Source organism: Varibaculum cambriense, from assembly GCF_022133705.1.
In the GTDB taxonomy this organism is placed as follows: domain Bacteria; phylum Actinomycetota; class Actinomycetes; order Actinomycetales; family Actinomycetaceae; genus Varibaculum; species Varibaculum cambriense_A.
Genome location: NZ_JAKNHJ010000005.1, coordinates 52,306 through 108,242 on the forward strand (window position 1 = coordinate 52,306; position 55,937 = coordinate 108,242).

A 55,937-nucleotide genomic window follows, 5' to 3' on the forward strand; every position below is an offset into this window, starting at 1 on the left:
ATAAGCACATGCAAGATTTCTTTAACATCTTTCCGGGCTTCTTCATCAAGATCACCCATTACCGCGCCCCGGGAATCTATAAACCGCGCATTCAAGACGCGGCCCGTCTTTATCCCCAATCCGACGCGAGGCTGCGTAATCCTTTTGCACCCGTGACCCGATAACGCGGGAATCATCGAAAAGGAATCGCCGCCCCTTGCGGGGCGCTAGCGCGTCCTGCACGGCACGCAATAGCTTGTCCTGGTCGGGTTTTACGGCGGGATATAGGAAACGGGGGCGTAAAGGCTTTTTCAAATAAAACCGCGCCGACAATAGAACTGGTTCGTCTAGCCCCGTCCCGTCATCTGGAAGAATCCAGCGGTGAGCGTGAGCCTGTAGAAATGCTTCTTGAAGTATCCGGTGACGCCAAAGCACAAGCGCATCGTTTTTCACGTGGTAAAGGCTGCCGGTACGGCGGTTAACTTTCATTGAGCCTTGCGATACCGGTTTACCTAGCACCGTGAAAGCTATCCCGTCCAACGCTGTCCAGTCAATCCATTTCATGACGCGCGCCGCCTCTCGGCTTTCCACTCTTCCTCGGTCTTAGCGCGGTCTAGCGCTTCGATACCGGCGGGGGTGATCCGGTAGCGGCGGCAAGCCCTCCCCGTACTAGAAACCCCGTCCCGGTCGGCGACTTTTATCCACCCATGCCGGATAGCCTCCGCGCGCCGTGAGCGCACGGATTGCTCCGTGAGCGCCCAGCCGTGCATGTGTAGGTAGGTGATTAAATCCGCATCAGTGAAAGGCTCAGGGCTGATATATAGCTCACGCGCTGCCGCTAATACATAGCCCATGTGCCGGTTCACCGGGACGGTCTCAGCGGCAAGACTGGAAGTAGTCGGGTCAGTCGTCCTAGCGTGGGCGGTTTCCATCGTCAAAAGCTTCTCACTCATAGCCCGGTGCCTTTCCCTCCATGTGCTCATGCCAGCACGTATCGCAAAAAATCATGTACGGCTCACCATCCGGCTTATATAGCGAGTTGGTGCCGGTCAGCTCGATTGGCTTTCTGCATATCCAGCAGAACCGCGTAACTATTCGAGGTTTTTCGCTCATTCTTCGACTACCTCCACATCAAGCAAGGGTGGTGCCTCATTTACCGGCGGGGCGTCTTGGGGTTGGTTTTTCTTCGCGAGCTGCTCATTAATATGCAGGGCAAGAGCCTTCCCCTCCTCCACGGTCATCTCAAATAGTTTTGAGGTGCGTCCTTTCGTGTAGTAGCGGATACCCTCGGCGGCTTTCACGGCGGTTAATCCAAGCTCAGACATTCCGGCTTGTATCCCGTCTATCTGCGCCTGATTTAGCAAAGTTGGTTTAGGGGCGGGTGCGGGTTGTGGTTGCGGTGCTTGCTGGACGTGCTGCACCTGAGAGGTCAAGGGGGCGACATTATCCGCCTGACGCATTTCCTCCGACACGTAAAGCCCGGACATATCTTGCGGAAACGCTTTGCGGAGCGCTAACATCTCGGCGCATTTAGCGAGCATCGTGTCCGCCATTTTCGCCCAAAGCCCGGTCACTTCCCCCTCTCGATTAACCGCCTTATAGGCGTCAAAACGGGCAATGCCGGTAAATGAGCCGCCTTTATATAGGACTACATATTTAGCGGCGGCGGGCGGGGTCGGTTTCAACCAAACGTCAGCCCAATTGCCTCCTGCGTCGCACCAGAACGGTCCCTCGGTGGAATAAGGCGCGCCGGACTCATCTGCGACACGGCGGGCGATAAGCCGCGCCCCGTCTATCGAGGTTTGAATTGTCCAGCGCTTTACCCATTGGTTGCCCTGCCGCACATTACGCCCGATCATATAGATTTGACGGCTAAACGGGTCTAGCCCGGTTCTTTGGCAGTAGTGCATGAAAACATCGAGGTCACCTTTATCGGCTTGGTCGATCCCTAGATGTTGCAGCGCCGCGAGTTGGGTTTGTGTGAAGCTGGTTTGCTTAGGTGAGATTGTTAAAGCCTGGCTACTCATTTTCGCTCACCGCCTCTAACAGCCCCGATATGCCACCTCTTGCGGTCGCGTCCTCAAGCAAGTTCTCTGCCTGCTCATAGGACTGACGCACAGTGAGGGTGGATCGCGCGGGGGGCGCTTCCTCCACACCATCCGGGATTTCCCCGGCTTGCTTTTCCATGTAGCCCTCAAGATAATCAGACTCATTCAAGCGGGAAGTTTTCTTGATCGTGGTTTCTACGTGTAAATAAGCGATTTCGGGGTCGTTTTCGATAATCCAAAGCGCGAACGCCACCGGGTCTTTAATCTTGTACCGCCCGCCCTTAGGTTTTGAGCGGATAAGTACGGCGATTTCTTTCTCACCGTCCACACCGCGCGCATATAGCCGGTCGCCTGGTTTCAAAGCGTCCTCAATGAAAGCGCGTGCGGGGGTCTCAATCTTTTTAACCTGGTCTTTCACCAGTTTGCACACTGCGAGTTGCCGGGCTGCGTCTTGGGTGGTTTCAGGTTTCGGGAAATTGTTCTTGCTGCTCATTTTTTGATTGCCTCCTTAACGGTCGGGGTGGTGGGTTCTTTTAGGTGACGGGGCGGGTTTTGTTTTAGCCGTATCCGCTCCTGGATAGCTAGGACCGCCAGCGCTAACGCGAAAGCGAACGTGATAATCGCTAAAATCTTGAGCGTTATACAAATGATTGACATTAGGGTTTTCCTTTCTGGTGGGTGTTATTTTGTGGGTGTGAAAAGCAGTAATGCCCCGATTGTGTAGGTGCTTACCATTCCCCAAAACGCGGCGGCAGCGGTTACGGTTTCGGCCTCAGCTTCGGGGGCGAAAAAGAACGCGGCATACATCGCGGCAGCGATTAGCATTAGTGCTAAGCCTGCTCTGCGTGCCCAAAACACTGCGGGCGGGGTTTCATGCTTCATTGCGGGTTTTCCTTTAGGTAGTGGGTCGCTTGGTAAAAGTTGGAAGTTTTTCAAGGTCTTTAATCCAAATCCGTGATGACCGCCCTAAATAGCGCTTCTGGATTATCCCGGCTTGCGCCAGCCGGTCAATCGTGCGCGGGGAAAGTTTCGCGGCTTTCGCGGCTTCATCACGGGTCAATAACTCACAAAGCGGGATTCTAGCCAAGGGGAAACCTCCCCGGCTTAGCCGGTGCGTTAAGCACCTCAATCCCGGCTTTAGAAAGCACGGAGGGAAGTTCCCAAAGCGCAATTTTTTTGCACCCAGTCGCGGCGATTCTCTCGTCCCATTCGCCCGAATCTGTAAAGCCTTTCAGGTCAAGCCGGGCGTCTTTAATATCCCAGTGGCAATTAATGTAATTGGCGGCGGAAGTCCAAAAATAAGCCCATCGCACGCCGTGGAGTTGCCCGCGCGATACCGGGGAAGAACACCATTTTTGCGCGTCCTCGATAGTGGCGGCGAATCTTATTCCGGATGAGTTGCCTTTTTCGCTGGCTGTATATAGGAACGCGAGATTGCCTAAAGCGTCCCGGTCTACGCCCGCGAGTTGCTCCCCGCTGTACCCGGTGCTTGCCAGGTCGGTATCGGCCGTATCAAATAGGGTGCCCTGCATGGCTACGCTGCCTCTTTTGTGTGTTGGAACTGGGGCGGGGTGAAGTATGCGGGGGGACGGTTTAGCGCGGTCGCTATTCGCATTAGCTCGTCCCAGTCGAAATTGCCGACGGGGATAAGGCGACGCTGGAATGTAGTCCACGCAATGCCGGCAGCCTTTGCGACTGCGTGAGAACTTGTGCGTTCTTCTTGGATGGCTGCCTCGATTTGGTGAGCGATCCATTTATTAGGTTCCATGTTGTCCATGTGAACAACTATAAAGGGCTGGAGGCAGTTGTTCAAGTGGACGTCATGTAAGATGGGTCACACCTGTTGTTATCCATTTGGGTAATAAAATAGGGTATAATTGTCCATATGGATATAAAGAAGCGCGGAAAACTTTTTGCTACACTCCTAGCAGCAAGGTTGAAAGAAGCCACAGAAGAAAAAGAAATCACCCAGCGGGAACTAGCGGCAGAGACAGGCACAACCGCCAAGCAGATCAATATGTATCTAAATGGCATACGGATTTTGCCTACTGATTTTTATTCCCGTATCTGCACCGCCATAGACCACGATCCCGCCGAAATCGTAGACCGCGCCTATAACGACCTACTAGACCTAGAAGCCGGCAGAAAACTTGACCCGCGCGTTATCCCCGTCTGGAAACTTGCAGCTAAGAATCCGGGCTACACGATCGACGACCAACTCAAAGGCGAAGCGGATAATCAGCCGTGATCTATCCCGACTGGTGGGAAGAATCGCCGCCCTCCCTAGAATCTTTAACCGCCTGGTGCGAAAAGCACCAGGTAGATTTATTTATGGATGTAGAAATGCCGGGCGATTGGCAGGGCATATATATAGATGATCTCCGTGCTATCTATATAAACCGCCGCACTCCTGCATCTTGGCTTGTCCCTGTCCTAGCTCATGAAACTTTTCACGCCGTCGCTAGGCATGACGGCCACCAAGCCGCCCCGGTAGAAGCTCGCATTGATGAAGCCGTAGCACAGGAAATCATAGACCCCGAAGAATACCGCTTTTGGGAGACGCAATACGGTTGGAGCACCGGGGGAATCGCGTCCGCGCTCAACCTGCCCCGATGGACGGTAGAAGCGTATCGCCGCAAACTCGCACAAACACACCCAGTCACCCTATAAAATAAGCCCTGAAACAACCCACAAAAAATAAGGAAACTCCGCCATGAGCACACCAGCCCCGCAGCTACCACCACGCACAAAACCCAAAAAACCGTTCTACAAAAAATGGTGGGGAATCCTCCTAATCATCATCGTGATACTAACCCTAATAGGGGTCGCCGCCATGCTCCTAGCCCCCTCAAAAAAGGTGCCGGACGTGGTTGGCAAAACCTACGGGGAAGCGCAAAAAATCCTAGACGACGCGGGTTTTAGCTCGGTCACCCCGCAGCCTAAAGACGGTGAAATAATCCTTGCGGTATCCTCCGCCGAAGTGGTAGCCCAAGACCCACAACCCGGGGCGACCGTCAAGGTCACGACCCAAATAAAGCTAACAATTTCCCGCGCTAACATCGAGAAAAAGGAAAAAGCAGCGGAGGCAGAAAAGGAAGCGAAAGCAGACCCGCTAAACTCTAATAAAGCTAAAGCGGACATTGCTGCAATCAACATCGAGCAGGGGCAACAGGGCTGCCACGAACTACTCGAACGCAAACAGGGCGATGCCGGGCGGCTCGAAATCGACTGGGCGACCATGAAAAAGACCCCGTGGGTGCAGCTTGAAAATAAAGACCCCGAGCAAGGCGACTACGGGCTAATTCTTGAAGCCAAAGGCAAGGCTATTGTGCAGGGGATAAAGGAGCCGACTTTGGCAATCGTGAAATGCTCAGTCTACGAGATGGACGGCGAAACATATGTGGACGGCACTAACACGAATTTCACCACGACAGATAAGCCCACATGGGACGCCTGGAAATAACTTATTCTTCCCCCGCGTCGTGCATTTTATTTACTACTTCCACTAACCGTTCACTAGTAGCCCGCTGGTAAATCTGCGACATCGACCAGGTCGAATGCCCTAGAATCGCCTGAATCTCTGCCTCCGTAGCGCCCACGCGCGCAAGCATGGTTGCACAGGTGGCGCGGAGTTGGTGGAAGTTGAAGCCCGGTAGCCCCGCCCCGGCTACAGCAGGGTTATAGCTGTTATGCAGCGTTTTATTAGATAGGAACGTTCCCGCCCTCGAATACACAATTAAAGCGTCCTGGCTCTTGCCTACATAGGCGGCTAGGTGGTCTTTCAATTTAGCGGCTAGAGGGTCTGAGATAGGCACGTCCCGCCGCCCCGTCGCCGTCTTAGGCACACCCTCGACAAGCTTCCCGGTTTCGCCGCGCTTAACCGCGCCCCTCACCATAATCCGCCGATTTTTTAGGTCAATATGCCGCCGGCGTAGCGCCGCTATCTCCCCGTAGCGTAGCCCCGCCCATGCCGCCAAATAAATCATAATAGCGAGCCTCCCCGGCATCGCCCCCGCGATTTTCTCCACCTGCTCATCAGTCGCCACCCGCTCCCTATCCTCATCACGCACCCGCTTTTTAGATGTAGCGCCCTTAATATGCACGGGGGAGACCTCAATAAATTCATTTTCTACCGCAGCATTCATAAGCGCGGAAAAACTGCGATAAGCGTTCCGGCGCGCCCCCGGATGCTCCGGCGCGGTCTTGTAGTACCAGTCTATGACCTCAGGGCGGGCGATAGATGAGAGCGCGCGATCCCCGAAAGCCGGGTACACGTAGCGATTCAAAGCCGATTTATAAGACCTCAGAGTATTAGGGGACGCCCCCGAATCTTTCAAACGTTTTTGCCATTCTTCGCCCCAATCTTTCACCGTAGGCACGCGGCGCGGCTTAGGCGCGTCTAGGGTTTTCCCGGCGTCAATCAATAGCGCGGTCTTAGCTAGGTAAGTGGTCGCGTCTTTTTTCGCTCTGAAAGTCTTAGTGCGTCGCTTGCCCGTCGCCGGGACAATATATGAGGCTTGATAAGAATTGCCGTTCTCCCGCTTGCGCGTCCTGATGTAGCCGAATGATCTTGTGCGTCCCATGTCTGCCTGCCTGCGTCGAAATGTACCATTAAATGTACCATTAGACGCCCGCGTTTTGTCTTTTTCTGTCTCTCGCTGTCTTTCGATGTCTCAGAATGGCGCAAAGGGCAAATATGTTACCACCAGGCAAAACACCTAGAAAAACAGTAAAAGCCCTCACCAGAAATAACTTCCAGGGAGGGCATTGGCGGAGGTAGGGGGATTCGAACCCCCGAGGGCTTGCACCCAACCCGCTTTCCAAGCGAGCGCCATAGGCCACTAGGCGATACCTCCAGGCACAAGTTTGAGTCTACCTAAATGCTCTCGCTAATGTCGATTCTGGAAATGAGGAGTCGAACACAGCCCCGAAATAAAGGCGGGCGCTGTTTCCCTAGAAACCGCGCCCGCGTCCTCGCCAGTTACCTGCTCGCCCCCGCGTTGACCGCACCGTTTCCGGTTAGCGCCCTCCTAAGCTAAACTGGGGGAGATCCTTCACGCGGCGATATCATTCGAACCTCCCCAGGGCCGGAAGGCAGCAAGGATAAGGGTGCGCTATCGGGTGCGTGAAGGGTCTTTTTTATCGCAATCCTCTCCAGGCACCCCGCTTATCGCTGGGCTTTAGTACAGTAGAGCCGTGAGTATCGCACTTTATCGCCGCTACCGGCCAGACACTTTCCAAGACGTGATTGGGCAAGATCACGTGGTCAAACCGTTAATGGCGGCGCTGCGCTCTGGGCGCATTAGCCATGCGTATCTTTTCTCTGGGCCGCGCGGATGCGGCAAAACCACTTCGGCGCGAATCATGGCGCGCTGTCTGAACTGCGCAGAAGGCCCTACCGACACTCCTTGCGGAAAATGCGAATCCTGCAAAGACTTAGCGACCGGGGGCTCAGGGTCCCTCGATGTAGTAGAAATCGACGCCGCCAGCCACAACGGGGTAGATGACGCGCGAGAACTGCGAGAGCGGGCAGGCTTTGCCCCGGTGCGGGATCGTTTTAAGATTTTTATCCTAGATGAAGCTCATATGGTTACCCAGCAAGGATTTAACGCCCTGCTGAAAATCGTGGAAGAACCCCCCGAACACGTAAAGTTTATTTTTGCGACCACCGAACCTGACAAAGTAATCGGTACTATCCGTTCCCGCACCCACCACTATCCATTCCGCTTGGTGCCGCCGGAAACAATGGAACAATATATGGCAAAGCTCTGCCAGGCCGAAGATATCGAACCTGACTCGGGAGTGCTGCAGCTAGTGATGAGGGCAGGCGCGGGTTCAGTACGCGACTCACTTTCGGTGCTTGACCAGCTGATGGCAGGTGCCGAGGACGGCAAACTAGCGTATGGGACTGCCGCCGCGCTGCTCGGATACACAGACAGTGCGATTTTAGAGCGTTCTGTAGACGCCATTATTGACCGTGACGGAGCCGCCCTATTCGAGGTGATCGCCAAAATGGTGGAGGGCGGGCATGAGCCTCGCCGCTACCTGGAAGATTTACTGCTACATCTTAGGGATCTGCTGGTACTCTCGGTTTCATCCGCTGAGGATACTCAGACGGTACTAGCGGGAACCCCCGCCGATCAATTAGCGGCGATGCAAACCCAAGCGCAGCGTTGGGGAACCGCCGGGATTTCCCACGCCAGCGATCTCACCAATACTGCTTTAACCGAGCTTACGGGAGCTACCGCTCCGCGCCTGCAAGTTGAGCTACTGGCTGCGCGGCTTTTATTGCCCGAACAGAGCCAGGTAGCTGCAGGTGGACACGATTCTGCCTCTTCTGGGTCTTTGAGCGGGGCTGAGGCCGCAATGGCCGCTCTGCATCGTCCGGGACGGAAGCGTCCTCAAAATACCGCAAATGCCCGACCAGATGCCGTGGCTCCTAGAGCCCCTGAAGCTCCTACTGAACCGGCTCCCGCGGCTCCTCGCGCGAACCCGGTTCCGGCGGCTTCCCCTACAGGTGGCGGGGCCCCAGAACTGGCTGCTCCGCGCCCGGAAACTATTGATAATAAACAGTCTGCTCCAGTTATTGGAAAGCAGATTACCCAACCAGAACAGGCTCCCCGCAATGAAGTAGCGGAGCAGGAACTCTCTCCCAAAGAACTGGCGGCTAGCGTTTCCCTGCGCGAGGTGCCGGAAGTAGAAAAAGGGGAACAATACTGGCAGTTACTGGAATCTTGGGGTAGGGTTTCTGCGCGTTTGCGGGACTCTGATCAGCGACTGTGGTCAACTTGCAATCGCCATCTGCAGCTTGGAGGTGCCCAAAACCAGCAAGTTACCTTGTTAGCAGATACTCCGCAGACCGTTGCATACTTGAAGGAACGGCTGGCCCCGATAGAGAAATGCTTACAGGAGGAGCTGTCAGATTCCTGGACAGTGCAGGTACTTCCGGGAAGCGATGATAGCCGTGCGCCCGCTATGAGCGAGGTGCTATCCCGGTTCAAACTAGATGCTTCCTCGCAAGTAGAGAAAACTCTGCCCCAGGAGGCACCCCCGGAAGAAGAGGAATATCCTCCCGAAGACGCGGATCCGGCAGATGGCAGTGAAGAGATTTCCTATCCAGAACCAGTGGGTGGTGAAGCAAACCCTGATCCCGTCCCTAGCACCTCCGCGGACGCCGCAAACGCAATTGCGGAAACTGCAGGTGAGACCCCCAAAGCAGCGGATAAGCCCGGGGATAAACCTGGGCAAGAAAGTGAGCCGGCATCCTCCAATGCTGACTGGATCATCGCTAACCCCAAAGCGTCAGACTCCGTTTCTAAGGAAAACGATCAGGGCGCAGAGGACGCGGCGCATCCGACAATGTCGGAGCCTGTGACACCACTTGCGGCAGCGCCCTCACCGTTCGAGGCGCCAGCGGCAGAAATGGCAGCGCCTCGCCCCGAAACCTCTATTTCGCCGGCACCTGGCAGCGTAAATGCAGTGATGGCGGCGCCCCGTGACTTTGCCGATGAACTAGTCGCTCCCAGAGCAAACCAATCCTCGGTACCCTTTGAAGCTAGTCACTCTGCGCCCCTAGCAGCGCCGCGTGAGCAGACTTTCGAGCCGGATATCCCGGCTGCTCCGCGGGGGTCGGCCGCATCAAGCGAGGACGATGAAAGTGCTTCCCCAGCACCGGGCGCACCTCCCAGCTATGAAGATGAAGATATCCCCGATCTCTCCGATCCTGATGTTTCGCTCGATGAAAGCGGCGGACGTTGGGGGGTCGAGGTCGCAAAATCTATGCTTGGTGGCAAGATAATTGAGACGGTAGATAATTCTGGCGGCAGCGGGAAAGCGGGTATTTAACTTATATGTATGACGGCGCTTTGCAAGATCTAATCGATGCTTTAGGGCGACTGCCGGGGATTGGACCAAAATCAGCACAGCGCATCGCGTTCTATGTGCTGTCGCGCCCGAAAGCCGAAGCAGAACTATTGGCGCAGGCCTTAATCGATGCGAAAGAAAAGATCCGCTTTTGTACTAAATGCGGCAATATTGCCCAAGAGGAACTGTGTTCTATCTGTCGCAATCCAAAACGAGACCAGGCGGTTATTTGTGTAGTTGAAGAAGCCAAAGACGTGGGGGCGATTGAACGCACCCGCAGCTATCGCGGTCTGTACCATGTGCTGGGAGGGGCAATCGATCCGATAAACGGGATTGGCCCCGAACAGTTGCGTTTGCGGGAGCTGCTAACCCGCCTGTCGGGTGACAGCGTACAAGAGATCATTATTGCCACTAATCCCAATATTGAGGGCGAGGCTACGGCCACCTACCTGACCCGCACCATCTCCCCCCTGGGGTTAAAAGTTACCCGCCTGGCCTCGGGACTACCGGTAGGTGGAGATCTGGAATACGCTGATGAAGTTACTTTAGGGCGTGCCTTGGAGGGAAGGCGTTCGGCCGAATAGAATTTCCGCGAGAAAACGCAAACCGCTTAATGGTGGCAAAAGTCCCAGGAAGAACCCGGGCGGGGTGCCCGATTTTGTGTGTTTGCTTACCTACCAGCAAATTTGAGACGCTAAAGCCGAGATTGCGCCAAATTCTTACAATAATTGCAGAAGACAGCTAATCGCTAGGCATACAAGGGGAACAAATGGCACTGATTGTGCAAAAGTATGGCGGATCCTCGGTTGCCGACACCCAGTCGTTGCAACGGGTTGCGCGCAGAATTGTGCAAACCCGTCAAGCCGGGCATCAAGTGGTGGTCGTGGTCTCCGCTATGGGAGATACCACCGATGACCTGATTGATATGGCGGCCGAACTTAATGCTCATGCTCCCGCCCGGGAAATGGATATTTTACTTTCTGCTGGCGAACGTATCTCTATGTCTTTACTGTCTATGGCCATCTCCGCGCAGGGAGTACCGGCGATGGCTTTTACCGGCGCACAAGCCGGTATTCGTACCGACGCTAAATACGGTAAAGCCCAGATTGTCGGGATGGTTCCGGAAAGAATCGCCCGCGTAATCCGAGACAATAATGTGGCGATTGTAGCCGGGTTTCAGGGCGTTAACGATGCCGAAGACGTGACTACTCTGGGACGTGGCGGCTCTGATACTACTGCCGTGGCGTTAGCAGCTGCCCTTCATGCTGATGTGTGTGAAATCTATACCGATGTTGACGGATTGTTCACCGCTGATCCGCGCCTGGTTCCTACTGCCCGGGCATTGCACTCCCTCGACTATGAGGAAACTTTAGAGCTGGCAGCAAATGGCGCCAAGATTTTACATCTGCGAGCAGTAGAGTTTGCCCGGCGCTACCGGGTGCCCTTGCATGTAAGGTCTAGTTTTTCCGATAAAGATGGCACTTGGATTGCCCAAGGTCCGGCCCCGAAATCATTGCGAGGGATTGTCCCTGCTAAAGCCCTTGAGGAGGAAAACGTGGAAGCTCCCATTATCTCTGGTATTGCCCATGATCGTTCCCAGGAAAAGCTGACGGTGGTGGGTTTGCCTGACCGCCCGGGGGTGGCCGCTGACCTGTTTGCAGCGGTGGCAAAAGTCGGTGCCAATATCGACATGATCGTACAAAACATTTCCGAGGCACGCCCTGGTAGGGCTAATATTTCGATCACTATGCCGGCGGAAGACATTCCGGGAGTTATGGAAGAACTGCAGCACGAAAAGAACGTTTTGGACTTCATCCGCATCGACCACGACACCAATGTGGGGAAGGTATCGCTAGTTGGGGCAGGTATGCGTAACAATCCGGGGATTTCGGCGCGTTTTTTCCAGGCGCTATCGGATGCCGGGATCAACGTCGATATTATTTCTACTTCAGAAGTGCGTATCTCCGTGCTGATCAATTTAGATCGCCTGGATGATGCAGTGTTGGCTATCCATAAAGCTTTCGATTTAGATTCCGAAGAAACTGAAGCCGTGGTCTATGGAGGTACCGGACGATGATGAAAGAACTAACCGTAGCCTTAGTCGGAGCAACCGGACAGGTCGGCCGGGTAATGCGTACTCTGCTGGAAGAAAGAAATTTCCCTGCCGCTAACATTCGCCTGTTTGCTACCTCGCGTAGCGCGGGCAAGCAGCTTTCTTTCCGCGGTCAGCAAATAACTGTAGAGGACGTGGAGGGCGCAGACCTGGAGGGGATCGATATTGCGATCTTTTCCGCCGGAGGGTCAGCGTCGCGTACCTATGCTCCTCGTTTTGCCGCTGCCGGGGCAGTGGTAGTCGATAATTCCTCCGCCTGGCGCAAAGACCCCGAGGTGCCCCTGGTAGTTTCCGAGGTCAACCCGGAAGATATCAAGGACCGCCCTAAAGGGATTATCGCCAACCCTAATTGCACCACGATGGCAGCAATGCCTACGGTGAAAGTGCTCCATGATCTCTTTGGGCTGGAAACCTTAGTGGCGTCCTCCTATCAGGCAGTATCCGGGTCGGGGCGAGCTGGGGTGCAAGAGCTTTCTTCCCAGCTGGAAGCTAGCGTAGAGCGCTGCGAAGAACTGGCTTTAGACGGAGCCGCTATTGAGTTTCCCGAGCCGAAGACCTATGTGCGCCCGATTGCCTTCAACGCGGTTCCGGTGGCCGGAAACTTTGTTGATGACGGCTCTGCCGAAACCGATGAGGAGCAAAAGCTGCGTAATGAGTCGCGGCGGATCCTGCATCTGCCTAAGCTCGCGGCCTCTTGCACCTGCGTGCGGATCCCGGTGATGACCGCGCATCTACTGTCCCTAAACGCGCGTTTTACTCGCCCGGTAGATTTAGAACAAGCACAGGCGGCGTTAGAGCAGGCTGAGGGAGTACAACTAGTAGAGGTACCGAATCCCCTGGATGCTGCTGGCCGGGATGGGACTTTCACGGGACGCTTGCGTATCGATCAATCGGTTCCGGATGGAAAGGGGCTGGCGTTCATTTGTTGCGCCGATAACCTGCGTAAAGGGGCGGCACTTAACGCCATCCAGATCGCAGAGCTGGTCGCCCGCGAACTTTTGGAAGCCTAGTTCCGGCTACCTGCGGGTGTCAGGTTGGCTGCTTGGCCGCTAGGAGGAGAAAGCTAATAGTTTTTACTGGCGCTGCCGCGTTCGAGGACGCGGTGGCGCCAGATACCCTGCCTCCCGGGGGAATGGAAAGGCTAGTTGCCGGGGGCTTTAACTTTAGGTTGATAGGCTTCAGCGCTATTAACCGTTAGTTTCAGCCCGAATCCGGTCTGCAGATTCCAACAGTCAACCCCCGATCCAGAGGACTCGCAGGCGTAGGCTCCTGAGGCTGCCGCAGCACCGCTAGCGAGTACGGTCTGGGAAACTTCGTTATCTTTAACCCCTAAATCTTCGGGCGGCTTTGCGCCATCAGCACCTAAGGTGAACTTGACGGTTGCCCCCGGGTTTTGCCCGATATTTCCGGTGAAGCTAAAGACATTACAAACTACTTCATTACCGATGGTGCACTTGATGGGGGCATCGGGCAGTGAAAACTCAGCGACCTGGTAGGCGCCGTTGGGTAGCCCTTTTGCTTGCCCAATCTGGTTGGTGGGAGCGGGAGCTATCTGGCGTCCCTCGGTTTTCACGTCCAGTTGGGCGCCGGCGTTACTGTTTTTTTGCTTAGTGTCTTGGCCACCAGCGTTCTTACTGCCGGTACCGTTTGCCCCATTTTCTTGATCATCGGGAATCCCATTATTGTTGTGGTCGCGATTTAGATCGGAATCTCCGAAGATGCGCGCGATCACTCCGTCCTTCCCGTACCAACTCTTCGAGCCGTCGCCGCCGGTGAGACGATCCGCTAAGTTACCTCCGACCGATAGTATTAAACCGATCAACACGGCAATCACGATCACGAAAATCTTACTTTTTCGCGAAGCAGTTTTCTCTTCGACTGGTGAAAAGTCCTCTAGATCTTCCTCGTCTGCAAGTTTAAGTTTCTCCGATTTAGTTTTTCCCGCTACCTGAGTTTCAGCGGTACCTGCATTTTCCGGTTTATCCGCTGGCTTCGCGGTTGTCGTTTCCGCGGTTGCTTCGAGGGGGGTGGTAGGTAAATCTTGAGTGTCTTTACTGCTAACCGGGTCTACAGCTGCGCTGGCTTTAGTAGGAGTCAGCGGGGAAGCGCTCTGGGGCTCTTCTGCTGGTGCCTTCTGGGGAGCGGGAGAGGATACCGGGATAGGGGAACGGGTTTTTTCGCGAGCTTCCCGATCCATCCGGTTTTGGCGGCGCTGTAAGGCGGCGGCAATTTCCGGATCAGAAAACTCGCTTAACCACTCTAGAAGTTCTGGATAAGTGGAGGGGTTTTCAGCAATGAGAGGCCGCAAGGAGGGGTGGTTTTGAGCTAAATACTGTAACTCTTCCAGCGGCGTCGTGGGATCGCTTGCCCGCTGAACCGGGTCGGTGCTCATGTTTCCTCCTTTGACTCTCTTAAGCGATTATAGATTACTGGGACTTCAAAATGATTCCCTCGGGTCCGTAGTTGCCGGCTCAGCAAATAAATGCCGGCACTTCCTCCTGGCTTACGGCCTAGGAAGATAAACGTGCGGCTTGCCAGATAGCAAAAAAGCTGCGTCTAGCTGGCTCGATGGATTGGACAGGCGGAGATCACCATTCCCTCGCCCTCGCGGGAAGCAAACGGATTATCATCGAGATCTAACCGGCGTCCCAAGAAACGTTTTGCGTTGGGTAGCGGAGCCAAGGTGTGGCTCGCGCCCAAGGAACGCAGTACATACGCCTGTATACAGTGGATCAGATATTCTCGGTGAATCGGGTCTTTGGGTAGAGATCTGCCTGCTAGAGACGCATTCACCATCGAGATTGCTATGGGTAGGTTTTGGGGAGGAAGCGTGCCCTCATTAATGGCTTTCCGTAAGATTTGCCGTAATATGTTCTCTACAATTTGCGCGTGAAGGCGTAGTTCGCTGCTAGTTTCATTTGATACTTGCCGGCGTAGATCTAGCCCGGGCGCTAGGTGGTAAGAAGAGCCGAGAGTGAGTTGTTCCCGGATGTAAATTCGCAGCATTTTAATAGGGGAGGACACCCCCGCCAGAGCGTGGTTCAAGCGCTCCGAATACTGTCCCGTTTCATAGGCAATGAATGCCAGGAGCAGTGCTTCTTTATCTTGGAAATGGTTATAGACCGCAGTGCGCCCCACTCCCGCCTCTTGAGCAATCTTCGCCATGGTTAGCGATTCAAACGTGCTGGTTTGGAGGAGACGGGAGAGCGCATCAAAGAGCTGTTGGCGAGTTTTCTTGCGATGCTCTTCCAAGGTATCCCCAATAATCCTAGGCATGTAGACATTCTTTCATTTAATGACATTTTTAGTCTAATTGTCTCGAAAAATTGGTGGAGGGAAGATCTAACGCAGTGAAGGAAATGATTTTTTCGAGGCGATAACGAGAGAATTAGGTTAGAGGAAGCGCTTATTTTTGACTCGAGAAGCAAGCGGAATCAAGCGGTAACACCCGGCATTTGACGCACTAAATTATTGACGATAGTAGTAGCCTGAATAGCGATATTCCTAGTAGCTTTGACGGGGGAACATTTGACTAACCTACTGCTGGCTTTGATTTATTTGGCCTTTATTAGTCTGGGCTTACCCGATTCCATGCTAGGTTCTGCCTGGCCAGAGATTTATCCAGATTTTGCGGTGCCGGTTTCCTATGCGGGATTCATCTCTATGATTATCTCCTTGGGAACAGTTACTTCTAGTCTTCTATCGGATCGGATAATCTCCCGGCTAGGTACTGGGAAAGTGACCGTGCTTTCGGGGTTGTTGACTGCTTTGGCTATTCTAGGCTTTGCCCTTGCCCCTAACTTTTGGGTGCTGTGCGTGTGCGCGATTCCCTACGGACTGGGAGCAGGCAGCGTGGATGTGGCTCTCAATAACTATGTAGCGTTACATTTCAAGAGTACCCACATGAACTGGCTGCACTGCTCCTGGGGGGTTGGTGCCACGATTGGTCCTTATGTGATGGGGGTAGCACTTTCTGGGAGAGGTAACTGGCAGAGCGGATACTGGTATATAGCCTTGATACAGCTGGTAATTACCGCGATTCTATTTTTAAGTTTGCCGCTCTGGAAACGCCACGAACAGGAAAGCTCTCCTGCCAGTAGTGAGAAGTTGCCCGAATCGGATTCCTCTGCAGCTAACCAGCGCCCTCTCAAGCTTTCACAGACAGTGCGGGTTAAAGGTGTCAAAGAGGTAATGGCATGTTTCTTCTGCTATGCCGTATTGGAACAAGCAACTGGGGTCTGGGGTGGGACCTACCTTAAGTTATTTAAAGGTATGGATGCCGCGAGCGCGGCCTCCTTTGCGGGAATGTTATTCCTGGGGATAACCCTAGGGCGAGCAGCGAGCGGATTTTTGTCGATCCGTTACTCTGACCGGCAATTAATCCGTTTGGGGATAAGTCTGGTAGCGGGGGGAGTAGTTCTGTTGTTAATACCGGGATCGGCAACTATCACGATTTGCGGACTTATGGCGATTGGTCTGGGTTGCTCGCCGATGTATCCTGCGATGATTCACGCAACTCCCCAAATCTTTGGGAGGGATCGCTCGCGCGCAGTAATCGGCGTGCAGATGGCTAGCTGTAACTTGGGGGTCTTCGTGATGCCGCCACTATTTGGCCTGATAGCGCAGTATTTATCTGTCGGTTTTTTACCTGTCTACCTGGCTCTGTCTCTGGGAGTATTCGCCTTGATGCAGCGCCGCTTGGCTTCTATACGTTACTAAAAGTATCTTCCCTGCTGGAAGACAGCTGATAACGCATTTCCCCAATTTAGTAATAGCCGTGAGCGCCTGCGAGCTTGCCGATCGCAATAAGAGGTAATTGGATAGGTGGACCTACTTTATCTGCGAGAGCTTAAAATCTAATAAGCTAAGTTAGTTAACTACATAATGCATTAACCAGTTGTTTTAGTGAAATTTCATGAGAATAAATCTGCTTGACAGGACGGAATGAATTAAATAAATTAGATTTGCCTTAGCTAAGGAATTATAGGTTTTAGCTAACTGATTCGCGAACTGGAGAGAAGATGCTCGGCGCTTTGCTAATTGCGTTACGGGAAGGTTTGGAAGCTGTTTTAATAGTTTCCATTCTTTATGCCTATATAAAGAAAGTTGAGCGTGAGGATCTTCTGCCAAAACTATGGCTAGGGATAGTGGTGGGGGCGGTAGTTCCCATGAGCGTAGGTGCTTACCTGGTTTGGGGTACCTATACCCTTACCACCCAAGCCCAAGAAGCGCTCGGAGGCTTTCTTTCTCTATTCGCGGTCGCCCTCATCACCTGGATGATTTTTTGGATGGCCGAGCATTCCGCCAGAATGGTGGCTCGAATGCAATCCCAAGTCAAGGAAGCTCTCTCGAAAGGTAGCGGAGCCGGCTGGTCATTGTTTGTAATCGCCTTGATTACCGTGGGTCGAGAAGGACTGGAAACCGCGATTTTTATCTGGCCGATGTTCAAGAATGCCAGCGACAATGAAAATGGCACCAGCCTGGTTGTCGGAATGATGGTGGGGATAGCAATCGCCATCGCGCTGGGATACCTGATTTATCGGGGAGTAGCGCGTATCAACTTGCGGATATTTTTTGAGGTAACCGGGTATTTACTGATTTTTGTGGCTGCCGGGGTCTGCTCCTACGGCTTCCACGATTTACAAGAAGCCGGGGTTATCCCCATGACCGCGCCCCTGTTCGATATCACCACTTATATTCCCGCCCTGGTTTATAACGGCGGTCTCTATGACGTGCTGGTAGCCATTTTCCAGTTCTCACCTAGCCCCACCGCCTTGCAGTTCTTTAGCTGGCTGATCTACCTGGTGGTAGTGGGCACGCTGTTCTATTTTTACAACCGCAATAAGAAGTTGTTTTTAGCGGTCAAAAGGCCGCAGCAACAAGCTGCTGGTGCGCCAGAAAAGGCCGTAGCTAACGCGGGAAGCAAGGGGGAGGCTAACCTGTCCGATGAGGCTGCGGCAACAGTGGAAACAAGTAACAAGACCAAAACGTCAGTTGCAGTTGACTGAACGTTTTCCCGAGGGCGCGCTCGCGTCCTCGACGCAAAAATGCACACCTAAGGAGACAAATAATGCATATGCGTAAGATTGCCGTTGCTTTCGTGGGCGCGGCGCTGGCAGTCACTATGACTGGTTGTGTAAAGAATGACAGCAGCGCCGCGGGGGATGGCGCGGCGGGCAGCGCTAAACCAATCGAGGTGAAAATCGCTGACGACAAGTGCGAACTATCTGCTAACACCGCTCCTTCCGGCACCATTAAGTTCTCCCTAAGTAACGAGGGGCCGGCTCGCAACGAGTTTGAAGTGCTTGCCAAAGACAAGCTGCAAATTATGGGAGAGATGGAAAATCTGGCTGCCGGGGATAAACGCGACTTCACCGTGCAGCTAGAGGAGGGTACCTACTACACCGCCTGCAAGAAAAACATGGTCGGATCACTCGTGGGGCTAAAAGAGTTCAAGGTAACCAAGGGTGAAGGCGTAAAGATCAGCGCCGATGACAAGAAACTGCACGATGAGGCGGTTACCAAGTACACCGCTTACGTCAAGGATCAGGCTGGCCAGTTGGTATCGGCCACCCAAGAATTTGTGGATGCCTACAAAGCGGGCGATAACGAAAAGGCAAAGAAGCTGTATCCGCTGGCACGTATGCATTACGAACGCATTGAGCCGACTGCCGAGTCTTTCGGCGATTTGGATCCCAAGCTGGATGAGCGCGAAGCTGACTACCAGCAAGCTGATGATGCTGACGGGCGGGAATGGACCGGTTGGCACCGCTTAGAAAAAGACCTGTGGACCGATCAGAAGCTATCTGCCGCAGATCGCACCAAGTTCGCTGATCTGCTGATGAAAGACACCCAGGATCTGCATAAAGCGGTTTACGCTGCTGACTTCAAACTGAAGCTCGACGATATTTCCAATGGCGCTATTGGTCTGCTAGAAGAGGTAGCCACCACCAAGATTACGGGGGAAGAAGAGATCTTCTCGCACACCGACCTCTATGATTTCCAGGCCAACTTGGAGGGCGCTCGGGTAGCTTACGGTAACGTCCAGGCTTTAGCCGAAAAGAAAGATCCGGAACTGGCGAAGAAGATCGACGCCAAGATGAAAGATCTGGAAGACACCATCGCCTCGTACAACCGGGCCAGTGGCGATAATCAGTGGGATTTCCCGCCCTACACCGATATTGCGACTGTAGCCATCGGTTTGGAGAAAACTCCCGAGAAGTACACCAAGAAGCAAAAAGAGCTTTCCGATAAGGTAAATGCTTTGCGTGCTCCCTTGGCAAAGCTAACGGAATCTATCCTGAAATAAGGTGAATATTCATTGAGTAAAGACTCTGTTAACCATCACTCCGAGGAGGTAACCGACGAGGCCGCCTCCTCGGAGGAAACTCCGAAAAATACTGCTAAGGTTCCGGGGATTTCCCGCCGTAATGTCCTGATCGGCGGGGGTATCGCTGCCCTCGCAGGTATTGGCATCGGGGGAATGGGAGGCTTCGCTTATGGTAAATCCAAAGGCGAGGCCGCCGGGCAAGCGGCTTCCGACGTGATGAAGATTTCCTATCCTTTCAGAGGTAAGCATCAGCCGGGAATTCTCACCCCGCAGCAACAGCAGATGATGATGGCTGCCTATGATTTGACCACTGAAAATCGAGATCTGGTTATTCAGTTGCTGAAAGACTGGTCATTGGCGGCGGAACGGATGATGGCTGGTAATCCGGTCAATGATCCGAAAGTGTCCAAACTGGCACCCCCGGATGATACCGGCGAAGCCTATGATCTCGGACCTGGCGCCCTCACGATCACCATTGGTTTTGGGGAAAGTTTCTTCCTGAAAGATGGAAAAGATCGCCTCGGGATTGCCGATAGAATGCCGGAACCCCTAAAGGGTGGGATTCCCCGGATGGCGGCAGAGAAACTGGACCCGGATCAGTGCTACGGGGATATCGTGGTGCAAGCCTGTTCGGAAGACCCCATGATTTCCATGCACGCGATTCACAACCTCAGCCGCCTGGCGTTCGGTACTGCCACCGTTCGCTGGACGCAACTGGGATATGGGCGTACTTCCTCTACCTCTACCGGCCAGAAAACTCCCCGCAACCTGTTTGGTTTCAAGGATGGAACTTCTAATATTAAAAAGGAAGACTCCGACGCGGAACTAAATAAGCATCTGTGGATTCAGCCCGGTGATTCGGGTGGGAAATATTTCGCAGGCGGCAGTTATCTGTGCACCCGTAAAATCAAGCAGATGATGGAAGTTTGGGACGAACTGGTCTTGCAAGAGCAAGAAGACACCATTGGACGCGACAAACTAGAAGGAGCCCCGCAATCCGGGGGAACCGAATTCACCGATCCCGACTTTGAGAAGAAGGGAGAAGACGGGGAACCCTTGATTCCATTGGATTCGCATTTAGCGATGGTGCATCCCGATCATAACGGGGGAGCCCGGATGCTTAGACGCGGATACAACTATATGGAGGGGACTGACAGTTTGGGGCGGCTAGAAGGTGGGCTGATGTTTATCGCCTATGTTCGTAACCCGCAAACCAACTTCATTCCTATTCTGAAGAAAATGTCTGGGGACGCCATGACCGAATACCTGCAGCATATAGCCACCAGTATGTGGGTAATGCCGCCCGGTGTGGGGCAAGGAGAAGACTACGTGGGGCAAAAACTCTTTGAAGCCTAAACTGTTACCTCCAGAAAAATAGGTTTTGGGGAAACCTAAAACCGGGAGCGGGTCTTGCTGATTGCTTTCAGCAAGACCCGCAACTTTTTCTGCCGCTTACTAAAGCTAAAACTTAGCCACTGTTTTACCACTAGCTGTAAAAATGGTATTTTCAACTGCCCCCGTTTTCCCGTAAAGTTTCCGTCACCGCCTGTTAAATTGATGCCTCCTCAAATTTTATGGTCACTGAAATGCTGATTTTGGGCGCGGTAAATGGGTGCCTAAAACTGATAGTTTTATTTCAGGAGGCGCTCTTGACTAACTTACTACTGGCACTGATTTATCTGGCTTTCATCAGCTTAGGGCTGCCTGACGCCCTGCTGGGGTCGGCTTGGCCAGCAATTTATTCAGATTTTATGGTAACGGTTTCCTACGCCGGGATTGTCTCGGTGATTATTTCCCTAGGAACCATTATTTCCTCCCTGCTCTCAGATCGTTTGATTTCCTGGCTAGGCACCGGAAAAATCACCGCCATTTCGGTGGGGCTAACCGCGGTAGCTATCCTGGGGTTCGGAATGGCTCCCAATTTCTGGGTGCTTTGTGTGTGCGCGATTCCCTACGGATTGGGAGCCGGCAGTATAGATGTGGCGCTAAATAACTATGTGGCACTACATTTTAAGAGTTCCCATATGAACTGGCTGCACTGCTGTTGGGGGATTGGTGCCACTATTGGTCCTTACATTATGGGAGCCGCCCTTGCGGGAGGCAGCGGATGGCGCGGGGGCTACTGGTATGCCGCCTGCATACAGCTGGGAATAACCGCGATATTGTTTCTAAGTCTGCCCTTGTGGAAACGCAGCGAGCAGGCCGACTCCGCCACTGTTTCCAGCAACGATCCTGACCGGGGAGCAGAAAATGCTGACTCCGTAAATGCTAAGGAAATCCCGGAGCCGAAAGTTCAATCCGCGCGCCCTCGGCATCTGAAACTTTCCGAAGTGGTGCAAATTCCGGGAGTGAAAGCCATGATGGTCTGTTTCTTCTGTTATTCCGCGTTAGAACACACCATCGGGCTGTGGGCGGCAACTTACTTGCGGTTATTTAAAAACATGGATGCAGCTGCGGCTGCTGCCTTCGCTAGCATGGTGTTCTTAGGAATCACCCTAGGGCGTGCCGTCAGCGGTTTTTTGGCAATGCGTTACTCAGATCAACAGATGATCCGCTCGGGGATGATACTTACAGCTTTGGGGCTGCTAATGCTGCTTATACCCGGGTCAGCCGCGTTGGCAGTGTGCGGGATAATGGCGGTTGGACTTGGGTGTTCTCCTATTTATCCGGCGATGATCCATTCCACCCCGCAGATTTTTGGGAGGGAGCGCTCGCGGGCAATCACCGGGGTACAAATGTCCTGTTTCTTTGTGGGAGTCCTGATTATGCCACCACTATTCGGGATAGTGGCGGATCGTTTATCAGTGGGGTTGCTGCCAGTGTATTTGAGTATTGCTTTAGGGGTAATGGCGTTTATGCAATATCGGCTAGTTCGCCGAATGGTTCACTAACTGGGATTGCATACTGATATTAATTCTTTCCTTCCCAGCAGCTGGTGCGAGATAAGAAAAGTGTCTGCGGGATACTAAGGGCTGTGTATCTCTGGGTTTAGGCATATGCTTCATAGGTGTGCATAAATGTGCATAAAGGCTTAGGGGCCTGAAAACCTATGCTATGAGCCAAATTTAATTTTATTCAAGTTAATGTTTTTATTAGGTAAATTTTTCTAAACAGAGTTGTTGGCCGTAGTAAAGCAGATCCAGTTTATTTAATCGGTGTACAGAAAAGAGTTAACCATGTCCCAAAAAGAGTTGAGTGCGGCCCCAATCGAACAGGCTGCCGACGAAACAGCCATCGATGCACTCGTAGCAAATGCCCAGCAGGCACTGGCAAAATTTGAGAATCTTGATCAGCGTACCGTAGATATTATTGTAGAAACCGCAGCCCACAAGGCGCGGGAAGCCCATGCGGTGCTGGCCGCCGAGGCGGTAACCGAAACCAAACGTGGCAACTTTGAAGACAAAACCGTAAAAAATATTTTCGCCTCCGAAGTTATTGCCCAAGACTTAGAGGGACAAAAAACCGTAGGAGTGATTTCCCGTGACGAGTTCTCGGGGATTGTGGAAGTTGCCGAACCAGTCGGGGTGGTGGCGGGTCTAACCCCGGTAACTAATCCCACCTCCACCACTATTTTTAAAGCCCTGATCTGCCTTAAAACTCGCAACCCGATTATTTTTGCCTTCCACCCCTTTGCGCAGAACTGTTCTGCTCATGCCGCCAAAATAGTTTACGAGGCCGCGCTAGAAGCTGGGGCGCCTAAGGGATGCGTACAATGGATTACCGCTCCTTCAATGCAGGCTACTACGGAGCTAATAAACCATCCGGGAGTAGCAGTTATTTTAGCTACCGGCGGTAACGCCATGGTTAAGAGTGCGTATTCTTGTGGAAAACCGGCGCTAGGTGTGGGAGCCGGAAACTGTCCTGCCTATATCCACGAAAGCGCCGTGGTCAAAAATGCAGTAAATGACGTCACCATTTCTAAGTCGTTTGATAACGGCATGATTTGTGCTGCCGAGCAGGCGGTGATCCTCGACGAAGCTATTGCTGACGAGGCGCTGGCAGAGTTTGAATCTCTCGGATGCTACCTGGCAAACGCGGAGGAGAAAGCGAAGCTAGAAGAGCTGCTGTTCGGGGTGCGTGCGGGAAGTGAAGAGTGCAAGACCGCCAAATTGAATGCGGCGATTGTGGGACAGAAAGCCTCGAAGATAGCAGAAATGGCCGGCTTTAGCGTTCCCGAAGATACCCCAGCTATTCTAGTGCCCTGCTCGGAAGTAAGTTACGACGAGCCATTGACCCGGGAAAAACTCTCCCCAATCTTGGCGGTATTGCGGGCGAAAAATGCCACGGAAGGCATTGATTTGTCCCGCCAGATGGTAGAACAAGACGGGCTGGGACACAGTGCGGCCATTCATTGCCGCGAATGGAAAGTTATTGACAAGTTCGCCAAAGAAGTTAACGCCGTGCGGATTATTGAAAATTCCCCGAGTGCTTTCGGTGCTATCGGGGGGCTTTATAACGCGATGGTGCCCTCGTTGACTCTTGGTTGTGGTTCTTATGGCCATAACTCGGTGTCGAACAATATCAGTGCAGTTAACCTGCTTAATGTCAAACGGCTAGCCAGGAGGAACCCGGTAATGATGCCTTTCCAAGTACCTAATCAAATTTATCTCGGGTCTGGCTATATTCGGCAGCTAGCTAATTTGGAGTTGGGCACTAAAATTACGGTGATTACCAATCAAGGTGCCGCCAGTAGCGGGCAATTGGATGTGGTGATGCAACTACTGTATGTCCGCAGCAATAAAATATCTGTTCAGGTTATTGATGATGCGGAAAGGCATTTCACTACCCAATATCTAGAGAAGAAAGTACGTGAAATCGCTGGTTACGGACCACATACGGTTATTGCGGTGGGGGAGCGAAGCGTTATCAATGCAGCTAAATTCCTACGTTTGTTCGCGGCGTGCCCCGAGTTATCGGTTAAGGAGGTCTGTGCCGGGCATATCTCCTTACCAGCTCACATTAATTCGCCGCAGCTTATCTGTGTTCCTACTATTACCGGAGGGCGTGCTGCGGTCGCACCCTCGGCTGCTATTACCGATGTGGATACTGGTTTTGCTCGTCCAGTTAAATCGACTGCATTCCTGCCGCAAATCGTGGTTATGGATACTACCTTGGCTCCCTATAGCCGAAAAGATACTCTGCGGCGCGGTTTCCAGGGTGTCGCCTGCGCTATCGAAGCCTATACTTCTACCCAAGCCAGTGAATATACCGATTCTTTGGCGCTGCACGGCCTAGAGAATGTATATAAGACTTTGCCCCGGATAGTTAGTGCCGCAGAAGAGAGTCAAGAATTGTCTGACCAGCGAGAAAAGGTGATCGAAGGGGCATTCTTGATTTCTACCGCCCAGGGTAATACCGCAATGGGGTTGGCAGGTTCGCTGACCAAGACTTTTGCCGCCGCTTTTGGAGGCAGTAATCAGGAATATTTCCCGGCAGTACTGCCCAATGTGGTGAGGTTCTTAGGAGGACGGCCGCGCAAGTTTGTGGCATCCCCGAACTATCTGCGTTTCCAGGCTCCCCAGCAGCTAGCCGAGATTTGTCGGCGGCTCGGAATCGAAGCTCGGGAAGAGGATGCCGGTGCAGCTCTTGCCCAGGTTTTGGAAAACTTGGTTTCCACCTTTGGGGTGCCCTTAAAGCTGCAAGACTTCGAGATTTCGGAGGCCGATTTCCTGGAGCAGCTGCCCGAGTTAGCCCAGCGTACTTTCGATCGCGAGTCTTACTCGGGTACGCCGCGTAAAGCTACCATGGCGGAAATAGAAAATATGCTTAAGGCTTGCTATTACGGGGAAGAGTTCGTTTCTTAATCCCCTAACGAGTAGGTCGGCGGGGCGTTATGACAGTGCCCCGCCGACCTATGTCTTTTATCGTCTCTAACGTGTTCGCTCTAGCTAGAGGGTGGGGTCAGCGGCAAGTATCTCTGCTACCTCAGCTTGGGTAGGACCATAGGCTCCCACCTTACTTACCGTGATTCCCGAGGTGATGGTTGCCCGGTGGAGAGCACCTTGGATATCGCTGAGGCGAGCTTGCCGTAGCCGCTGTTTGGCTTCCGCCGAACCCAGCAGGCCTGCATCTAACAGTCCCGAAATCAGGCCGGCCATAAAGGAATCTCCGGCGCCCACCGTGTCTTTGACCTTGATGTTTAGGGGATCTACCGCCAGCATATCCCGGTCATTGGCGCAAAGCGCATAGGACGCCCACGGTCCGCGGGTAGCCACAATTAGGCCTGGCCCCAGGTCTTTCCACTTGTGTAACACGGTCTCAATCGGAGTATCTTTACCGTAGAGCCAGGCAATGTCTTCATCGCTGGCTTTAACCAGATCAGCGAGGCTGATTAGCTCTTCGATCCGCGGGCGTACTTCCTCGGGACTGCCCATTAACGAGGGGCGTACATTGGGGTCATAGCTTACGGTTCCCCCAGCCGACATGGCCTTGACTGCCTTGATCACGGCGGAGGCTCCGGGTGTCAAAGTAGCCGCGAAACTTCCGGTATGCAGGTGGCTGAGGCTACTGGCCTTCGGCAGGGGCGGGACTTGCCATTCCAGCTCGAAGCTGTAGGTTGCTTGCCCATTATCGTCGATTTGAGCGTTAGCTATCGGAGTTTTCGCGGCTTTAGAACTGCCCGGAACTACGCTAACCCCGGCGGAGGCTAGCTTTTCTTCTAGGCTCTTACCGCGCTCGTCCTCGCCCCACCAGGAAGCCAAAGAGGTGGAGTGACCTAAACTGGCGATTCCGCAAGCCACGTTAAAGACGCTGCCCCCCACTTTCTCTTCCACATTACCTGCACGTTTAATAACGTCAATCAGGGCTTCTCCCAGGCAAAGTACGGGACACTCAGTTGATTTCATATCGGTCATGATAACTACTCCACACCTAGTTTCTTGGACATTTTTTCAAGGGGAATCCCCTTGGTTTCCGGCATGACTTTCAGTACCCACAGCAGCTGACCGCACATGCACAGGAAGAAGATTAGGAATGACCAGCTTTGCTTATCTTAGCAAATGCAGTTAATACCTGGATGGAGGTATTCGGTCAGTAAGGGCTGTCCCGATAACCGTCATTGGTTACCGGGACAGCCCTTAGCAACTATTTGGAGAAGGTAGCAGCTGGGATAGCTCTAAGCGTGCTTCTTGACACGGGCGCGCGCCCGGCTGATCAGTAGAACTATTAGGAATAAGACCCCATCGGTAAATGCCATCATCGCCGAGGTGGCAAGGTTGAAATGCCAAGCGGTAATAAAACCGATAATTGCGCTTATTACCGCAATAATCAGGGTGAAAGCAAATATTTTCGGGAGAGAATTAGAAAGTAGAATCGCAGTGGCTGCGGGGGTAACCAGTAGGGCAATCACTAGAATGGCGCCCGCAGTAGAAAAAGCCACCACAATAGTTAAGGCCACCAGAACCATGAATATAGTTTCCACCGTGCGGATGGGAAACCCGATGACTCGAGCTGATTCCCTATCGAAAGTCACAAGCTGCATAACTTTATAGGTGAGCAGTAAAAATAGTGCGTTCGCTAAGAAAATTATCATCAGCATCCACATGGCGCGCGGACCAAAATCATAATTGCTGATTATCAACCTTTCGGTATCTAAAGCCAGCAGGTTCAGGTCGCCGGTCAGTACCGTATCCTCGCAGATATGTACATGTGCCAGCGCAGTGGACAGTAAAATTACTCCGCCCGAAAATAGCAGGGGGAAGATAACTCCTTGACTGGCATCCTTAGGTAGTAAACCGGTGGATTGCAGATAGTTAGCTCCCAAAACTACGATCAACCCAAAACCAGCGGCAAGAACCACCATTATCGGAGAATAAGTGGATCCAGAAAGCAACGCTCCCAGCACGATTCCGGGTAGGACTGCGTGGCTCATTGCATCCACCAGCATGGATTGACGACGCAACACCAAGAAGGTGCCGGGCAGAGCGCAAGTTACCGAGGTAGTAATTGCTAGTAATAAGGCTGCAAGTACAAAACTCATTTCAGATTAACCTCGGGGTCTAGCTGGGACTTGTGACTTAATGTTCCGGCTGATTGGACAACTGCGTAGGGAGTGCCCCCTTCCTCCACCTTTGTCGGTGAGAAACACAGATGGTTAGCTATTGCCGCAGGATTAGTAGACTGTTCTTTCCAGGAATTACCCTGAGCGAGGGAGGCATTATCTTCCTGCTCGTGCTTTAAATTTTGGATATGCCGGCGGCGGCGATATCGGTAAGCCAGCAAAGAGCGGTGCGGAGAGAAAACTAAAGAAATAGCTAGAACCAGCGAAAGGATGACTACGATTACCGGTCCAGTAGGCACCTTACCGATGGATACTGCCAGATAAGAACCAAAACCGCCACTAAGTGCACCTATTGCTCCAGCCAGTAGGAATAACATCGGTAGATGATCGGTCCACTGCCGGGCGGCAGCTGCGGGGATAATCGCAAAAGCAACCATCAATACTACCCCTACAGATTTAACCCCAATCACGATACCTACGGTGGTGCACAAGGTGACAATGGCGATCAAAAGGTTACCGGAAAAACCAGCTGCCTGGGCGCCTACGGGGTCAAAAGCAAAGAGCGCGATCTCCTTCCAGAAAATCACGACGATCAATAGAGCGGTAAAACCCAGGATAGCAACGATGAGTACATCGATTTGACGCATAGTGGCGGCATTGCCGAACAGGTATTGTGCAATACCAGAGCGTCCGGAGAAATGGGAAAAGGATAATAGCCTCAAGGCCACCATGCCGCCGCCATAATAGATGGCCAGAGAAATTGCCATGGCGGCTTCCACTCCCACTTTGGATTTTTCTGCAATTAGATTGGTGGTGGCAACAGCCAGCAAGCCGGAAATTGTGGCTCCAATCGTCAAAACCAGGATCGATTGTCCATCTGCTCCCATTAGCGAAGCAATTACGAAGGCTCCCACAATCCCGGCAATGGAACTATGTCCAATAACGTCAGAAACTAGGGATTGTTTACGCACGTAAAGTAGGGATCCGAGGGTTCCGGCGAAGAAACCCACCAGGATTGCTCCCGCGGTCATCACGCGAAAACTGTAGGTTCCCCAAAAATCACTTAGAGAGATTAGTTCCTGGGGGAAAAGGATAGAGAGGTTGGTGAGGGTGAGCTTCATGCCAGCGCTCCCTCGAGTCCGTATGCCTGGGAGATGTTCTTAGCGGTAAAGGTAGTGTCTAGAGGACCGGAGGCCACCAAGTTTCCTTCGCGAAGTAGCAATACTGAGGAACAAAACTCTCTTACGGTAGCCAAATCATGGTGTACCAGGAGTACGGTTTTTCCTGAGCTAGCTAGAGAACGTAGTACCTGTAAAATCGTCTTTTCGGACTTCATATCAACCCCCGCGAAGGGTTCATCCATAACTAATAAATCAGCATCGGCGGCCAGGGCGCGCGCCACGAAGGTGCGTTGTTTTTGTCCTCCGGAAAGCTCAGAAATCTGGCGGTTCGCTAGATCGGAGATATCTAGTTGCTCCATAGCGGCTAGCGCCGCCTGATGCTCTTTTTTCCCCGGGCGGCGCAGCCATCCCAAGTGGGTGTAGGTTCCCATTAACACCACGTCTTTTACTCGCGCGGGAAAATCCCAATCAATTGAGGCAGACTGCGGCATATAGGCAATACGTTTGCGTACTCGGCTCAAGTTTTTCCCAAAGAACTCAGATTTCCCGCTGACCCGGGGAATCAGTTCCAGCATCGCTTTGATTAAGGTAGATTTTCCGGCTCCATTAGGGCCAAGAATCGCCATGATTTCTCCGCTGGGGACGGTAAAACTCACCCCGGAGAGGGCAAGACGATCTCGGTACGCGGCGCTGATGTTTTCCACCACACAAGGGGGAATGCTGGTTGAAGAATTCGCGCTCTGCTGCTGGGAGGATATGGCTAGAGAAGTGTTCTTGGAAGTCATGAAGTTAATACCTTTAACGAAGATAACTGAATGATTTGGGAAGAAAGAGGATGGGCGCTAGGAAACTTGGAGACGGCGAAACCTAGCGCCCATCCTGGCACTCAGATCGCGTTCTCTATGAGAGTGCCTTTACAATGGCTTCCACATTGTGCTGGAAAGCTCCCAGGTAGGTGTTGGTGGGGGCTTTCTCACCGAGGGTGTCTGCATAGAGCTCGGTGTCGGAGAGTTTAACTTCCCAACCTTTGGACTTCACCATTTCTTGTAGGTGCTTTACTACTTCCGGGCTCTTCAGGTTGTCGTAGAAGATAACCGGAACTTTTTTACTAGCAATAGTGTTTGCCAGTTCTTCCAGCTGTACCGCAGAGATTTCCGATTCGGAAGAAACCATATCGGTAGCCATAATGTCTAGTCCGTAGGTGCGTCCCAGGTAGTTGAAGGCGTCGTGACCGGTCACCAGAGTACGACGATTGGTAGGAATCTTTTCCAATGCGGCCTTGGCCTTTTCATGCATGTCCTGAATCTTAGCGTTATATTCTTTGCCGTTCTTGAGATATTTGTCGGCGTTAGCTTTATCTAGTTTCGCAATTTTTTCGGCAGTTGCGGTTACGGCGTATTGCCATCCGATCGGGTCATTCCACACGTGAGGGTCGTGGCCTTCGATCTTGCCATCTTCTTCCCAGTCCAGCAGCATTTTTTTCGGAATGGCTTCTGCGGCGGGCAAGGATTTATCACCCAGACCATCGAACTGACCCATCATTTTGTGTTCCATGTCGTGACTGGTCCAAACCACCAGGTCCGCTTTTTGGATTTTTTCAGTGTCTTTGGTGGTGAGTTCTTGAGTGTGGGGATCGCCTCCGGGGGCTACCAGGGTAGTAATCTCGGCGTCGGGGGCTATGTTTTTAACCGCGTCGGCAAGATAACCGGTGGTGGCAACAATTTTTAGCTTTCCATTAGCTCCATCCGCATTATCGGTGGCACCATTTTTGGTGCAACCTCCCAGGGAAGCTGCCAGGGCTAGCGCACAGATTCCGGAGACCACGGCTTTCAGTTTCATTTATCATCCTCTTTCATATTATCGGTTACCCGAAATATTAGTTTAGGTTAGGTAAACCTGATAATAAAGATAGTTATCAATTGAGAAAAAGAAAACTGACGTTTGTCCTATAGGGGATACTTGTGGTGTTGATCTTCATAAAATCCCTGTTCTATGAGGTTTTTCGTAAACTAGGGGGTTCTGGTGAATCTCGGGTGTGGGGTGAATAGCTGGAGGGGTATAGATTTAGGGGGTCCTGAGTTAGTAATTAATTTTGCCGGACTTTCCTATGTGGGAAAGTCCGGCAAAATCTTTGCTGAGGGATTAGATTTCTTGGTAACTTCTCTAAGGTCTCGCGCTAGTTATGTAACCGCGCGAACGTCCAGTAGAACCTGGCTGAACCGCTAGTCGTTGGCGCGTTGCTGTAGCAGACGTAAACGTCGATGCAGCGGGTGGCTAGCGAAAATCGAGGCGGCCGTAACCGCTAAACCTGCCAGCATTAACAGGCTCATTTGGATTACCGAATTCTCTGGAGTCTGCCCGGTATGTTCCTTTAGCATTAGCACCATCGGCATGGCGGCTACAAGCCCTAAGACGCCTCCTCCCAGCACGGATATCACTAGTGGACCCAGGGTTTCCAGCCACATCGCGCGCAATTCAAATCCGCGCGGGGCACCCATTTTCGCCAGGGCCCGGGACTGCTCAGCATTTTCGATCACCGTTGCCGCCTGAGTAATCAACATGGCACAGGCGCACAGCGCGAAACTGACTGCCAAGGTAATCATGGTGCCAGTTTGGAAATCCCAACGAGTGGCCGTAATAAAGTTGTCAGCAAGGCGATCGGAACCTTCACTATTTACTAACACTGGCGACATAGCCATGAAACCCGCGATAAAAGCTAGGAACCCCATGCCGCTGACGCGCCGCCAAGTAGTTTTGGGATCAGCCACTATCCGCCGAGACGCCAGTACCATCGCGGGAATCGGGATTTTTGCCAGCAAGCGGGCATTTAGTTGCAACAGGTAGGGGCCTAGTAAATTGAACCCCAAAATAACTACCAGGATAATGCCCGAGACTATCGCTATCGTCCTGGTTTTTGATAACCCCAAGGTCGCCTGGCTGACAATAAAAGCGGCGATAAAAATAGCTAAGGCAGCTACCAGGCGCCAAATGCGCAGTGCCGGTTGGCTCGCCCGGCGGGTTACTCCCAGGGGAGAAACTCTTACCTGCTGCATACCCCACCAGGAAGAAATCTGTCCCAGTAAAATAATAACTGCCAGCACTATCAACAGTAGCCACCAGGGCAGCAGCATTTCTTTAACCGTTATATATTTGGCTTCTATTTCAAGAAAAGTCCAGGCGGGAAGAGTAGCTAAATAAAGGGCAGTACCGATCAGGGAACCGATAGCCGCTTGGATCAAGGTATCTAACAGGGTCATTTTGGTTACCTCTGCAGAGGACACACCCAACAGGCGTAGGGAAGCTAAACGCTTTTCGCGTCCTCGTGCCCCCAATACTGCCGCCTTGGTGGCGAGCGAGCTTAAAGATGGGATTATTAGAGCGCAGGCCAAAATGGCTAAGAGGAAATAGAACTTTAGCATGATTTGGAAACTTGCGTCCGCTTTAAGTAGCTGGGCGGCGATTCCCGTGGGGGTCTGCCAGCGGTTATAAAACATATAGGTGCCGCCAGCAACCGTTAACGCTAACCCGGCACACACCGTATAGGCCAGGATAGAGGCTAAATAAAGTAGAGATTCGCCCTGGTGAGAGCGGAAACGGGCTTTAGTGAGATGAAAGGTTAACCAGTTTAGGTTTTGTGCGCGCGAGGAGGTAGCTGGGCTGGCTATGTTAGTGGTCGACATTTACGCCCTCCTAAACTGCGGCGCTAGAGCGCAATCGGAGTGGATTTTACCGTCCCGAATTTCAATCAGACGTGAACACCATTTGGCTACGTTAATATCGTGGGTTACCAGTACTAATGCTGCCCCGCAGCGCTGTGTTTCCCGGGTCAAGGTTTCCATCATTTCATATCCGGTAGCTTGATCGAGGGCGCCAGAAGGTTCATCAGCAAAAACTACCTTCGGGTTGCCGATGAGGGCGCGAGCGATTGCTACCCGCTGTGCCTGACCCCCGGACATATCTCCGGGACGCCGCTTTTTCAGCTCAGAAAGTCCCAGCTCGGCGAGCAGTTGATCTGCGCGCTTTAAAGCTTTCGGGAGCAGAGTGCCGGTCAAAATAAGGGGGAGTGCCACATTTTCGCGAGCAGGCAGCTCGGGGATGAGTTGCCCGTCTTGGAACACAAACCCGAACTGGCTAAGCCGCAGCCGGGAGCGCTTCACGTCTTTTTGTGCCGCGATATCCTCTCCCTGGAATAAGACCTTGCCGGATTCGGGAACGAGGACGCCGGATAGGCAATGCAGCAGGGTCGATTTTCCTGACCCCGATGGCCCCATGATTGCCACCGACTCGCCCTCGTGAATGTTTAGAGAAACCCCGGCGAGAGCGTGTACGTTTCCAAAACTTTTTGTGATGTTATCGGTGCTGAGCACCTCTTTTTCTTTATCTTGATTCATACTCTCTATTTCAGTCCGCCGGCCGGGCGTGGGGAACAGTGCTGAAACTGATTTTTAGGTATTGCTAAAAACTAGCCGGAGGTAGAGCTGCCACTACCTAAAGGGGAGAGCGCGCCCTCTTTAAGTAGCTGGAAGCCTGTAGCTTACCTGAAACGGGTAATAAGCTGTAGCTATTAGGCAAGGGATTGACTAAAATCAAGGTAGGTAACGGGCTGGGTGCTCGTTATGTTATCCAAGCGAGGAGCTAGTTTCCGATGACATTGTAATCTCTACTCAGCTCAGCTGAGACGCCGCCCTTAATCGTTGCGTCCTGGAGATTATTATGCCTGCCATCATTCTCGAAAATATTTCTTTTTCATACTCCTCTAAACCGCTGCTCGAAAACATCAATTTGCAGGTAGGGGAGGGTGAGCGTGCCTGTTTGATTGGTCCCAATGGTTGCGGGAAAACCACCCTGCTTCGCATCGCTTCCCAGGATCTTTTGCCAGAACAAGGCAAGGTTAAGATCGTGGGAACAAACACTGAGTTCTTCCAGGTGCCGGCGATTGAACATTTTAGTGGAAGTGCCAGAGATTACCTCGGCTGCGCTTTGCGTCCTCTGCGAAATATCGCTACCCAGTTTCAGGACGCGACCAATCAAATTAGCCAGGAAGTTATTGCTGTCCAGGCGGAGCAGCGCTATGACCAGCTGCTTTCTTTGATGAGCGGTTTTGATATTTGGTCGCTCGAGGCGCGGCTCACCGAGGTTTTGGCGAGGCTGGGCTTGGGGGTGCTCACAGGATCAGGACGTGAGCGCAGTTTAAACAGTTTGTCCCCGGGAGAGCGGAGGCGACTGCAACTGGCGGTCACGCTAATCGTGAGGCCCGAAGTGTTGATTTTGGATGAACCCACCAATCATTTAGACGCGCGTGCAATCGATTTCCTCGTGGGAACTGTTAATGACTGGAAGGGCGCGGTTTTGATGTCGAGTCACGACCGGGCGTTCATCGAGGACACCGCCACGGTTATTTACGATATGGACGCTGCTGTATGGAATGAACTGGCTAAAGCTACTGCTAGTAGTCAGGTGACCGGTCTCTATCGCTGCGCGGGCACCTACTCTAAATATTTGGCCGAAAAAATGAGTGCCCGCCGTAAGCACCGGGAGTTGCACACCGCGCAACAAGCCGAGAAACGGTTACTGAGAAAACATCGCCAGGAAGCTAGCAAGATAGCTCGCGGGGGCGTACGCCTGGCGAGCGCTGAGGGTAAAGCCAAAAAGTTTTTTGCGGATCGCGCTGCTGCCACCGCGCAGCGCCGAATGCGAAATGACGATATGCGAGGCGAGCGCCTTAGCGAAAAGGAAGTGCGAAAACCCCGTAGCTACGACCTGTCTTTTGAGCTCAATCAACCCGCTGCAAGCACCGGAATCGCGGTAGCTGCGCGTAATGCCGCAGTTTCCGGTCGTCTGGCGCCGCTCAGTTTCGATTTGTTCTATGGTGAGCATCTGCTGGTTACCGGGGCTAACGGTTCTGGAAAATCCACCCTTTTGACTTGGATTTATCGCGGGCAGCCACCCGAGGGTGCGAAAAGTAGCGGTAGTATCTGCGCTGAGCGGAAGGTTGGGCTGGTACCTCAGCAGCTTCCTCAGGAGGGCGACCCGGGATTTACTGCCACGGTTTGGGAAAATGGTATTGGCGAGGTCGGCAAGGGCGTCCTCCATCCTTCTCTGTGGGCTAAGCCTATCCCGGAGCTCTCGGCCGGTAACCAGCGGCGAGCCCAAATTGCGTTAGCGCTGGCTACCTCGCCCTCTTTGCTGATAATTGATGAGCCCACCAACTACCTGGATTTGCAGGCGATGCAAGCGCTGGAAGAAGTTTTGCATGATTGGGAGGGGACGCTAATCGTAGCAAGCCATGACCGGTGGCTAATCAACCACTGGCAAGGTAGAAAGGGAAAACTCTTGAATAGGCACTAACAATTATTTTAACATGTATGTGCAAACGTCAAGGAGGGGCTGATGGGAGCTAGCACTTTAACTGTCAGAATTGATAGCGGGTTAAAAGAAGAAACAGCGAAAGTGGTGGAGAACTACGGTCTTGATTTGTCGTCGGTGATCCGCGCATTTTTCACTGAAATAGTGAGCACTGAGTCCATCCCGCTATCCTTCGATTACCGGCGACCTAATGCCGAGAGTCTGGAAGCTATTCGTGAAACCGAGCAGATGATTGCGCGCGGTGAAGGGCAAACCTATGTAAGTGGTCGGGATGTTATTGAAGCAGCGCGCAATGTGAAGCATAAGCTTTCTAGCGAATAGAGTGAGGGAAACGGATATGAAGTGGTACGAGAATCCCGATTTGTACTGGGTTATTGGTTGCTGCTTAGCGGGTTGTAGCGGAGTTTTCGCGGTACTAATGTTCTGCGGTGCAGTCAGTGTTATTACTGGTGTAGCTAATATTCTTTCTACTTTAGCCCTCGCGATTACCTGTTATGTCTTGTGCTACCGCTTCAAACGTTATGCACATGACTCAGATGAAAACTAAGTAAACTGTGCTATTAGAAGAGGTCATCGTGAGATCCGGTTCGGGTGAGTACCAGAAGCAGCTCGCTTCGCTCGACACGGTATATCAGTAGCCAATCTCCCTCGAGGTGAATTTCGCGATATCCCTTCCACTGTCCCTGCAGCGCGTGGTCCCGATAGCGGGTTCGTAACTCGTCGCGATCCTGAGCCATTAGGGCTGCAACTGCGCGTGCCAACTTTGACGGATCATAATGCTTCTTGAATAGTGCTTTCGCGTCGCGTTTGAACTGGGAGGTGCGAAAGACTCTAGTTAGCTTCATTAAGATCTGCCATTAACTCAGCGACACTATCAAAGGAAGCTCCGGTGCGGGATTCGGCTTCAGCGCGAGCGAGTAGGTTGGCTGAATTTTCCCGGCGCGGTGTGAACGGAATGCCGTTGCTGGCAATTGACTGCCTCAAAAACATGTTGATTGCAGTGCTCATATCTAACCCCAGGTCGCGGAAGAGCTCCGCTGCCTGAGTCTTGGTCTGGTCATCAGTTCGGAACGATATGTTAGCCACCAAAAACACCTCTCTCCACGCAATTGCTACTACTATGTATCTACAATAGCATTAATTTTGCGTGATATTAAGAGCTTTAAAAGTATCTTTACTGCCTGAATCTTCCCGGTCGAGGGCTAATAGCGTGGATGAATTGCTGTCGGAATGGCATTCAAATAGAGCTGCTAGTCGTGACCGTGGCCCCTTCTCTTCTTGCTGGTTAAGTGGGCATGGGGTGATGTAGAGGCGGCGGAATCATAACTAAGTGGGATTGGAACCTTGGAAATGTAGATTGCTGCAATTTTTATCTTCCATAGATATCGCGGCGGTGTCCTAAATCGATCGCTAGGATCAGCAGCTGTGAGTCCACGATGTCGTAGATAACCCGGTAGTTTCCCACGCGATAACGCCAGTAGCCGGTTAGTTCGCCTTTCAGGGCTTTACCTTTTGAGCGGGGGTTATCTAGCTGGCTAACAATGTGGAGTTCTTTTAGGATTCGCTTCGCGGAGGTGGCGTCAATTTTACTAAGAGCCTTTTCTGCGCGCCGGGTAAAATCAATTCTCCATACCATAGCGAGACATCAATTCTTCTAAGCTAACGGTGTCGAGCTGTCCTGCTCGGTAGGCTGCCGAATCTCGATGTAAAGCGCGCGCGTAATCTGATACTGGCGCCGCCACTTCGAAGGGGATACGTCTTTCAGTCCCAACTTTTTTTGCAAAAATCGTAAAGGCGGCGGTAAGAGTCAACCCCATCGCTTTACAAGCATCTTCCATCGATTCTTTGACATCAGTATCGAGCTTAAAATTAACATTTGATGTTGCTGATTTCATTATGTAGCCTCCTTGTTTGTAGTTATTATCAGTGTACTTCATTATCAAATATTTGTAACTCATTATTTTAGCGGCTGTCCCAACTGTAGGGGTCAATAAAATAATTTAGAAAACTTCCGTGAATTGCTCAGCGTCCGAAATTGTCCTGGGGAAATCGTGACGTGATAGAGGGCGCGTCTACTAGGATAGGGATGTGAGGTGGCATACTTTTCTTAGGTGTGACACTTACTCGCGTTCTCAGAAAATACTATCAACTCTTCTATAAAAGGAAGTGAGAATAGTGTGGAGCTTGGATTTTCTAGTTCTCGGAGTGTAAATGGCATATCCACACCGGATTCAGCGGGTGGCTGTCGGGCTAACCTCATTCTTTGTGGTTATGTGTTTTTTCGCCTTAGCGGCGATTCATGCTGAGCTCGATTCAAGAGGATCGATAGCAAACTCGCGTTCGCCGGTATATATCTCCGATGAAGAGAACGCGAGCTTTGCTTATCGAGTGGATAATACCTATATTAATTCTCACCTTGTAGGGGTATTAGAGCTTGAACCGCTGAGCATTGACAGTGAGTTGCCTGCAGGAGTAACAAAATGGCTCGAGCCAGGGACAATCGCAGTGTCTAGGGCTGCAAAACAATATTCAGATATTTTGGAGAGCCAGTTTGGACCGATTCAAGCGGTAATTGATGACGCGGTGATTCTAGATGGCGAAGTTGTCGTCTATTATCGACCGAGCAATGGGAAAGCTTTTATTGATTTGGCACGAAATGAAGAGGGCGTGTTTTTCTCCTCAGGTTTTGCCAAAGATACTCGTGAAGGTGCCCTCTTTGGAGACGTGAACTATGAGCAATGGTCAAAGTACTTATTGCCGGTGGCTCTTTTAATTTTTATTTTCCCCCTTATCCTCAACCTGCGGGCTACCCGTGAATCAGTAGCGGAGTTGCTTGCTGGAGAACAATTTGTGCTCGAGAGTATCGGTGCTCCACGTCGTCAACTCATTAGGCACTCGCTTGCCTACCTCTATAAGCCGTATTTGCTGGGGGTGAGTCTAGCTGCGTTACTAATCTTTGTTCTGGTGATGGGATATGTGCGTTTACCTTTCACGGGTTTTCGGCTTCACTCCGATATCTATCTTGATGCGTCCTTAAGATTAATCGCATATCTTGTACTAGCAACAAGTATCACCTTTTCCTACTTAGCCTGGCCAAATTTGCGCCATACCCGCACCCACTCCGGTATGCGTTGGTCTTTCGGTACGGGAACGAGACTTTTGCTTTTCGGGCTTGGAATTGTTCTTACAACTGTCATGGGGCTGTTCTGGTTGCAGATTCCCGATATCCTTGTGCTTCCTCTTATGTTGCTTATAGTTTTCTTGGTGATTTTGGGGTTACATTCAACTCTCGCAGTTCTGTGCACTGTCGTGACGAATTTTGTAACGAAAAAACGAGGTATAAATCTGCGAACTGGCGTATTTTTTCGCTGGATAATTAACCATCCCTATCAAGCTTCTCGAACTGGTGCTTTGGCAGGAGGTTTCGTTGCTGTTGGAGTTATTCTCGTAGCTTTGTTTGGAATCATCACGGGAGCTCAAGATCCTCCACCCAGACCTCCGGAAGGTATCCAAGTTGTGAAGACATCACTGACTTGTTCTGGAGATTACGCGTCATGTTTAGCCAATGCGGCATCTAATATAGCTTCTAGTGACCCTAAACTGGCTGTTTATGTAGCGACCTATAATCAAGGCGTTGCAGAAATAAGTGCAGGGCAAGTGAACCCGAATCATCTTCAAGACTATGTCCAGCATAGATTAGTTCCCGAATATGGTGCGCAACTCGATGAAATATCGTTATCCTCTCGGTGGGCCTGGATTTACACGATTTCTGAGCAAGAAGAGGATTTGTTATCACAAATCCAGGGAATTAAGTTCGATACCCCTATAACCCCGCTGTCAATTATTGATGGAGAAAGTGATAGGGCGATAGCGGAGACCTATAGACAGCAGACAAGCTGGTTGACGTTCTTTACTGTGCTTGGTTTCATTTATGCAATGACCTCAGTGTGGATGCAATACGCGCGGGAAACAACCGCTCGTGCCAGAGAATTCGCTTCTATGGCATCATTGACTGGAAAATCTGCCGTTATTGCCCGAACCATGGCGATGCGTAACACAGTAGTTAATTTGGTGACAGGAATAGCCTCCATAGGGGTAGGCATCTTCCTCGCTAGCCAGTTCTTTTTTAAGTTTGGTGAATTCTTCCCCTGGATGTTCATAATCAGTATGGGAATCATTTACCTAGTTTTTATTCTTACCCAAGCGATTCTCATGTACGTCCTAGTTAAGAAAGAAGCCGCTAGTTGGCTGCCGGGAAAGAGCTAAAATGAGCATACTAGAATGTCGTAATCTTTCGTGTGGTTATAAAAACCCGCTGTTTACTGCGCTTAATCTTGAGATTGATGCGGGAGAAACCGTGGCAATTATGGGTCGTTCTGGTGTTGGTAAGACCACCCTCTTGACCACAATTCTTGGCATGAACCGTCCGCTGGAAGGAAGTGTTCTAGTTGATGGCACGAACCTCCATAATCTTAAATTTGATCAGCTAGCGCGTATGCGCTCAACCACAATTGGTGTCGTGTTTCAAAACGGTGAACTCATGAGCGGATACACCGCACTCGATAATGTTATGTTGCCACGCTTACTTTGGGACAAGAACGATTCGACCGTTCACGATGAAGCGTCACGACTATTAAGTGATCTCGACGTGGAAGAATCTCGAATGGCAGAACAGCTATCTGGAGGTGAACGTCAAAGGACAGCACTCGCGCGCGCCCTCATCAATAACCCCAAGCTGATACTGGCAGATGAACCCACTGGCGCACTTGATACAGAGTTACGCGACGAAGCTATGGAGTTACTGCTTACCCAGGTTCGCCAGCGTAACTGCGCCCTCATGCTGGTCACCCACGATCCTTCTGTTGCTGCAAAAGCGGATAGAACGATTACGCTAGTCGGTAAACAGGTGTAGCGTGCCTTGTTCCCCGCTGCTAGATGCTTCTATTGCTCGGTTTTTAGCGCGCCCCGGCGCGCGAGGGTGTAATTGTTAAGTTCCGTTAGCTAGTTCAACACTAAGGGGCTACAACACGAAACCCGCCCACGAGAAAACCTCCGGAACGTTTTATTAGATTTCCTTTACTTCCTTTCTGAAATTGATATTTATGCTTTCAATCAAACAAGGGTTTAGATGGGGCTTAGCTCCATTAGAGACTAGATTTTCAGGGGAATTAGTTCGAATGTAAGCGGCGCTTTCGCGCGTGAATCCGAGACGTAAAGCATAACAGTTTCACGTTTCATAGTTCCGTATTCAACGTATTCACACCAGCAGTAATACTAACGACCTAACATACAGAAAAAACTATCAGTCAATTCTACAGCGGATGTATTTTCTTTTACTAACATGCGTGACCTAAACAATGTCGAGGTAGGGAATAATACCTAGTAGCTGAAGCGCAGCTAATACCGTAACTAGTGCCGCTGCAATTCCCAGGAAAAGCTGCAAGCGTAGTTGCCTATTAGCTAAACGTAAACGTTGATATAGAGTACGTTTTCGTCCAGTTTTTTTATCTTTAGCATTAGGCATTTCAAGCCAAGAAACAGTGCAGAAAAATACCGCTAAACATCCAAACAAAATAAACTCAATTATTAACTTCACCATTTAAGTATTTTCCTGTAAGCCCAGCCATCTAGAACGCCTGTTTAGCCATGTCTACACAACTCTTTATTCCGATTATGTCTGCAACGGCACTTCCTCCAAATTTAAGGAAATTTAGCGAGTTAGCTCCTGATTTGTAAGACATCGACTTACGGTATGCCCTCTTTATGTTTCGCATTGATTTCACATTGCTTGCGAATTTCTTTACTTCTTTTATTATCATCCAAAAGCGTGCCTTATTTGTGCCACCAAGTCTTAACCAGGATCGGAATGCGTTTTTAAGTTGAACGGTTTTCCCAAACTTTAAAACCTTGTAGATCTTTGATGAAACAAACGCAATTTTTGCTGGACCGAATGCAGCGAGAGAAGCAACACCAACCGTGCATTTAGCTGCTTTCCATAGCCACCAGCCAATTTTTGGATCAGCAACTACAGGGTAAGTGGTATTTTCATCGGTTGCAATAACTTGCGTTAATTGATCGCCGTTAACTTTGAAGTGAGTTTCCAATGGAGTGCCATTAGCGTCAATAGCCCACGGTTTTTCAACCATGCCAACAATTTCAGTTGAAACTTTCCTGTCTGTAGCTTCATCGGGAATTTCAGCAAGTTTCAAGATTTGATCCTCAGATAGCTTGTCAATGTCCTCGAATGTCACTTCATTTTTGCCAACGATATTTTCTACCGCAGTTTCCACTCTTTCGCTCTCACCAGGTAGGACAACATCCTCTGTGACTGTCTCTAGAATCGCAACACTACCATCATTCTGAAGCTTAAGACTCATGTTCTCAGGTAAAGCAAGATCGTATTTCTGCTCATGGGAAGATTCTCTAGATTTAAGAATCGCGATGACTTGCTCTTCTGAAGAGGTAACTTTATGAAAGAATTCGAGATTGTCTTTGGAGCTCACATGAACAGATTCTCCTTGAGTAGCATTTATGACATGCGCGTCTTCTATAAAAACCACAGGTTTAATGGGTTTTTCCTGATTTATTACTGCGGGAGATTCTGTATTCTTTTCTTCTTGAAGATTAGAAAGCTGGTTTGCCGCAATAGCAAGTTTTTTATGCTTTCAGTTTTTCCTGGTTGATGATTATTAACAGCTTGACTAAATGATTCTTCTATCTCACTTGCATCTAGTTGCGCATTGTTCCCATTTGATAGCGATGCAACTGAGGTGTCAGGTATGAGAACTGTATGAGGTTTAGATACTTCGGCTGCATGAGCAACTCCCATAGAGGTAAGCACTAGCGACAAAGCCGCTGTAGCAGCCGTTACCGCCCGATATAAAGGCGTGATTCTTTTCAACGTGATTCCTAAACCGAATTGTCTATTGATTTGTCAAGCATTTTACACAAAGACAATATGAAAAAGGTAAATGTATATTCCTAGATGAGATTCATTGAGAGGCGGTCATCATTGAATGGTGCTGTTATCACTCACGACATGTAACGATACTTAGACGTCGAAAATGATAAAAGTTGCTTGAACCCTTAAAACCCTGTTGAACAGGGGTTTTGTTGTTTCTGGGGTTGTTTTTTGGGGGCTAATGCCTGAATGGGGGTGCGGACGGATTGTTGGAGAGTGTTTTATGAATGTTTCGTATTCTTTGGAGCAGCGTCGGCAGGCGTTGAGGGTGTATAGGCGTACGGGGTCGGTGACTAAAACGGTTTTGTTGCTGGGTTATCCCTGGGCGTTGGACGTTGCATAAGTGGATTCGGTAGGCGGTTGGCGTATGTTCAGCCGCGTCTTGGTGAGAATCGTTGGGGCGGGACGTCCATCACCTATACCGGAACCACCACAGCACGCCGCTGGGGACAGTTAGAGACCTACGGTGGGAAGCTTGTCGAGAATATCGTGGAGGCGATCGCTCGTGACCTCCTCGTCCACGCTATGCTTAGCGTTACTAAGGCTAGGCGTCGGATTGTGATGCATGTGCACGACGAAATCGTCATCGACGAGCCCACAGATTCTGGCTTCACCGTGACTGACGCGTGCGAGCTGATGTCCACGCTCCCAGCATGAGCCGAAGGTTTGCCGTTGGATGCGGATGGGTATGAGTGCGCCTATTACCGTAAGGATTAGCTGTTGATTGTCCAGATGGGATCTTGTTTCCAGCTGGGGCTGGCACCTATATGCGTTAGATCGACACCAGGAATTTCGGTGGGGAAACTGTCTAGGACGTCGCTGATGGCCTGTATTTCAGCGGTGAAATTTCCTCGTCGCAAGAGGAATGCGGTGAGCACCAACGCGGTGTACATGCGTCCTGAAGAATGTGTCGTGGCCGATAGCGTTTGGTCGCTGCGACGGTGTCTGACCAGTGGACGGATAACGAGTTGCCTGTTCCACAGTCTGGCGTGATGGGCGCATACGTTACGAATGAAATTCGCAGTGCGCATCCATGATTCCAACTCGTCGGCACGAGCCAAGTACTTGTCAGCAATGCGACGACGCTGTTCGAAGGGAGCCAACGAAAACAGGGTCACGAGTTGTCCGAATTCGAGGATCTCGGTGGCCACCCACACCGGCAAACGACCATCGTGGGTCTGGTTGTAATGCATGACGAAATCTTCTGTAGAGCGCGACTGCGTTTGGGCTAGCTTCTGCGTAAACAGTACTGCACGGCGATGCATTGCGCCTGACGGCCAAATCCGTTCGAGGTCGAGGTGAATGAACGGATCGATCTCACCCAGCACGTGCCCCACGTCAACTCGCAGGCACACCTCCAGCTTGCATAGCGCCCGCCACACAGCAAGACGCAGCTGTTCGTCAAACTCGTACAGCTCAACCGCGTGATGCATACGTGTGCCGGGAACGAAACGATCTAAACGCCGCCGAGGTGAGCCTTCGGGAGCTGACTGGCGCAACGGGTAGGAGTATCCCGAAAGCCGGTAATAGCCGACAGTAGATAACTCGCGGCGGTAATCACCGGCATCCAATAGGCCACGACGAGTGAGGATATTGATCTGCTCATCGATACTGACCCACGGTTTATCGACCACCAGCCCACCCGCTTCCAAAAACATGAAGACCGGCTCTGACCTGTCTCGGAAACCGATACAAGCGAGCCGGTACTAGTGGTAATCACTATACCGCGAAAACAGCGACAGAATCAAGAACTCGGCGTACCTTATGTATTTTGAGCGCGGTGGGAGACTCCTACGATAACGCGCTAGCCGAAGCGGTCAACGGCCTATACAAGGCTGAGCTGATCTACTCCCACCCCTGGGCATCACTGACAGAGGTTGAGTTCGCCACCATGAACTGGGTCCACTGGTGGAACAATGAGCGCCTACACGAATCCCTGGACTATCCCACACCCGAAAAGGTGATAACCCGCTATAATCAAACCCACGCTAAACAACTAGCACCCACATAATAAGCGGAACAAAACCTGGGACGCTTCTGCACTGAACCCCAATTTTTGGAAAGTAGAAGGAGTTATTCAATGGTTGAGCCGATGAAGTTCGGGCCGGAACAGGATATATGGTCCCCATACACTCGGAACTTGCCGCTCTTGTTGCGGAAGATGAGCAAGTACCCCGAAGAAACACGAGTATTTAACCAGGCACCAATTCTACTGGGTGTGGGAATACCCGGAGCACTCCTAATGACCCTAACAGCACTAGTCATGACACCCGCTTACTTCCGCGGTACCAATGATGACCTCGCCTCGGTTATCGCACCAATACTAATGGCACTCTTTATGTACACCCTGACGGCTATCGGACTGTTCCGCCGCTACGGTGTAGACCAAGACAAAGTCTGGTCAAAATTCGGCAAGATTTACTATAAGGAAGTCCGCTTCGACGAAATCACTGACATCAAACTCAGTGTTGCCAACCAGCGCTACAAGTTCTACAAAGGTGAAAAGAAAATCAACCTGGACTACACGCGCTTCGACTACACGCTGGCTTTCATCCGCCTACTAGAAGAACTCCAACACCGCCGCTTCACACTCTACGGAGTATCACCAGATGACCCCAGCTGGGAAGACGAAGCCCAAATGGCCCGAAATGACGTAGCCTGGAATGCCTATGACAACCACCGCAAATACTACAACTCCCACCCCGAAGAACTCGCCAAACTAAACGCGCTAGTCCAACCACCGACAACTGCTAATACTGCAACAGAGTCAGAACAGCCAACCTAGAAGTACAACCAGGTCCAACCAGCAAGGTTAGGGATCTAGCTTTTCGTCACGGGGCTTCACGATTTTCCCAAAAGTCATGAAGCCCCGACTTGATTGAAACACTGAAGATATGTTTGTCTCTCAAGTTCGTGAACAGCTCGCTGAAGCCATTCGTAAACGTGTAGCTGGGTCTGACCGAAAAGACCGAGCCGACCTCATTTGGCGCGCTCTCGGAGAACGCTGGTTCACGAACGCGGACCCAATCGTGGAAGTACAGGGTGCTCCCACCATGGACATTGGCGGAATCCGCGCCCTCCTACTGCAAAGTCTGCACCCATTGGCAATGGCGGGCGTGGCTGGACATTCTGGATATCAGGATGACCCGTGGGGACGGCTACAACGCACCGCGGACTACGTTGCGACGACCACGTTCGCACGCAAAGAAGACGTGGAGAAAATGATCTCCCACGTGCGTCGCATCCATGACCACATAAAGGGCGAGCTACCGGATGGGCGCCCATATGCGGCATCTGATCCTCACCTGTTGACGTGGGTTCATTGCGCGGAAATCGAGTCGTTCCTAACCGCGTATCAGAATCTCAGTCCGCATCCCTTAAAACCCGTGCAATGCGATACGTATGTAGCCCAAACTGCGATTTCCGCCAAAATGCTGGGAGTAACAAATCCACCGCGTAGCGTCGATGAACTCTACAAACTGATGGCGTCCTATGGTCTCGAACTCGAGTTTTCACCAGCCACCGCAGACGTCATAGACCTTCTGATTGACAACCCACCACTGTCATCCCCCAATGAAATGGGGTTACGACATGTTGAAAAACGGCGCGATCGCTCTGCTACCCGGTTCAGTCAGGATAATGCTTGGGCTTGCAGACTCCAACGACCCGTCACATGTGAGCCTACAAGACGCGCTTTGGCGCCGTCCCATCGCGCTTTTCGCGACCGCGACACTTCGTCGGACACTGGGGCAAGTGACGCTTCGAAAAGAAGTGGAGCTGGTGTTCGGTCGCTGCGCTCCCTACGACCCTCCTCGTTCGTCGAATAAGCAAAAAGAGCAAGCTCCTTTTGCTTGCTCTCCTCACTTCGAGCGGGTGACGAGAATCGAACTCGCCTCTACAGCTTGGGAAGCTGTCGTTCTACCGATGAACTACACCCGCGTTGGCATCTAGCCGCCTTTAGAGTATAACCAGTAGCGGCGCTCCACTCAAAACGAGCGGTTACAGTAAGAATAAAAAGACCGGGCACGATGAGCTAAGCGGCTAAGTTCGACTCAACAAGAGGGAGGGACGAATGACTTTCGTAGTAGCGTTAGCGGCCATTTGCGATAGCAAACTACTCTGTGCGCAGCGCTCCTACCCCGAAAAACTACGCGGCAAATGGGAGCTACCCGGCGGGAAAGTGCGCGAGGGCGAGGAACCGGTAGCAGCGTTAGTTAGGGAAATAAAAGAAGAGCTCGATTGGGAGATTCCGTCTTCGCAGCTGAAACAAATCTTGCCCGGTCCGCTCCCGACGGGGAACTGGCCGCTACTAAAAGGCGCCCAAATGCGAGTAATGCTTTACTATCCCCGTGAGCTACCAGTCCTGCAAACAGGGGATTCGCATCTCCACCTGCAGTGGAGTCCGGTAGAAAAAGTAACGCAGCTAGACTGGCTAGAACCCGACTTACCTATCGCCGAAGCGTTAAGTCGTGTCCTGAAATAACCAGCCCAGCTGCGTCCTCAAAACAGATAACAAGCCAGCGGAGCCTAAACTCCAACTAACCCAGCATTAGCTATCTTTTAGCCCCATGGCCTCAAACAACAGATAGATTGGGTGGACAGCGGGCTTACCGCCCCCCTTCTCTAACTGCCAGCGGCAAGTCTCGGTATCCGAAACTACCAGGTCAGAGTTGGTGCTCTTAATCTTATCGAATGCGGTCTTGCCTACTGCTTGCGCAATGTCATATTTTTCCCGTTTCAACCCGTAAGTGCCGGCAATCCCGCAGCAGGTAGCGCCTGATTCGTGAACCGTCAGTCCCGGAATCTTATCCAGTAACTGCTTACCGGGGGTGCCAATCCCCGTGGATTTTAGCTGGCAGGGCGCGTGATAAGTAACCGTCAGGTTCATCGGCTCCAAGTTATCCAGATCCAGTTCGCCCCGGTCATACAAATCCAGCAGGAACTCCGAAATATCCCAGATACGCCGCGACACCTGCGTGAGCTCCTCGTCTTGGACTCCCAGAATCTCGCGAGCCTCATGCTTGACCATGCCCACGCAAGAACCGGAAGAACCAACTATCGTTAGGTCATCCCCGGGGACATTCAAATCATGCGCCAGCTTGCGAATCAGTTTCTTTGACCCGTCGTAAAGGCCATTAGACTGTTGCGCCAATCCACAGCAACCATGAGGAGGTACCAGTACCTCGTATCCCAGGTGCTCGAGAATCTGTACCGAGCGAATCGAGGTAGTAGTTTCAAAGAACTCACCCGCACAACCGTGGAAGAACACGATCTTGCCCTTAGTGGGAGCCGGAGCAGTGCGGGTATGCTTCTTAAACCATTTTTCAAAACTAAACCCGTCAGCGACCGGCATCGGCGCTTCATGGTGAATCCCGAAAGTCTTCTCTACAATCTGACGAATCGGTTTTTGCTTCAGTGCCCAGTTCGCCAGCGGCGCCACCGGGGTCATCGCCTTGCCCATAAACATGGTGTTGGAGATGAGCACGTCGCGCAGCGGGCGTCCATTTTGCTGCTTCATCGCGGCGCGAGCCACGTTATTTAGCTCAGCCACCTTCACGCCCTGCGGACACACTAAGGTGCAAGTACCGCAGCTGGAGCAGTAATCAATGGTGTGGTCAACCGACATTCCCTTGCGGAAACGTTCTGCTTGTGGTCCCACGTATTTCGGACCGGGGAACAGGGGAGTGACCGCTGCCACCGGGCATTGAGTTTCACAAATCGTGCATTTGACGCAAGCATCCAAGCTGGCGCGCATTAACGGATTAAACTCGGGTTTATTACGTAAATCCTTAGTCATTGGTATCCCCCAAAATCGTCTCACAAGCCCTAAAAGCGGAAGCTAAAGCAATGCCGTCACCGGATTTTTCCCGCCACCGAGTGGCTCCCGCCAGCAATCCGCCAGCCGCATAAAGGTTCTGATATAGCGCATTCCCGGAAGCATCCAGTACCCGCATCTGCGAATCGACCTGTACCCCCACTTCGAACAAGGGCTGGTCTGGCCCCCAATAGTCTTCGTGAACCAGCGGTCCGCTCGGGATTGCGAGCGGTAAATTAAAGGCTCGCTCGGTAACGTTCCAGTAAGAATCCACATGTAAAGTACCGGATTCAAAGCCGCCACCAGCGTAGATGAAGTGCTTAGCTTTAAGGGTCGTCTCCGAGCCAGCAGAATCGAAGGTCACGGATTCAACCCGGCCATCACTAACGTTTAGCCCCGTCACTTCACTGCCGATAATGTAGCGTACCCCCAGATCTCGCACCATTTGAGTGAGAGCCTCATTGAGGCGCATCCCCGGAATCGAGGGCGGCAGAATCGGGATCTCGAACACTTCATGCCCCAGGCGACGAGAGATGTCCTTCCAGGCGCCCAGATCCTTCAATCCCAACACCGCGGGGAAACCAACTACCTCCCCGTCTTTCAAATAGCGTTTAACCTCGTCACAGAATTTGGCGCGGAAATCCTCGGTGTCGAGGGCGCGGGCGAAGTTCAAACCGGAAGTGTCGGCCTCGCCCGGGCGTACCGGGATATCTATCCAGATGTGGCGAGCCGAAACTTTACCTCCACCGGGAATTTCTTGTTTTTCCAGATTTTCGGCTACCAATTGCGGATAAAAATCCTTGAGGCGGCGCAGCCCCACGATTACGTATTTCTTACCGTCCTCAGGCGCGCCCGCCAGCATTGACGGTTGGGGTAGGCAGGTGGGGCGCCAAGCACCTAGGCAGGTGGGCAAGAATACGTTCTTATCTGGGCTGCCGGCCAGTAAATCTGCCCCTAGCTGCTCTTTCAGCCAGTTAGCAGAATCGGCAACTGCCTGGGATCCCAGTTTCCCGTAAGGGTGGGATTGAGGTAACTTGTCGATCGCCGCGAGAGGATTATCTACCCGCTCCGGGCTGTATCCATACAGGTCAATCGTGCCTTGACCGAGCTGGATGCCCCCGATGCCCTTGGTTATTAAATCAACTTCCCGTCCGGCCTTAAGTAGCCGAACTGCAGCGCTAAGACCGGAAAGGCCAGCACCGATTACTACTACGTCTCTCACGCTAGTGCCTCCTTTACGGCTTCACGTTCCTGTTTATCGCGTTCTTGTTCGACCGGATTGAGGGCGACCTCGCTCAGCTGGCCTTTTCCAGGCGCATGCTCCAGGTCGAAAATGCCCTGCATAATCCAGCTATCGAGGGCGGTTTCGCGGGCAGACTCCCCGAAAAGAATCGGTTTAATACCAATCCAACGATTCTTCATAAATAGGGAAATCATATTGGTTGCCCGCTCAACTGAGGCGGCGCCCTGTTCGTTAACGATGCCGGCGCAACGCATAGAGCAGAATCCGCCTTGACACGGCCCCATCCCAATGCGGAGCTGACGGCGCAGATCATCGAGAGAAGCATTCGGGAATTCTTGAATGGTTTCTTCCACCATTCGCCGCGAAACCAGTTCGCATTCGCAAATAATCTGATCTTTATTCCACTCTTTTTCCCGTGCCTGTAGGCGATCGGTGAGTCGATGTTGCCGGGAGTTCTCTTGCCCGGGAACCGCTTCCTGGGCGGTGCGACAAGGACGCTCATCCTTCATAATGTCGCACATAATGTTTACAGCACGTTCGGCCATCAAGCGGCAGGTAGTAAGTTTGCCACCCGCCACGGTAAGCATGCCCTTGACCCCGTCGCGTTCCTCGTGATCCATAACTGACATACCGCGGGACATATGGCGCGAATCGGTAGCTGCCACCCGGTTGTCTTTAACCAGCGGACGAGCCCCTACCCATACGTGCAGAGGACGAGAATGACGGAACCCTGGCAACAGAGCATCCCCTGCGTCTAACATTTGCTGTACTTCTTTGTCTTTTATCTGTAGGAAGTCAGCGCTAGGCGCCACCTGGTCGGTAGTACCGATAATTGCTACCTGATGGGCAGGAACAATCAAGTCCCCATCCGAAGGATAAATACAGCGGTTAATCACGTGTTGGCAGATGCGGTGATTCATGGCGATCATGATCCCGGCGCCCGGAACCACATTCACATCATGGCAACCTGCCATAGCGGCGATTTCGCCGGCCCAAGGGCCGCCACAGTTAATGATGAACTTACAGTCGATGCGGACTTTTTCCCCACCGTTCTTGTGATCCTCACAAGTGACAGCGCTGACTGCTCCATTGGTGACTTCAATACCGGTAACCCAGTGGTAGGGGAGGATTTCTGCGCCATACTCTTTAGCGGAGTGGGCAAACCCCCAAACCATTTTCCAGCCATCAATAGTGGCATCTTGCACCGCGAAAGCTCGCTTGAGTTTCGGGTCGAGACGAGGCTCGCGTTTTAGCGCTTCGGCCGCCGAAATTTCGTAGGCCGGAACTTTTGTTTTATTAGCACACTCCAGGAAAATATCTGCGTGCTCTTCGCTATCTTTTGAGGTAGTAACGAAGAGTCCACCGGTATCTTCGATGGCGTGGGGAACGACTTTACGTAAAATATCGTTCTCTTCTGCACATTCAGTTGCGGATTCGGGATCCGATTTTACGTAGCGTCCTCCCGAATGCAGTAATCCGTGGAACCTAGCAGTGGTACCTTGGGCTAAATCCACCCGATCTACCAGTGCGGCTTTGAATCCGCGCATGGCAACGTCGCGTACTACGGCACTGCCGGTGGCTCCGCCACCAATCACCACCACATCGACTTCTAGTTTTCTCACCCTTTGCCTCCAGAATCGAACGCAGCCTCGCTGCCGCGCGTCAATAACTACCCCAGAATCTGCTCCTGCGGCTCTTTTTTAGGTTATCGCTCACGCTTAAATCTCGTGCGGATAGTGAAGAGTTTGCACATATTCGCGCTCGGTTTTTTTATAAATACACGTCCTCTCATAAGCCGAAAGGCTTTTAGCTGCAATTAGTTTCCCCGATGGTTTTGCACAGATTTGCAAAACCATCGGGGGAAGGGATTATTTTCTGAACTGATCGTTACCTAGAGGAGGAGATCGCTAAATTTAGCCGTCTCCCGGTCTGCTTTTCGTGACCGTTTAAGTTAACTGTCCGGTTTTATTGCCCTGATTAGCTAACTTCCGGAACCGCCAAAGATGCCCCCTGTGACACTGCCTGTCCCGTAGCCGGATCGAAGAAATAAAGTTCTTCTAAATTGGGCTTGGTTCGATAGATCTCGCCCCGATCGGGGAATACCCCTCGCGGCAATAACACCGCAACTCTATCCGGGGTGGCAGCTACCTTTTCCGGGGGTTGCCCGTAAAGGAAGGCCTGACTGCCTAAACGTTCGATGATGTGGGTAGTCAGGGAAAGCGCTGTCTCCCCACTGCTGGCGGGCAACCAGGATTCGGGGCGCACTCCCAATACCACTTGCTCTTTTACCTGGGCGCGCACCGTTCTAGGAATTGGTACTGGCAAGTCCCCCAACAGAGCTTGACCTTCAGAGTTAATAGGCAGAGTGAACAAGGTGATCGCCGGGGAACCGATGAAGGAAGCAACGAAAGTGTTTACCGGTTTGCGGTAAAGGTCAGTGGGGGTAGCTACCTGTTGGAGGACCCCTGACTCCATCACCGCTACGCGATGACCCATGGTCATGGCTTCCACTTGATCATGGGTGACATAAACGGTGGTTACTCCCAGTTCTCTTTGTAAAGATGCAATTTCTCCCCGCATCGAAACCCGCAATTTTGCATCAAGGTTTGATAGCGGTTCATCCATGCAGAATACGGTGGGTTTGCGGACAATGGCGCGTCCCATGGCGACCCTTTGTCGTTGCCCTCCGCTCATGGCACCAGGTTTGCGATCCAGCAAATCTTCCAGCTGCAAAAGCCGGGCTGCCCACTGCACCCGTTCCTTAATTTTATTTTTGGGCATCCCCTTATTTTCCAGGGCGAAACCCATGTTTTGAGCGACTGTCATATTGGGATAGAGGGCGTAGCTTTGGAATACCATCGCCACGTCCCGCGAGCGCGGGCGCGCCCCGGTCATGTCTTTGCCGCCGATCAGGATGCGCCCGGAGGTGGCCGGCTCCAAGCCGGCCACCATCCGCAGCGATGTGGATTTGCCGCAGCCAGACGGTCCTACTAAAACTACGCATTCACCGTCCTCAATATGGAGGTTCAGGGAGTCAACCGCCGGTTTAGCTGCCCCTGAAAACAGGCGGGATGCATTTTCGAAAGTCACGCTAGCCAAGGCATTTCCTTTCCTTGTGGCGCCAGGCGCCCTAATAGTTACTTCTTCTTATCGAGTTTTGGTTTGATCTGGCTGTCAATGATCTTTTGCAGATCCTTTTGCAAAGCATCGAAAGTGGACTGTACGTCCTCGCCTTGCGCGATCTTGTCTAAAGCGGCACCAATCTTTTGACCGCCCCCCGAAACATAAGCGCGGGCAGCATCTTGCGCTTTGGTCTTGGGTAGCTGATCGAGAGCGGTCTGGAAGTTCGGGTGTTCTTTGATATAGGACTTAGTTTCATCCGAGTCAACCGCAGAGGTTCTTACCGGCATATACCCGGTAGCCTGCGAGAACTTTACAGTGTTCTCGGTATTGGTGAGGAAGGCAATGAACTTAGCAGCCGCCTCTTGATTCTTAGAGTTGGCGGGGATTGCTAGGCCGCACCCACCGGTAGACACCCCGGGTACGCCCTCGGGAGTAGGTAGAAAAGCGGTACCTACGTTAACTTTTCCGTCTTCCTCAACGCCTTGCAGCGAGCCGGTAGATTCCAGCATCGCGGCTGCTTGTCCGGTAGTGAACGGAACTGTCGCATCTTTTGTGGCTTTAAAGTAATCGTTCTTGAACTGGTCTTGCAGGAACTTGCCAGCAGCCACGCCTTTTTCATCGGCAACATTGACGGTCAGATCTTTGGAATAGGAACCACCCATCGACCAGATCATGCCCTGGAAGTACCAATCCAAGTAGTTGGATCCGTCAGGAATGGACAAGGGCAGCACTCCGGAAGCCTTTAGCTTAGGTGCGAAATCTTTATTCCATTCCTCCCAGGTCTTAGGGCCGCGGTCGGGAACACCGGCTTTCTTGAACAGGTCTTTGTTGTAGTAGAAAAGCGGAGTTGAACGCGCATAGGGAACCGCGTAGTGCTTGCCATCAATGGTGTATTCATCGTAAAGCGACTTTACGTAGTCATCGGGTTTTGCATCCACCTTTTTCATCAAGTCATCTAGGGGAGCAAAATTATCGTTTAGTGCGAAGTTGTACCAGGTTACGTCGGAAGCAACCACCACGTCCGGGGTTTGTCCACCGGTGAGGGCGGCGTTGAACTTTTGCGCCACTTCCTCGTAATCTTTTCCGGCGTCGGTGAGCTTAATCTTGATATTGGGGTTTTCCTTTTCGAAAGCGGCAATAATCTCTTTCTCGGTATCTTTGGAGTTAGCCGGGTGGTTAGACCAAACATCCAGGGTTACCTTACCTTTCGGGTCATTTTGCTCGATAGTTCCCGAGGAGGAAGTGCCGGCGCATCCCGACAGTACTAGGGATGCAACTGCGGCTCCGGTCAGGAGCAGTTTCCGTGTGCGATTCATTTTTACCTTTCTGCTTGTTCGGGTCAGCCCTTAACTGCCCCGGTAGTAAGTCCTTTGATCATGTTCTTCTGCAATACGAAAAACACGATCAAGAGGGGAATCACAGCTAGCACCGTGCCAGCCATGACCGGGCCCCAATTGGTGAGACCCTCGTTGTTTTGAAGGAAAGTCAATCCGATTTGGATAGGAGCGGTACGTTCGTCCTCTGACATTAGGAATGGCCACAGGTATTCGTTCCAATCGTTAACGATGGTGATCAGGGCGAATGCGGATAAAGTTGGCCAGGACATCGGCAACACTACTCGCCACAGCAGCTTTAGAGGGCCGGCTCCATCCATGCGAGCCGCTTCGATCACTTCAGTAGGTAGCGACAGGAAATGGTTACGCATGAGGAAGGTACCGAAAGCGGTACCGGCCAGAGGCAAGATAATCCCGGCAAAGGTATTGCGCATGTTCATACCCGCGATTAGCGAATAGTTTGAAATTACGGTGATCTGGTTAGGTACCAGTAAGGAGGCGATAATCAAGATGAAAACCAGGTTGCGGCCGGGGAAGCGCAGTAGCGCTAAGGCATAAGCCGAAAGCACCCCCAGGAGGATTTTCACCGCGGAGAGCACGATGGTAATAATCAACGAGTTCCGCAGGTAGGTGAGCAAGGGAATCTCACTGCTTACTGCCCGGTAGTTCTCAGTGGTAAAGGGGTTGGCGATATAGGTTGCCGGATGAGTGTAAATATCGCCTTGAGTTTTAAATGAGGTCAGCACGATCCAATAAATCGGGATCATGATTCCCAGAAAGGCGATTATCATCGCGATATAACCGATTATTTTGAATGCGACTGAGGTAGTCACCGTGTCTTCGCGGACATACTCTTCCGCTTTCTGTTTGCGGAAAGCCAGTTTTTTACTCATTGGTTATCCCTGTCCATAACTCGCACCTGCAGCAGGGTGATCACCAGCAGTATTAAGAACATGATGGTGGCCACGGTGGCTCCATATCCTGCTCGGGAGTTAACGAATGTTTCCTGGTAGATTTGGTAAACCATCGTGGTGGTGCCGGTACCCTGCGGACCGCCGTGGGTCATTACATTGATAATGTCGAATACTTGCATTGAGTTGAGAAGTACGGTGATTGACAAGAAGAACGTAGTAGGACGTAGTTGCGGCAATAGGACTTTAGTGAAACGTCGCCACGGGGAGGCTCCATCTATCTCTGCCGCCTCGTCCAGATCTATCCGTCTAGCTTGGAGAGCAGCTAGATAGATTACGAAGGTGTAGCCCAGATTCTTCCAAATGTAAGTCACGGTCACCATGAAGAGCGCCCAGTTGGGATTTTGGTAGAAGTCGGGGATAGCGGTGAAGCCGAGGCGAGTCATAATGTCTTGGATGAGTCCGACGCTGGGGTCGAAAACGAATTGAAATGCCACTCCAATGGCGGCTCCGGAAATAATGTAGGGCGCGAAAACCACGGAGCGGACTAGGTTACGGCCGAAGAGTTTTTGATCCAGGATCATCGCCATCATCAGTCCCAGGGCTAGTGATCCAACCACGGTGGCGAAGGTAAAAATCACCGTGTTTAGTACGATGCGCACGGTGGAATCAGCTTGAAACCATTCGATGTAGTTCGCTAGTCCAATAAAGGTGGCTTGGGGAGAGGAAATGTTCCAGTCCCTAAAAGACAGGCGAATATTGTCTACCAGCGGCCGGTAGGTAAAAACCATCAGCAATATCAGGTTGGGGATAAGTAACGCTGCTGCGAGCCAGCCTTCCGCTCGGTCTGGGCGGTCGGAGCGTTTCGCCGGACCCGCTGGATTTTTTCCTGCTTTGGTGGGAACCGGGGGAGAGGCCGGTGGGGAAACAGAGCCGACCCGTTTAGAGTTTTCAGTTGACACGTCTCATTGATAAGCCACCAGTATTAACGGTTAGGAACTAAAAGTTTAGGAGTAGGCGTCCAAGTAATAAAGGTTTTATGACTGAAAAGTTAATGGCCGATGACTTCTGCGCTTTTATCTTGCCGAGTTTGCTGCTTTAAGACATGAAGTTTTCCGAACCGAGCTGCCGGCTGCGCTAGACTGGGGGCATGCTTTTATCTGACCGTGACATTGCGAAACTGTGTGCCAGCGGGGAAATTGAGATTGATCCTTACGATCCGCAGATGATTCAGCCGGCCTCTATTGATGTGCGCCTGGATCGCTACTTCCGCCTCTTTGATAACCATAAATATTCGGTGATCGATCCGGCTTTGCCACAAGATGACCTGACTCACCTGGTAGATGTGGGGCAGAGCGCGCCTTTCGTATTGCATCCCGGAGAGTTCGTGCTGGGATCGACCCTGGAGCGGGTACAGCTAGCGGACAATTTGGCGGCTCGCCTGGAAGGCAAGTCCTCTCTAGGTCGCCTGGGACTGCTTACTCACTCCACTGCCGGTTTTATTGATCCCGGTTTTAACGGTCACGTCACCTTGGAGCTATCTAATACTGCCACTATGCCGATCCTGCTCTACCCAGGTATGAAAATTGGTCAATTATGTTTCTTCCAATTATCGTCCTCAGCCGAAAAACCCTATGGTTCTAGGGAGCGAGGATCTCGCTACCAGGGTCAACGCGGCCCCACCGCCTCTCGCTCTTACCTGGGCTTTAACCGTAGTGAAGTGCCGGAAAT

Annotated in this window: 57 protein-coding genes, 2 tRNA genes, 1 other RNA gene and 2 pseudogenes (2 of these 62 only partly in view); 25 read left to right on the plus strand and 37 right to left on the minus strand. The window is 51.8% G+C overall.

Annotated elements, in window-relative coordinates; translation table 11 throughout:
- The 10 genes from L0M99_RS03460 to L0M99_RS03505 form a co-directional block, all read right to left on the minus strand.
- On the minus strand, positions 1 to 59 hold the beginning of the coding sequence (locus tag L0M99_RS03460) for a hypothetical protein (RefSeq protein ID WP_238127787.1). It extends 196 nt beyond the left edge of the window; 59 of the gene's 255 nt are visible here — the first part of the coding sequence; the start codon lies at positions 57 to 59; its stop codon lies beyond the left edge, outside the window.
- On the minus strand, positions 52 to 543 hold the full coding sequence (locus tag L0M99_RS03465) for a hypothetical protein (protein WP_238127788.1): 492 nt from the start codon (positions 541 to 543) through the stop codon (positions 52 to 54). Before L0M99_RS03465 ends, L0M99_RS03460 begins: the two co-directional genes overlap by 8 nt.
- Positions 540 to 932 (minus strand): hypothetical protein, encoded by a 393-nt coding sequence (locus tag L0M99_RS03470; protein WP_238127789.1) that lies wholly within the window; start codon positions 930 to 932, stop codon positions 540 to 542. Before L0M99_RS03470 ends, L0M99_RS03465 begins: the two co-directional genes overlap by 4 nt.
- 156 nt (positions 933 to 1,088) lie before the next feature.
- Entirely contained in the window at positions 1,089 to 2,006 is a 918-nt protein-coding gene (bet, locus tag L0M99_RS03475) for a phage recombination protein Bet (RefSeq protein ID WP_238127790.1), read from the minus strand.
- The gene (locus tag L0M99_RS03480; protein WP_238127791.1) at positions 1,999 to 2,520 is read right to left on the minus strand and encodes a hypothetical protein; all 522 of its coding nucleotides are present in this window, start codon (positions 2,518 to 2,520) and stop codon (positions 1,999 to 2,001) included. The genes bet and L0M99_RS03480 overlap by 8 nt, the downstream gene beginning before the upstream one ends.
- Positions 2,517 to 2,684, minus strand: coding sequence for a hypothetical protein (locus tag L0M99_RS03485; protein WP_238127792.1), 168 nt, complete (start codon positions 2,682 to 2,684; stop codon positions 2,517 to 2,519). Before L0M99_RS03485 ends, L0M99_RS03480 begins: the two co-directional genes overlap by 4 nt.
- A gap of 24 nt (positions 2,685 to 2,708) precedes the next feature.
- A complete protein-coding gene (locus tag L0M99_RS03490; RefSeq protein WP_238127793.1) occupies positions 2,709 to 2,909 on the minus strand; it encodes a hypothetical protein in 201 nt (66 codons plus the stop codon).
- Positions 2,910 to 2,922: 13 nt separating this feature from the next.
- The gene (locus tag L0M99_RS03495) at positions 2,923 to 3,114 is read right to left on the minus strand and encodes a helix-turn-helix domain-containing protein (RefSeq protein ID WP_238127794.1); all 192 of its coding nucleotides are present in this window, start codon (positions 3,112 to 3,114) and stop codon (positions 2,923 to 2,925) included.
- Positions 3,107 to 3,559 carry a hypothetical protein gene (locus L0M99_RS03500; RefSeq protein ID WP_238127795.1) on the minus strand — a complete coding sequence of 151 codons (453 nt, stop codon included), beginning with the start codon at positions 3,557 to 3,559 and terminating at the stop codon, positions 3,107 to 3,109. Before L0M99_RS03500 ends, L0M99_RS03495 begins: the two co-directional genes overlap by 8 nt.
- A 2-nt stretch (positions 3,560 to 3,561) precedes the next feature.
- A complete protein-coding gene (locus L0M99_RS03505) occupies positions 3,562 to 3,804 on the minus strand; it encodes a hypothetical protein (RefSeq protein WP_238127796.1) in 243 nt (80 codons plus the stop codon).
- 108 nt (positions 3,805 to 3,912) lie between these two features.
- Between L0M99_RS03505 and L0M99_RS03510 the strand changes: the two genes are divergently transcribed.
- From L0M99_RS03510 to L0M99_RS03520, 3 genes are read left to right on the plus strand one after another with little or no spacing between them, the layout of a single operon-like run.
- Complete coding sequence (locus tag L0M99_RS03510; protein ID WP_238127797.1) at positions 3,913 to 4,275, plus strand: helix-turn-helix domain-containing protein; 363 nt, start codon at positions 3,913 to 3,915, stop codon at positions 4,273 to 4,275.
- Complete coding sequence (locus tag L0M99_RS03515; protein ID WP_238127798.1) at positions 4,272 to 4,697, plus strand: hypothetical protein; 426 nt, start codon at positions 4,272 to 4,274, stop codon at positions 4,695 to 4,697. The genes L0M99_RS03510 and L0M99_RS03515 overlap by 4 nt, the downstream gene beginning before the upstream one ends.
- A gap of 43 nt (positions 4,698 to 4,740) precedes the next feature.
- Complete coding sequence (locus L0M99_RS03520) at positions 4,741 to 5,490, plus strand: PASTA domain-containing protein (RefSeq protein ID WP_238127799.1); 750 nt, start codon at positions 4,741 to 4,743, stop codon at positions 5,488 to 5,490.
- Position 5,491: 1 nt separating this feature from the next.
- Here the strand turns inward: L0M99_RS03520 and L0M99_RS03525 are convergent, their stop codons facing one another.
- Positions 5,492 to 6,610: a tyrosine-type recombinase/integrase gene (locus tag L0M99_RS03525; protein ID WP_238127800.1), complete on the minus strand. Its 1,119-nt coding sequence runs from the start codon at positions 6,608 to 6,610 to the stop codon at positions 5,492 to 5,494.
- Positions 6,611 to 6,795: 185 nt separating this feature from the next.
- Positions 6,796 to 6,883: transfer RNA gene (locus L0M99_RS03530), tRNA-Ser, on the minus strand.
- A gap of 189 nt (positions 6,884 to 7,072) precedes the next feature.
- Here L0M99_RS03530 and ffs point away from each other — a divergent pair.
- The 5 genes from ffs to L0M99_RS03555 all read left to right on the plus strand — a co-directional run bounded on the left by ffs (position 7,073) and on the right by L0M99_RS03555 (position 13,013).
- Positions 7,073 to 7,168: signal recognition particle sRNA small type (gene ffs, locus L0M99_RS03535), an RNA gene on the plus strand.
- A 55-nt stretch (positions 7,169 to 7,223) separates the two neighbouring features.
- A complete protein-coding gene (locus tag L0M99_RS03540; RefSeq protein ID WP_238127801.1) occupies positions 7,224 to 9,872 on the plus strand; it encodes a DNA polymerase III subunit gamma and tau in 2,649 nt (882 codons plus the stop codon).
- A gap of 5 nt (positions 9,873 to 9,877) precedes the next feature.
- On the plus strand, positions 9,878 to 10,474 hold the full coding sequence (recR, locus tag L0M99_RS03545) for a recombination mediator RecR (protein WP_024058293.1): 597 nt from the start codon (positions 9,878 to 9,880) through the stop codon (positions 10,472 to 10,474).
- Positions 10,475 to 10,659: 185 nt separating this feature from the next.
- On the plus strand, positions 10,660 to 11,967 hold the full coding sequence (locus tag L0M99_RS03550) for an aspartate kinase (RefSeq protein WP_238127802.1): 1,308 nt from the start codon (positions 10,660 to 10,662) through the stop codon (positions 11,965 to 11,967).
- Positions 11,964 to 13,013: an aspartate-semialdehyde dehydrogenase gene (locus L0M99_RS03555; protein WP_238127803.1), complete on the plus strand. Its 1,050-nt coding sequence runs from the start codon at positions 11,964 to 11,966 to the stop codon at positions 13,011 to 13,013. The genes L0M99_RS03550 and L0M99_RS03555 overlap by 4 nt, the downstream gene beginning before the upstream one ends.
- Before the next feature lie 131 nt (positions 13,014 to 13,144).
- On the opposite strand, the gene L0M99_RS03560 is transcribed toward L0M99_RS03555, so the two are convergent.
- Positions 13,145 to 14,395 (minus strand): hypothetical protein, encoded by a 1,251-nt coding sequence (locus tag L0M99_RS03560; RefSeq protein WP_238127804.1) that lies wholly within the window; start codon positions 14,393 to 14,395, stop codon positions 13,145 to 13,147.
- Between the two features lie 164 nt (positions 14,396 to 14,559).
- The gene (locus tag L0M99_RS03565) at positions 14,560 to 15,279 is read right to left on the minus strand and encodes a TetR/AcrR family transcriptional regulator (protein WP_024058297.1); all 720 of its coding nucleotides are present in this window, start codon (positions 15,277 to 15,279) and stop codon (positions 14,560 to 14,562) included.
- A 252-nt stretch (positions 15,280 to 15,531) separates the two neighbouring features.
- Between L0M99_RS03565 and L0M99_RS03570 the strand changes: the two genes are divergently transcribed.
- The 6 genes from L0M99_RS03570 (at position 15,532) to L0M99_RS03595 (ending at position 25,137) form a co-directional block, all read left to right on the plus strand.
- Entirely contained in the window at positions 15,532 to 16,722 is a 1,191-nt protein-coding gene (locus L0M99_RS03570) for an MFS transporter (protein ID WP_238127805.1), read from the plus strand.
- Between the two features lie 302 nt (positions 16,723 to 17,024).
- Positions 17,025 to 18,011 carry an iron uptake transporter permease EfeU gene (efeU, locus tag L0M99_RS03575; RefSeq protein ID WP_024058299.1) on the plus strand — a complete coding sequence of 329 codons (987 nt, stop codon included), beginning with the start codon at positions 17,025 to 17,027 and terminating at the stop codon, positions 18,009 to 18,011.
- 68 nt (positions 18,012 to 18,079) lie between these two features.
- Entirely contained in the window at positions 18,080 to 19,312 is a 1,233-nt protein-coding gene (gene efeO / locus L0M99_RS03580) for an iron uptake system protein EfeO (protein ID WP_027723620.1), read from the plus strand.
- 12 nt (positions 19,313 to 19,324) lie between these two features.
- A complete protein-coding gene (gene efeB, locus L0M99_RS03585) occupies positions 19,325 to 20,689 on the plus strand; it encodes an iron uptake transporter deferrochelatase/peroxidase subunit (protein ID WP_238127806.1) in 1,365 nt (454 codons plus the stop codon).
- Positions 20,690 to 20,982: 293 nt separating this feature from the next.
- Positions 20,983 to 22,224 (plus strand): MFS transporter, encoded by a 1,242-nt coding sequence (locus L0M99_RS03590; RefSeq protein WP_038109336.1) that lies wholly within the window; start codon positions 20,983 to 20,985, stop codon positions 22,222 to 22,224.
- A 285-nt stretch (positions 22,225 to 22,509) separates the two neighbouring features.
- On the plus strand, positions 22,510 to 25,137 hold the full coding sequence (locus tag L0M99_RS03595) for an iron-containing alcohol dehydrogenase (RefSeq protein WP_024058302.1): 2,628 nt from the start codon (positions 22,510 to 22,512) through the stop codon (positions 25,135 to 25,137).
- A gap of 84 nt (positions 25,138 to 25,221) precedes the next feature.
- Here L0M99_RS03595 and L0M99_RS03600 read toward each other — a convergent pair whose 3' ends face one another.
- The 7 genes from L0M99_RS03600 to L0M99_RS03630 form a co-directional block, all read right to left on the minus strand.
- Entirely contained in the window at positions 25,222 to 26,187 is a 966-nt protein-coding gene (locus L0M99_RS03600) for a carbohydrate kinase family protein (RefSeq protein ID WP_024058303.1), read from the minus strand.
- A 260-nt stretch (positions 26,188 to 26,447) separates the two neighbouring features.
- Positions 26,448 to 27,311 carry a metal ABC transporter permease gene (locus L0M99_RS03605; protein ID WP_024058304.1) on the minus strand — a complete coding sequence of 288 codons (864 nt, stop codon included), beginning with the start codon at positions 27,309 to 27,311 and terminating at the stop codon, positions 26,448 to 26,450.
- The gene (locus L0M99_RS03610) at positions 27,308 to 28,453 is read right to left on the minus strand and encodes a metal ABC transporter permease (RefSeq protein ID WP_024058305.1); all 1,146 of its coding nucleotides are present in this window, start codon (positions 28,451 to 28,453) and stop codon (positions 27,308 to 27,310) included. Before L0M99_RS03610 ends, L0M99_RS03605 begins: the two co-directional genes overlap by 4 nt.
- Positions 28,450 to 29,238 carry a metal ABC transporter ATP-binding protein gene (locus tag L0M99_RS03615; RefSeq protein WP_024058306.1) on the minus strand — a complete coding sequence of 263 codons (789 nt, stop codon included), beginning with the start codon at positions 29,236 to 29,238 and terminating at the stop codon, positions 28,450 to 28,452. Before L0M99_RS03615 ends, L0M99_RS03610 begins: the two co-directional genes overlap by 4 nt.
- 115 nt (positions 29,239 to 29,353) lie before the next feature.
- Complete coding sequence (locus tag L0M99_RS03620; RefSeq protein ID WP_024058307.1) at positions 29,354 to 30,292, minus strand: metal ABC transporter substrate-binding protein; 939 nt, start codon at positions 30,290 to 30,292, stop codon at positions 29,354 to 29,356.
- A 383-nt stretch (positions 30,293 to 30,675) separates the two neighbouring features.
- Complete coding sequence (locus L0M99_RS03625) at positions 30,676 to 32,133, minus strand: FtsX-like permease family protein (protein WP_024058309.1); 1,458 nt, start codon at positions 32,131 to 32,133, stop codon at positions 30,676 to 30,678.
- Positions 32,134 to 32,844, minus strand: coding sequence for an ABC transporter ATP-binding protein (locus L0M99_RS03630; protein WP_024058310.1), 711 nt, complete (start codon positions 32,842 to 32,844; stop codon positions 32,134 to 32,136).
- 322 nt (positions 32,845 to 33,166) lie between these two features.
- On the opposite strand from L0M99_RS03630, the gene L0M99_RS03635 reads away from it, so the two are divergent.
- Genes L0M99_RS03635 through L0M99_RS03645 form a run of 3 tightly spaced genes read left to right on the plus strand, consistent with a single transcriptional unit; the run spans position 33,167 to position 35,366 of the window.
- Complete coding sequence (locus L0M99_RS03635) at positions 33,167 to 34,801, plus strand: ABC-F family ATP-binding cassette domain-containing protein (protein ID WP_024058311.1); 1,635 nt, start codon at positions 33,167 to 33,169, stop codon at positions 34,799 to 34,801.
- A gap of 42 nt (positions 34,802 to 34,843) precedes the next feature.
- Complete coding sequence (locus L0M99_RS03640; RefSeq protein WP_024058312.1) at positions 34,844 to 35,140, plus strand: type II toxin-antitoxin system RelB/DinJ family antitoxin; 297 nt, start codon at positions 34,844 to 34,846, stop codon at positions 35,138 to 35,140.
- 16 nt (positions 35,141 to 35,156) lie between these two features.
- Positions 35,157 to 35,366 carry a hypothetical protein gene (locus L0M99_RS03645; protein WP_024058313.1) on the plus strand — a complete coding sequence of 70 codons (210 nt, stop codon included), beginning with the start codon at positions 35,157 to 35,159 and terminating at the stop codon, positions 35,364 to 35,366.
- Positions 35,367 to 35,379: 13 nt separating this feature from the next.
- Here L0M99_RS03645 and L0M99_RS03650 read toward each other — a convergent pair whose 3' ends face one another.
- From L0M99_RS03650 to L0M99_RS03665, 4 genes are all read right to left on the minus strand, one after another.
- Complete coding sequence (locus L0M99_RS03650) at positions 35,380 to 35,664, minus strand: type II toxin-antitoxin system YafQ family toxin (RefSeq protein ID WP_024058314.1); 285 nt, start codon at positions 35,662 to 35,664, stop codon at positions 35,380 to 35,382.
- A complete protein-coding gene (locus tag L0M99_RS03655) occupies positions 35,651 to 35,905 on the minus strand; it encodes a type II toxin-antitoxin system RelB/DinJ family antitoxin (RefSeq protein ID WP_024058315.1) in 255 nt (84 codons plus the stop codon). The genes L0M99_RS03650 and L0M99_RS03655 overlap by 14 nt, the downstream gene beginning before the upstream one ends.
- A gap of 283 nt (positions 35,906 to 36,188) precedes the next feature.
- A complete protein-coding gene (locus L0M99_RS03660; protein WP_024058316.1) occupies positions 36,189 to 36,455 on the minus strand; it encodes a type II toxin-antitoxin system RelE family toxin in 267 nt (88 codons plus the stop codon).
- Positions 36,439 to 36,756: a type II toxin-antitoxin system RelB/DinJ family antitoxin gene (locus tag L0M99_RS03665; RefSeq protein ID WP_238127807.1), complete on the minus strand. Its 318-nt coding sequence runs from the start codon at positions 36,754 to 36,756 to the stop codon at positions 36,439 to 36,441. Before L0M99_RS03665 ends, L0M99_RS03660 begins: the two co-directional genes overlap by 17 nt.
- A gap of 274 nt (positions 36,757 to 37,030) precedes the next feature.
- Here L0M99_RS03665 and L0M99_RS03670 point away from each other — a divergent pair, with 274 nt between their 5' ends.
- Both L0M99_RS03670 and L0M99_RS03675 read left to right on the plus strand, forming a co-directional pair.
- The gene (locus L0M99_RS03670) at positions 37,031 to 39,085 is read left to right on the plus strand and encodes a hypothetical protein (RefSeq protein WP_024058318.1); all 2,055 of its coding nucleotides are present in this window, start codon (positions 37,031 to 37,033) and stop codon (positions 39,083 to 39,085) included.
- A gap of 1 nt (position 39,086) precedes the next feature.
- On the plus strand, positions 39,087 to 39,731 hold the full coding sequence (locus L0M99_RS03675) for an ABC transporter ATP-binding protein (protein WP_024058319.1): 645 nt from the start codon (positions 39,087 to 39,089) through the stop codon (positions 39,729 to 39,731).
- 438 nt (positions 39,732 to 40,169) lie between these two features.
- Here the strand turns inward: L0M99_RS03675 and L0M99_RS03680 are convergent, their stop codons facing one another.
- The 3 genes from L0M99_RS03680 to L0M99_RS03690 all read right to left on the minus strand — a co-directional run bounded on the left by L0M99_RS03680 (position 40,170) and on the right by L0M99_RS03690 (position 41,720).
- A complete protein-coding gene (locus L0M99_RS03680) occupies positions 40,170 to 40,418 on the minus strand; it encodes a hypothetical protein (protein WP_024058320.1) in 249 nt (82 codons plus the stop codon).
- 28 nt (positions 40,419 to 40,446) lie between these two features.
- Positions 40,447 to 41,322, minus strand: a complete 876-nt coding sequence (locus L0M99_RS03685; protein WP_238127808.1) for a hypothetical protein — start codon at positions 41,320 to 41,322, stop codon at positions 40,447 to 40,449.
- An 83-nt stretch (positions 41,323 to 41,405) separates the two neighbouring features.
- On the minus strand, positions 41,406 to 41,720 hold the full coding sequence (locus tag L0M99_RS03690) for a hypothetical protein (RefSeq protein ID WP_024058322.1): 315 nt from the start codon (positions 41,718 to 41,720) through the stop codon (positions 41,406 to 41,408).
- Between the two features lie 411 nt (positions 41,721 to 42,131).
- Here L0M99_RS03690 and L0M99_RS09905 point away from each other — a divergent pair.
- Positions 42,132 to 42,437 (plus strand): annotated as a pseudogene (locus L0M99_RS09905) (DNA polymerase); the annotation flags it as partial.
- 56 nt (positions 42,438 to 42,493) lie between these two features.
- Here L0M99_RS09905 and L0M99_RS03695 read toward each other — a convergent pair.
- Positions 42,494 to 43,438 carry an Abi family protein gene (locus L0M99_RS03695; RefSeq protein ID WP_238127809.1) on the minus strand — a complete coding sequence of 315 codons (945 nt, stop codon included), beginning with the start codon at positions 43,436 to 43,438 and terminating at the stop codon, positions 42,494 to 42,496.
- 113 nt (positions 43,439 to 43,551) lie between these two features.
- Here L0M99_RS03695 and L0M99_RS03700 point away from each other — a divergent pair.
- From L0M99_RS03700 to L0M99_RS09985, 3 genes and pseudogenes are all read left to right on the plus strand, one after another.
- Positions 43,552 to 43,791, plus strand: a pseudogene (locus L0M99_RS03700) (integrase core domain-containing protein); the annotation flags it as partial.
- A gap of 231 nt (positions 43,792 to 44,022) precedes the next feature.
- The gene (locus L0M99_RS03705) at positions 44,023 to 44,565 is read left to right on the plus strand and encodes a hypothetical protein (RefSeq protein WP_238127810.1); all 543 of its coding nucleotides are present in this window, start codon (positions 44,023 to 44,025) and stop codon (positions 44,563 to 44,565) included.
- Between the two features lie 322 nt (positions 44,566 to 44,887).
- Entirely contained in the window at positions 44,888 to 45,607 is a 720-nt protein-coding gene (locus L0M99_RS09985) for an oxygenase MpaB family protein (protein WP_353934890.1), read from the plus strand.
- Positions 45,608 to 45,648: 41 nt separating this feature from the next.
- Here L0M99_RS09985 and L0M99_RS03710 read toward each other — a convergent pair.
- Positions 45,649 to 45,719 (minus strand) — tRNA-Gly (locus L0M99_RS03710).
- A gap of 133 nt (positions 45,720 to 45,852) precedes the next feature.
- Between L0M99_RS03710 and L0M99_RS03715 the strand changes: the two genes are divergently transcribed.
- Positions 45,853 to 46,263 (plus strand): NUDIX domain-containing protein, encoded by a 411-nt coding sequence (locus L0M99_RS03715; RefSeq protein WP_024058368.1) that lies wholly within the window; start codon positions 45,853 to 45,855, stop codon positions 46,261 to 46,263.
- Positions 46,264 to 46,329: 66 nt separating this feature from the next.
- On the opposite strand, the gene L0M99_RS03720 is transcribed toward L0M99_RS03715, so the two are convergent.
- From L0M99_RS03720 to L0M99_RS03750, 7 genes are all read right to left on the minus strand, one after another.
- Entirely contained in the window at positions 46,330 to 47,577 is a 1,248-nt protein-coding gene (locus tag L0M99_RS03720; RefSeq protein ID WP_024058369.1) for an anaerobic glycerol-3-phosphate dehydrogenase subunit C, read from the minus strand.
- Positions 47,570 to 48,817 carry a glycerol-3-phosphate dehydrogenase subunit GlpB gene (gene glpB, locus L0M99_RS03725; RefSeq protein ID WP_024058370.1) on the minus strand — a complete coding sequence of 416 codons (1,248 nt, stop codon included), beginning with the start codon at positions 48,815 to 48,817 and terminating at the stop codon, positions 47,570 to 47,572. Before glpB ends, L0M99_RS03720 begins: the two co-directional genes overlap by 8 nt.
- On the minus strand, positions 48,814 to 50,460 hold the full coding sequence (glpA, locus tag L0M99_RS03730; protein ID WP_024058371.1) for an anaerobic glycerol-3-phosphate dehydrogenase subunit GlpA: 1,647 nt from the start codon (positions 50,458 to 50,460) through the stop codon (positions 48,814 to 48,816). Before glpA ends, glpB begins: the two co-directional genes overlap by 4 nt.
- Positions 50,461 to 50,815: 355 nt before the next feature.
- Entirely contained in the window at positions 50,816 to 51,937 is a 1,122-nt protein-coding gene (locus L0M99_RS03735; RefSeq protein WP_024058372.1) for an ABC transporter ATP-binding protein, read from the minus strand.
- A 38-nt stretch (positions 51,938 to 51,975) separates the two neighbouring features.
- Positions 51,976 to 53,277, minus strand: a complete 1,302-nt coding sequence (locus tag L0M99_RS03740; RefSeq protein ID WP_024058373.1) for an ABC transporter substrate-binding protein — start codon at positions 53,275 to 53,277, stop codon at positions 51,976 to 51,978.
- Positions 53,278 to 53,300: 23 nt separating this feature from the next.
- On the minus strand, positions 53,301 to 54,188 hold the full coding sequence (locus L0M99_RS03745) for a carbohydrate ABC transporter permease (protein ID WP_024058374.1): 888 nt from the start codon (positions 54,186 to 54,188) through the stop codon (positions 53,301 to 53,303).
- A complete protein-coding gene (locus tag L0M99_RS03750) occupies positions 54,185 to 55,168 on the minus strand; it encodes a carbohydrate ABC transporter permease (protein WP_024058375.1) in 984 nt (327 codons plus the stop codon). The genes L0M99_RS03745 and L0M99_RS03750 overlap by 4 nt, the downstream gene beginning before the upstream one ends.
- Before the next feature lie 188 nt (positions 55,169 to 55,356).
- Between L0M99_RS03750 and dcd the strand changes: the two genes are divergently transcribed.
- Positions 55,357 to 55,937 carry the 5' portion of a dCTP deaminase gene (dcd, locus tag L0M99_RS03755; RefSeq protein WP_024058376.1) on the plus strand. The gene runs 16 nt beyond the window's last position, so 581 of the gene's 597 nt are visible here — the first part of the coding sequence; the start codon lies at positions 55,357 to 55,359; its stop codon lies beyond the right edge, outside the window.

Excerpts from the sequence above, each read along its gene's own strand:
- L0M99_RS03465 (WP_238127788.1), bottom strand. The coding sequence starts at position 543 with ATGAAATGGATTGACTGGACAGCGTTGGACGGGATAGCTTTCACGGTG.
- L0M99_RS03470 (WP_238127789.1), bottom strand. The coding sequence starts at position 932 with ATGAGTGAGAAGCTTTTGACGATGGAAACCGCCCACGCTAGGACGACT.
- bet (WP_238127790.1), bottom strand. The coding sequence starts at position 2,006 with ATGAGTAGCCAGGCTTTAACAATCTCACCTAAGCAAACCAGCTTCACA.
- L0M99_RS03480 (WP_238127791.1), bottom strand. The coding sequence starts at position 2,520 with ATGAGCAGCAAGAACAATTTCCCGAAACCTGAAACCACCCAAGACGCA.
- L0M99_RS03485 (WP_238127792.1), bottom strand. The coding sequence starts at position 2,684 with ATGTCAATCATTTGTATAACGCTCAAGATTTTAGCGATTATCACGTTC.
- L0M99_RS03490 (WP_238127793.1), bottom strand. The coding sequence starts at position 2,909 with ATGAAGCATGAAACCCCGCCCGCAGTGTTTTGGGCACGCAGAGCAGGC.
- L0M99_RS03500 (WP_238127795.1), bottom strand. The coding sequence starts at position 3,559 with ATGCAGGGCACCCTATTTGATACGGCCGATACCGACCTGGCAAGCACC.
- L0M99_RS03505 (WP_238127796.1), bottom strand. The coding sequence starts at position 3,804 with ATGGACAACATGGAACCTAATAAATGGATCGCTCACCAAATCGAGGCA.
- L0M99_RS03510 (WP_238127797.1), top strand. The coding sequence starts at position 3,913 with ATGGATATAAAGAAGCGCGGAAAACTTTTTGCTACACTCCTAGCAGCA.
- L0M99_RS03520 (WP_238127799.1), top strand. The coding sequence starts at position 4,741 with ATGAGCACACCAGCCCCGCAGCTACCACCACGCACAAAACCCAAAAAA.
- L0M99_RS03525 (WP_238127800.1), bottom strand. The coding sequence starts at position 6,610 with ATGGGACGCACAAGATCATTCGGCTACATCAGGACGCGCAAGCGGGAG.
- recR (WP_024058293.1), top strand. The coding sequence starts at position 9,878 with ATGTATGACGGCGCTTTGCAAGATCTAATCGATGCTTTAGGGCGACTG.
- L0M99_RS03550 (WP_238127802.1), top strand. The coding sequence starts at position 10,660 with ATGGCACTGATTGTGCAAAAGTATGGCGGATCCTCGGTTGCCGACACC.
- L0M99_RS03555 (WP_238127803.1), top strand. The coding sequence starts at position 11,964 with ATGATGAAAGAACTAACCGTAGCCTTAGTCGGAGCAACCGGACAGGTC.
- L0M99_RS03560 (WP_238127804.1), bottom strand. The coding sequence starts at position 14,395 with ATGAGCACCGACCCGGTTCAGCGGGCAAGCGATCCCACGACGCCGCTG.
- L0M99_RS03565 (WP_024058297.1), bottom strand. The coding sequence starts at position 15,279 with ATGCCTAGGATTATTGGGGATACCTTGGAAGAGCATCGCAAGAAAACT.
- efeU (WP_024058299.1), top strand. The coding sequence starts at position 17,025 with ATGCTCGGCGCTTTGCTAATTGCGTTACGGGAAGGTTTGGAAGCTGTT.
- efeO (WP_027723620.1), top strand. The coding sequence starts at position 18,080 with ATGCGTAAGATTGCCGTTGCTTTCGTGGGCGCGGCGCTGGCAGTCACT.
- L0M99_RS03595 (WP_024058302.1), top strand. The coding sequence starts at position 22,510 with ATGTCCCAAAAAGAGTTGAGTGCGGCCCCAATCGAACAGGCTGCCGAC.
- L0M99_RS03600 (WP_024058303.1), bottom strand. The coding sequence starts at position 26,187 with ATGACCGATATGAAATCAACTGAGTGTCCCGTACTTTGCCTGGGAGAA.
- L0M99_RS03605 (WP_024058304.1), bottom strand. The coding sequence starts at position 27,311 with ATGAGTTTTGTACTTGCAGCCTTATTACTAGCAATTACTACCTCGGTA.
- L0M99_RS03610 (WP_024058305.1), bottom strand. The coding sequence starts at position 28,453 with ATGAAGCTCACCCTCACCAACCTCTCTATCCTTTTCCCCCAGGAACTA.
- L0M99_RS03615 (WP_024058306.1), bottom strand. The coding sequence starts at position 29,238 with ATGACTTCCAAGAACACTTCTCTAGCCATATCCTCCCAGCAGCAGAGC.
- L0M99_RS03620 (WP_024058307.1), bottom strand. The coding sequence starts at position 30,292 with ATGAAACTGAAAGCCGTGGTCTCCGGAATCTGTGCGCTAGCCCTGGCA.
- L0M99_RS03625 (WP_024058309.1), bottom strand. The coding sequence starts at position 32,133 with ATGTCGACCACTAACATAGCCAGCCCAGCTACCTCCTCGCGCGCACAA.
- L0M99_RS03630 (WP_024058310.1), bottom strand. The coding sequence starts at position 32,844 with ATGAATCAAGATAAAGAAAAAGAGGTGCTCAGCACCGATAACATCACA.
- L0M99_RS03635 (WP_024058311.1), top strand. The coding sequence starts at position 33,167 with ATGCCTGCCATCATTCTCGAAAATATTTCTTTTTCATACTCCTCTAAA.
- L0M99_RS03640 (WP_024058312.1), top strand. The coding sequence starts at position 34,844 with ATGGGAGCTAGCACTTTAACTGTCAGAATTGATAGCGGGTTAAAAGAA.
- L0M99_RS03645 (WP_024058313.1), top strand. The coding sequence starts at position 35,157 with ATGAAGTGGTACGAGAATCCCGATTTGTACTGGGTTATTGGTTGCTGC.
- L0M99_RS03650 (WP_024058314.1), bottom strand. The coding sequence starts at position 35,664 with ATGAAGCTAACTAGAGTCTTTCGCACCTCCCAGTTCAAACGCGACGCG.
- L0M99_RS03660 (WP_024058316.1), bottom strand. The coding sequence starts at position 36,455 with ATGGTATGGAGAATTGATTTTACCCGGCGCGCAGAAAAGGCTCTTAGT.
- L0M99_RS03665 (WP_238127807.1), bottom strand. The coding sequence starts at position 36,756 with ATGAAGTACACTGATAATAACTACAAACAAGGAGGCTACATAATGAAA.
- L0M99_RS03670 (WP_024058318.1), top strand. The coding sequence starts at position 37,031 with ATGGCATATCCACACCGGATTCAGCGGGTGGCTGTCGGGCTAACCTCA.
- L0M99_RS03675 (WP_024058319.1), top strand. The coding sequence starts at position 39,087 with ATGAGCATACTAGAATGTCGTAATCTTTCGTGTGGTTATAAAAACCCG.
- L0M99_RS03680 (WP_024058320.1), bottom strand. The coding sequence starts at position 40,418 with ATGGTGAAGTTAATAATTGAGTTTATTTTGTTTGGATGTTTAGCGGTA.
- L0M99_RS03695 (WP_238127809.1), bottom strand. The coding sequence starts at position 43,438 with ATGTTTTTGGAAGCGGGTGGGCTGGTGGTCGATAAACCGTGGGTCAGT.
- L0M99_RS03705 (WP_238127810.1), top strand. The coding sequence starts at position 44,023 with ATGACCCTAACAGCACTAGTCATGACACCCGCTTACTTCCGCGGTACC.
- L0M99_RS09985 (WP_353934890.1), top strand. The coding sequence starts at position 44,888 with ATGGCGGGCGTGGCTGGACATTCTGGATATCAGGATGACCCGTGGGGA.
- L0M99_RS03715 (WP_024058368.1), top strand. The coding sequence starts at position 45,853 with ATGACTTTCGTAGTAGCGTTAGCGGCCATTTGCGATAGCAAACTACTC.
- L0M99_RS03720 (WP_024058369.1), bottom strand. The coding sequence starts at position 47,577 with ATGACTAAGGATTTACGTAATAAACCCGAGTTTAATCCGTTAATGCGC.
- L0M99_RS03740 (WP_024058373.1), bottom strand. The coding sequence starts at position 53,277 with ATGAATCGCACACGGAAACTGCTCCTGACCGGAGCCGCAGTTGCATCC.
- L0M99_RS03745 (WP_024058374.1), bottom strand. The coding sequence starts at position 54,188 with ATGAGTAAAAAACTGGCTTTCCGCAAACAGAAAGCGGAAGAGTATGTC.